The organism is Halomonas sp. N3-2A (assembly GCF_002216165.1).
Taxonomy (GTDB): domain Bacteria; phylum Pseudomonadota; class Gammaproteobacteria; order Pseudomonadales; family Halomonadaceae; genus Vreelandella.
On sequence record NZ_CP022286.1, the window covers coordinates 245,109 to 302,779 of the forward strand.

Genomic DNA, 57,671 nt, shown 5'->3' on the forward strand with positions numbered 1-57,671 from the left:
GCACCCGCAACGGCGGCGCAGCCGCCCAAAGGCCTCCAGTCAGCACTGCATTGATACCCCCGCGGGTGCGCTGACGCTTACACCGCGCTACAAAATCAATGCACATCGTAGTGCGGTGTAACGAGGTCGCGAGGAACGAGCGAAACCGAGGCACCCGCAACGGCGGCGCAGCCGCCCAAAAGTCTCCAGTTAGCACTGCATTGATACCCCCGCAGGTGCGCTGACGCTTACACCGCGCTACAACAGAGCACCACCGAAAAAGGAATTTTCGATGCTAGATATCTTCCACCACGGTGGTGCAACAGGCGTAACGGGCAGCTGTCACCAGCTAATCCTCAATAGTGAAAACTCACTACTAGTCGATTGCGGCCTTTTCCAAGGTGAAGACGCAGCGCAAGATAGCTTTCAACAGCTGCAAATTGAGTTTGATATCAGCACCGTTAAAGCGCTGATTATTACCCACGTACATATTGACCACGTCGGGAGGCTGCCTTACTTGTTGGCAGCGGGCTTTAAAGGCCCGATTATTTGCTCCATACCGTCGGCAACGCTATTACCGCTGGTTATTGAAGACGCTTTAAAAATCGGTTTCACGCGTAATGCAGAACTGATCCAGCGTTTCCAAGCGCAGCTTGAGTCACAAATTGTCAGCGTGGCTTACGGCAAATGGCACTCGGTTGTGAATGAGTACGAGAAGGGTAAGCAGGGCATCACCACACGCATCAAACTCAAAAGAGCAGGGCACATACTCGGTTCCAGCTATGTTGAAGTTGCTCATCAGTACGCCAATGGCAGCAAAGAGCGTATTGTCTTTAGCGGTGATTTAGGGGCACCCTACGCTCCGCTATTGCCCGTGCCTAAATCACCCTATGGTTGTGACCAGCTAGTTCTCGAAAGCACCTACGGCGACCGTCAGCACGTAGGTCGCCGTAAACGTCGTGCCACGCTAAAAAATGCCATTGAACAAGCCCTGGCTAACGGCGGTACGGTCATGGTGCCCGCCTTCAGCATTGGCCGTACCCAAGAGCTGCTTTACGAGCTGGAGGGCATTATTTATGAAGCCAAGCGCAACGCCAAAAACAACCAGTGGCAAGCTATAGAAATTATTGTTGATTCACCGCTTGCTGCACGCTTTACCAACGTATATCGCCAGTTAAAGCCCTACTGGGATAAAGAAGCCCAACGCCGCTTACGTAGTGGCCGCCACCCGCTCAATTTCGAAAATCTCTACACCGTAGAAAGCCACGAAGCCCACGAGCAAACTGTCCAATACCTAGCGAAAACTGGCCGTCCAGCGGTAGTCATTGCTGCCAGCGGCATGTGTGCAGGTGGGCGCATCATGAACTACCTAAAAGCCATGTTAGGTGATGAGCGTCATCAGGTATTGTTCGTGGGGTATCAAGGGGCAGGCACGCCAGGGCGAGCGATACAGCAATATGGCCCGCAGGGCGGTTGGGTGGAAATAGACGGCCAGCGTATCGACATCAATGCAGGCATTACCACCATTAGCGGCTACTCTGCTCATGCAGATCAAAAAGGCTTGCTTAATTTCGTCAAGCGCATGCGTCGCTGGCCTCATACCATTCGCCTTGTACATGGCGAAAAAAACGCTAAAAACGCGCTCAAACATGAACTAGAAGCGCTTTATCAGCGTAAAGGGAAGCAAGTTGATGTGGTGAGTGGTGAATAGTGAGTGGTAAGTAGTGAGAGGTGAGTGGTGAGGAGCCTGGCGTGAGAAAACATCAGGAATTGCGTGTGTGGCAACAGTCCATGGATCTAGTGGAGCAAATTTATAGCATTACTAACCAATTTCCTGATGACGAGCGTTACGGACTTATTAGCCAGATGAGGCGGTGTGCAGTATCAGTACCTAGCAATATTGCAGAAGGTGCAGCAAGAGGAAGTACACAAGAATTTATTCGTTTTCTATATATTTCCAAGGTTCTCTCAGCGAGTTAGAAACACAGTTACTCATAGCAAACCGTCTAAACTATCTAAGTGATATTTCTGTAAACTTAAATAGTATCCAGCAAATCTCTTCCCAGCTAGGCGGCCTTATTAAACACTTAAAAAGTCGGTCAAACTAACTTGCCCATGAATTTCCTATTTACTATTCACCACTCACTATTCACCACTCACTATTCACGAGTTCACCACTCACTATTCACGAGTTCACCACTCACTAGTTCACGAATTCAAAATGATTGAAATCAAACACCTCTACAAGCGTTACCACAACCATCATGGTAGCGACTGGGTACTAAAAGACGTCAATTTCACCATCCCTATGGGCGTTAGTGTAGGCTTAATAGGCGCGAACGGAGCAGGTAAATCGACACTTTTGCGTCTTATTGCTGGCATGGATACCCCTGAGCGTGGAGAGGTTATTCGTCATAGTCGTGTTTCCTGGCCAGTTGGTCTTTCTGGGGGAATGCAGGGAAACATGACGGGACGCCAAAACGTTAAATTCGTTGCCCGGGTGCAAGGCAGTGACCCCGAAGAGGTCAAGCGGGTTATCAAGTTCGTAGAAGAGTTCGCAGAAATTGGCCCAGCCTTTGATGAGCCCATTCGTACATATTCATCGGGCATGAAGTCACGTATTTCGTTTGGTTTATCGCTCGCGTTTGATTTTGATGTCTACATTTCCGATGAAGCCACTGCCGTTGGTGATCGCGCATTTAAAGCCAAAGCTAAAGAGCTATTTGAATCGAAAACGGGTCAAGCCTCTTTGATAATGGTTTCCCACTCAGAAGGTATTTTGAAAGACCTCTGCCAGGCAGGGGTTTATCTCAAAAAAGGCAGCGCCTTTTGGTACGACGATATCAACGATGCCATTGCCGCCTATCATTCAGATGTAGACAAAAAGCAACGTCAGTCTGAACTGCCTAGCGATGTGGTAGGGGCTCGTAAATACCTACAGGCCTGCCACGCCGATTTGAAAGCCGCTCAAGAAACCCTTGCTGATGCCAAAGAGCAGGAAGACAAGGAGGCGCTCGCTGCTGCTAAAAATGCAGTTAAAGAAGCTAGCAGCAGAGCAAGAGAAGCGCGTGAAAACTTAGAGTTACGGCAAAGCACACGCTAGCGTCAGCGCTAATGAAATAGTCAATAAGATAGTTACTGAGATTGCAGCATGAGCAAAACTTTTTTCATTACCGGTGGAGCAGGTTTCATTGGTTCTGCCGTTATTCGTGAGTTAATCCATAACACCGACAACCATGTCGTGAATGTTGATAAGCTCACTTATGCAGGCAATCTAGAATCGTTGGTAAGTGTCGCTGACAGTGAACGCTACACGTTTGCGCAAGCAGACATTTGCGATGCACCTGCGATGCAGCAGTTGTTTGAACAGCACCAGCCGGACGTGGTGATGCACTTGGCAGCAGAAAGCCATGTAGACCGCTCCATCGATGGCCCCGCCGCGTTTATTCAAACCAATGTGGTCGGTACAGCGGTTCTGTTAGAAGCCGCCCGTGCTTACTGGAAAAGCTTACAGCAGCAAGAGCCTGCCAAAGCAGAAGCATTCCGTTTTCACCATATCAGTACTGATGAAGTGTATGGCGATTTAGACGGAACCGATGAGCTCTTCACCGAAGAAACCTCCTACGCGCCAAGCTCGCCATATTCGGCGAGTAAAGCCAGTTCAGACCACCTGGTTCGCTCCTGGCAGCGTACCTACGGCTTGCCCACACTGGTCACCAATTGCTCTAACAACTACGGGCCGTATCACTTTCCCGAAAAGTTAATTCCGCTGATGATCCTAAATGCTCTGGCTGGCAAGCCGCTGCCGGTATACGGCGATGGTCAGCAAATTCGCGACTGGTTGTATGTCGAAGATCACGCCCGCGCCTTAATTAAGGTGGCTACTGAAGGCGAAATCGGCGAAACCTACAACATTGGCGGGCATAACGAACAAACTAACTTACATGTAGTAGAGACTATCTGTGAGATTTTGGATGAGCTAGTGCCATACAAAGTGAAGGGTAGTTCTCACGATTCACCACTCACCACTCACGATTCACATAAACAACTGATCACGTTTGTGACTGATCGCCCAGGTCACGACGTACGTTATGCCATTGATGCCAGCAAAATTGAACGCGAACTTGGCTGGACACCAGAAGAAACCTTCGAAACTGGCTTACGAAAAACTGTCGAGTGGTACCTCGCCAACGAAACCTGGTGGAAGCGCGTGCAAGACGGCAGCTACCAACGGCTGGGCACCAACACGTAGTGCGTGGTAAGCCTACGGCGCACCCGCAACAGACTTTCGGATTTCGCGGGTGCCTTGGTATCGCTCGTTCCTCGCGGCCTCACTTCGCCGCGCTGCAGGTTGCGCAATCGATTGACGTTAAGGCTTCACTATGAATATCTTCATCACCGGTGGTAACGGCCAGGTCGGCTTTGAATTACAGCGCCAATTTGCCCCTTTCGGCACTATCTTGGCCCCGACACGCCAAGAGCTCGACTTAACCAACGCCGAAGCCGTCGATGTTTATCTTGAAAAACACCAGCCCGGCTTAATACTCAACGCGGCGGCCTACACAGCGGTTGATAAAGCCGAGAGTGAACCAGAGCAGGCAAAGCGCCTAAACGCCAAACTGCCAGCGCAGTTGGCCGATTACGCCGCGACGCAGGGCATTCCCCTGGTGCATTACTCAACGGATTACGTCTACCCAGGCAACGGCGAAGCCTCTTGGCAGGAAGACAGCCCCACCGGTCCGCTAAGCGTTTATGGCCAAACCAAGCTGGAAGGGGATGAAGCCGTCGTTAAAAGCGGTGCCAGCCACCTGATTTTTCGCACGAGCTGGGTATACGCCGCGCGTGGCAATAACTTTATGAAAACCATGCTACGCCTTGGCCGCGACCGGGATGCACTGAGCATTGTCAACGATCAAATTGGTGCGCCTACCCCCGCACGTCTAATCGCCCAAATTACTGCCCTGGCTTGTACAAATCACCACTCGCCGTCCACTGCTCACCATTCTCTATTCACTATTAACATTCCCCAAGGCATCTACCACTTAGCGCCTAGGGGAGAGACAAGTTGGCACGGCTTCGCCAGCGAAATTTTCACCCAAGCCCGTGGAGCAGGGGAAGCACTAACGATTACGCCTGAAAGCACCGCAGGCATCCCCACGGCAGAATACCCAACACCCGCTAAGCGCCCGCTAAATTCGCGCATGGCGCTAAGCAAGCTAGAAAACTCACTAGGCATCACCATGCCCACCTGGCAAAGCCAGTTGGGACTGACACTGCGTGAATATCTGGATCGTTAGTCCGATCGTTAGCAAGTCATGCAAAAACAGCCTTGCGTATACATTATGGCGAGCAGGAAGCGCGGCACACTTTATATCGGTGTGACCAGCAACTTGTCCCAGCGAGTATGACAGAACGTCGGGCACGCGGTAATGACAGAACGTCGAGCGCGTGGGAACGACAGAACAAAAGGTTAATGAATGACTATGAGTCAAAGTACACCAAGGAAAGGCATTATCCTTGCCGGTGGCTCGGGTACGCGGTTACATCCCATTACCCGCGGTGTATCCAAGCAGCTACTGCCTATTTACGATAAGCCGATGATCTACTATCCGATCTCGGTGCTCATGCTGGCAGGTATCCGAGAGATCTTAATTATCTCAACGCCGGAAGACTTACCGCAGTATCAAAACTTGCTAGGTACCGGCGAAGACTTCGGTATTAGCCTGGAATACGCAGAGCAGCCTAGCCCTGACGGCCTAGCGCAAGCGTTCATTATTGGCGAAGAATTCATTGGTAACAGCTCGGTGTGCCTAGTGCTAGGCGATAACATCTTCCATGGGCAGCACTTCTCTGATCAGCTAAAACGCGCCAGCTCATATACCTCCGGTGCGACGGTATTTGGTTATCTAGTCAAAGATCCCGAGCGTTTTGGTGTTGTAGAATTTGATGAAAATAGCAACGCTATTTCCATTGAAGAAAAGCCCCTAAAGCCCAAGTCCGCCTACGCGGTGACCGGCCTGTATTTCTACGATAACGATGTTGTTGAAATCGCCAAAAACGTAATGCCTTCAGAGCGTGGCGAGCTAGAAATTACCAGTGTGAATAACGCCTATCTAAGGCGTGGTGATTTACGCGTAGAACGCCTTGGCCGCGGCTTTGCCTGGTTAGACACCGGCACCCACGACAGCTTGCTAGAGGCCAGCCAATACGTGCAAACCATAGAGCACCGCCAAGGTCTTAAAATCGCCTGTCTAGAAGAGATTGCTTGGCAGCACCAGTGGATTAGCGACGAGCGCCTAGCCGAACTCGCCAAACCACTTGCCAAAACGCAATACGGCCAATACCTACAGCGCCTACTCAAAACGAAAGGTAACAAGTAAGGAGTGAGTAGTGAGGAGAAAGTAATCTTACCCCTCACGCCTTACATCGAGCTCCTCATCCTTCACCGCTCATGGTTTAGATATGCAATACGAAAAACTCGCCATTCCTGATGTTGTGCTTATTACTCCTCAAGTGTTCGGCGATGAGCGCGGTTTCTTTATGGAGACCTTCCGCCAAAGTGAATTCGAACACCACTGTGGCCACTACACGTTTGTGCAAGATAACCACAGTAAATCCACTCATGGCATTCTGCGAGGGCTGCACTACCAACACCAGCAACCACAGGGTAAATTAGTGCGGGTAACCCAGGGTGAGGTCTTCGATGTGGCGGTGGACATGCGCCAAAGCTCACCCACCTATGGCCAATGGGTAGGCGCAACACTCAGTGAACAAAACAAGCAAATGCTTTGGGTTCCCCCCGGTTTCGCCCACGGTTTTTATGTCACCAGCGAAACGGCTGAGTTTCAGTACAAATGTACCGATTACTACGCCCCTGGGGATGAAGTGTCTATTTTATGGAACGACCCGCAACTGGCTATTCAATGGCCTACCCAAGGCCAGATGCCCCAGCTTTCTGCAAAAGATGAGCAAGGGCTTGCTTTTAAAGCCGCGCCAGCTTTTGACTAAAAACGATGAGCTAACGAACACACTCAAGCTGAAGTGAACGAATGAACATAACGGTTTTTGGTACAGGTTACGTAGGGCTTGTTACAGGTACATGCCTAGCAGAAGCAGGTCATCACGTTATATGTGTCGATGTGGATGAGCAAAAAATAGCCCAGTTAAACCAAGGCATCATCCCCATTTATGAACCTGGCCTAGAAGCCATGGTAAGGCATAACGGCGAGGACGGCAGGCTCAAGTTCACCACCGATGCAGCGCAGGCGGTACAATTTGGTACCCTGCAATTTATAGCGGTAGGAACGCCTGCTGATGAAGATGGCAGTGCCGATTTACAGTACGTGCTGAATGTAGCCGAAACGATTGCTCAGCATATGGACGGCTACAAAGTTGTTATTGATAAATCGACTGTGCCAGTTGGTACCGCTGAAAAAGTACGCGATACCATTGCAGAAACGCTCAGCAGTTTAGGTAAAGATTACACCTTTGATGTATGTTCCAACCCTGAATTTCTCAAGGAAGGGGCTGCGATAGAAGACTTTACCCGGGGCGCTCGGATTGTGGTGGGTACTGACAGCCCCCACGTAGAAAAGCTAATGCGCGAATGCTATGCCCCGTACAACCGCAATCATGAAAAAATGCTGTTTATGGATGTGCGCAGTGCCGAGCTGACCAAGTATGCCGCTAACGCCATGCTAGCCACTAAAATCAGCTTCATGAACGAAATAGCGAATCTCGCTGAACGCCTGGGCGCCGATATTGAGCAGGTGCGCCAAGGCATAGGTTCCGACCCGCGTATTGGCTACCATTTTATTTACCCCGGCTGCGGTTATGGCGGCTCCTGCTTCCCTAAAGATGTTCAAGCGCTTGCCCGCACCGCTGGACTGGCAGGCTACTCTGCTGAACTGTTGAAAGCCGTCGAAAGTGTCAATGAACGGCAAAAACAGACGCTGTTCACCAAGCTAAGCAATGCCCTTGATGGGCAGTTGCACGGCAAAAAAATCGCTGTATGGGGGCTTGCCTTCAAGCCGAATACCGATGATATGCGGGAAGCACCCAGCCGCGTATTAATGGAAGCGTTATGGGAAGCCGGTGCCCAGGTACGAGCGTTCGACCCTAAAGCGATGGAAGAAGCAGCCCGCATCTATGGCAGTCGTGAAGGCTTAACGTTATGTAAGCGAATGGAAGATACCGTCATCGATGCAGATGCACTGGTGATTTGTACCGAGTGGCAGCAATTTCGAGCAGTAGACTTAACGTGGTTGGCTAATCAATTAAAAGGCGGTGTGGTCATTGATGGGCGTAATCTTTACAACCCCAAGGAAGCCAAAGCCGTTAATTTACGCTACATATCGGTAGGCCGAGCATAGCGCGGCTAAATAGAGCAGTGCTATTGCGCTCTTAATTTTGGTCAAGCACTCAGGACTCACTGCCTATTGTAGGAGGCCGCTTTAGCGGTGGTCCGACATCTCGGCGATGGCGGCGCAGCCGCCCTTACTATAACTGGGCGCATTAGTTTAAATTATCGTCGAAGTGTCGAACCAAAGTTACAGCTAAAGTTCCCTCCCTCAACACCAGGGCAGCTAAGTGGCTTTAGCTAACTAGCTTATCTGTTCAATTTTGAAAAATATGATCAACATTCAAGCAAGGAGCTTTCAACCTATGCCGCGGGTAATTTATCTGGGCTTGCAAGCCTTCGCGCACGAGCCGCACCAGTTATTGCCAGCTGCGGAAAATCCGTTGGCATGCGAATCACTAGTAGATATCAGCGAGGCAGATGCGGAAGTTCCAAACAGCACATGTCTGTTATCCACGTTGAATGATGAAGACGCCGTTAAGCTACGCGCTTGGTGTAAGCACGACGCAGAGCGTCAGCTAATGATCGCTTGGCCACAGCCAGATGCCTGGCTAGCGGCAAGCCTTGCAAACGGCGCCGTTGCCGAAGAGGCGCTTAATGACTGGTTAGCGCAAGCCAAGCGACTACTTGCACTGTTTCGCTCAGCGCGCCGCCAGATTACCTTAGTAGGCTACTCGCCAGGCCGCACGTCAAAGCTAATTGATGCGCCGCTCGACTTACAAACCACAGCAACGGGTAAGGCAATTTATCAGCTAGCCGCGGCTTATCTTTGTGGGCAAGCCCAACCGTTACAAGACACCTATGCTTACCTGTTGGCTAGCAGCCAGGAGAGCTCTGTTGAGGAAGGCCATGAGGCAACCATCGTCCAGGCCGCGCTTAATGAATATCACGCCCGGCAAGCAGAAAGTGAAAAGGGGCAGCGGGATGGCCGCGCGTTACAACAGGCAGAGAACACCCAGGAACAACAACAGCAAAATATTGCCCGTTTGAAGGGCGAGCTAACAGCAGCACGTGAAGAGTACTCTCTTGTTCTTCAGCAGCTTCAAAGCGTTCAGACGTCGCTGGCTGAAAGTGTCGACGAGCAAAAGACAAAGGCCGAGCAACGTGAGCAGGAGTGCTCAAAACGCCTTGAAGAACTTCAGCAGCAAACTAAAGCGTTGCAAAAGGAAAATGCTCAGCTGAGCCAAGATAACGCGACTATTAAAAAAGCTCAGCTAGCACTTCAGCAAGAAAAAGAGTCCCTAAAAAAGGCGTTGGCGGCGCAGCTCAATACTCAAAAAGAGGGTCAGGAGACCCTTGCTACGGCGCAAAAAGAGAGTGCTCAGCTGCTGAGCACCCTGCAACAGGCACAGCAAGCGTATGAAACGCTGAATCAGGAATACCAAGCTCTGGCCGAGCGCAAGGAGAACCAGATTGCCGAGCAGCAGCGCCTAGTAAGCGCCCAGCAGCAAAACATGGATAGTGTGGTCAGCAAGCTAGAGCGGCGCGCAGCCGAAGTGCAAAAAATCCAGCAACAGCTAGAGAAAAGCACCCTGGATACCGCACACTTCCGCCAACAGCTGGAAAAGCGCCAGAAAGAACTCAATATATTACGTGCTGATACTCAGCGGCATATTAGTCACTTGGAACGCTTAGTACAGTGGCTGCGTGTACATGCCCAGCGCCATGCCGCAGTGGCTTACCGCGATAGCCGAAGCTACAAAAAAGAGCTACCAAAGCAGCTAGCCATGCTGGAAGCAACGCCGTTCTTTGATGCCGACTGGTACCTTGCCCAATACCCTGATGTTGCCAAGTCAGGTATTAAACCCGCCGAACACTTTATTAAGTTTGGCGCGATTGATGGCCGTCATCCAAGTTCTCAATTCAGTACCGACTTTTATCTTACTCACTACAAAGATGTCGCTGCATCAGGTCAGCATCCGCTGCTGCACTACCTGCGACATGGCATCGCCGAACAGCGAAAAACACAGCCACCACAACACCATTTGCCCGCGCCCAAAAAACCGACAGAGGGGGCTGATGCATGAGTCAAGCTGCCGACCTGCTAGTGCATATTGGCCCGCTACGCGAAGAGAGTGAGGCACTCATTAAACAGGCCAGCTTAGCGGTATTGTTGGCATCACTTTCGCCCGTTTCAGCGCACCACAAAGCGTTATCTCAAGTGTTACCGGCATTGCATATTGCAGACCAGCCGATAACCCCCCCAGGCGGAGAAGCGGTGTGTTATGCCTACACACTTAAAGACTTCAACAGCTTGGCTCCTGCCAGTGAGCTAACGACCCTCTATCCAGGTCTTGGCAAGGCTCGTCACCAATCAGTAGATACTCAAACACTGCCGCAGGCGCTAGAGCAGGCTGGCCTGAGCCAAGCAGCGTTCACCCATTTGGTTATCGAACAGCCGGAAATTTCCCTAAGCCTGCTGCAAGCGTTCAACTATTCCGGCTTACTTGATCAGTTAACCCATCTATGGGTGCGTACTAGCCCACTGCGCCTATACGAGGGAATGGCGACAGACGCCGAGCTAACCCAATGGTGTGAACAGCAAGGTTTTGAGGTGGCGACTCAACATGCAGGGGACCCGGATTTCTTTCTTCTCGGTTTTACCCGCAACCCGCTGTATCACAAGCTAAAAGATACCCATGCGCAATTGGCCAAGCGTGACACACAGCTCAGCCAGCTAACCGCAGAGCGCGAAAAGCTGGAAAAAGAACTGGCGGATAGCGAGCGAAACAGTAAGCAGAGTGCCCAAAAGGCCAAGCAACAGCTGGCAGAGAAATTGGCAGAGAAAGACGCTCAGTTGGCCGAGCGTGACACACAGCTCAGCCAGTTAACCGAAGAGCGCGATACGCTGAAAAAGCAGCTAAGTCAGGCGCTCAAAGCCAGCCAGCAGCATCAAAAAGAGCACCAGGAAACCGAACAAGCACTCAAAAAGACCGAACAGCAGTATCAAGACGTTATCAAAGCAGAGCAGAAAGCGCAGGAAAAACTGCAAGAAACGCACACTTGGTTTACTCACCGCAAGCAGCAGGCAGAAGAGGGCGTCGAGAAAATCGCTAGCCTTCAAGAAAAATTAACGCACAGCGAAGAAGAGCGCGAAAATTATCAGCGCTACTTTGCTAATCGAAAAAAACAGCATGAAGAAGCTGAAGCTGAACTAGCGAAAGCCCAGCAGCAGCTAACTGAAAAAGACGCTACGATCAGCCAGCTCAGCGAACAGCTCGCCACGTTACAACAAAGTAACGAACGTTTTGGGCAGTTAGAAAGCAAGCTGGAATCTCTGTTCGGCGAACAGCGCAGCTATATACAGCAAACCACCAATGCCCTTGGTCAGCACGTTACCCGTAGCGCCCGCCAACAGCGTGACGAACAGGCACTAATGAACTACCTGCAGCATGGCCAGCGCCCCATAAGCACAACGCTTGCACCTGGCTATGCCATGGCCTTGCTAGAACACTACAATGCAAACAACCATGATGTAATAGTGATTTTTGGCAGCAATGGCACAACGGAGCTGCTGGCGCAAAGCATTATTAATGCCCGGGCAGAGCAGCCCAAGTTAACCCGGCAGAAAGGCCAGCATCACGGTCAGGAGAACGAGGTAACGTTATCTCACGCTGACCTGCCGCAAACTATTGTTAGCATTACGCATCAGAAAGTAGCTAGCGATGAACTAAAACAGTGCTTGAATAACAAGCGCCTTAGCCACGCGGTCAATGTGGTGCATGCCCCTTGGATAGAGTGCCAAACCAACGACCAAACGGCGTTGTTCTACGCGGCAAACACCGTTCTGCAACGCCTAAACCAATGGCTGCCGGAAGATGCCCGTGTACTAGCTATTGTAGGTGAAGCGCTAACCGAAGCAGGGCACAGCCGAGAAGTGGCGTTAGCGCTACTGCTACAGCAACTGCCCACGCAACGGCTTGATGTTGTGCTGGAAGGTAATAGCTATCCGCAGGAAAACGGCCTAAAGGAAAGCTGGAATACGCTACTCGAGACCCGCCAACGTCCCGCCCAATGGCTAACGCTTCCCAATGCACTCAGCCTCAGAGTAGAAGGGTAGATAACGCATTCTTCCCAACCGTCTTTCCCGTATACCACCGAACCGCCATTAACGGATGCATCTAATCGCCATTAACGCATGCCACCGAACTGTCATTCCCGCATGCCCTTAGCGGGAATCCATTTTGGATTCAGGCACTCAGGCATCAGCGGGTAAGGTCAAGGTGGATTCCCGATAACCCCACTCGGGAATGACAGCCTCTTCTCAGCCGTCATTCCCGCATGCCCTTAGCGGGAATCCATTTTGGTTCAGGCACTCGAGCATCAGTAGGCAAGGTCAAGGTAGATTCCCGATAACCCCGCTCGGGAATGACAAGTGTGGTGCCACTCGGGAATGATCGGGCCGTGGTTGTGGGAAATGACGGGTGAGGGACCCTACCCTAAAAATTCACGATTCACGATTCACGATTCACGACTCACGACTCACGACTCACGATTCACGACTCACGATTCAAGAGATACTCATGGAAAAAGATCTTGTTAAACGCGCTCACGATGCTTTTAAACAAAATGATTATCAAAATGCCATAACACTCTATCAACAAGCTGCCTACCAGTATGGGCAAAGCCTGTTTGATGTTAATATTAAGATTTGTGAACAAAGGCTGCAGAAGCCCGGCCAAGTGTTCCAACATGCGCCCAAAATTGCTGAGACTATCCCTATTGCCCAGCAATTAGCAGAAACTCAAGAGCTGCTGGAATACTACTATCGCCGTTGTCAAGAATTGGAATACCGCCTACAAGACGCTGGCCAAGCGGAAACGTCATAGGGCTGTCAAGGTATGACACTCAGGCCTTAAAATGGACTGATAACTGAAAAAAGGTAAAGAATGAAAGTACTCACGGTATTCGGCACCCGCCCAGAAGCCATAAAAATGGCACCCCTTGCACTGCAGCTTGCCACAGACGAGCGTTTTGAAGCCCGCGTTTGTGTCACCGCTCAGCATCGCGAAATGCTAGATCAAGTGCTCGCTTTATTCGAACTTACTCCAGACTATGACCTGGACATCATGAAGCCAGGGCAGGATCTTAACGACGTTACTTGTGGCATTCTGCAAGGGCTCAAGCCGGTACTGGAAGACTTCAAACCTGATATCGTTCTTGTGCATGGCGACACCGCCACCACCTTTGCGACCACCCTGGCGTGTTATTATCAGCAGATCCCCGTAGGGCATGTTGAAGCAGGCCTGCGGACCGGCAACCTTTATTCTCCCTGGCCGGAAGAGGGCAACCGTAAGCTCACAGGTGCGTTGGCGGCGGTTCACTTTGCGCCTACGGGCACCTCGCAGCAAAACTTACTGGATGAAGGCATTGCCCCAGCGACTATTCAAATAACCGGCAATACCGTGATAGATGCGCTGTTGGAAGTCGCTCACAAGCTGGAAACCAACCAAGCGCTAGCCCTTGAGCAGGCCAAGCGGTTCCCGATGCTGGATGAAAGCAAGCGTTTGATTCTAGTCACCGGCCACCGTCGTGAAAGCTTTGGCGGCGGGTTTGAGCGTATCTGCCAAGCCCTAGCTGATACCGCCGAGCGCCATCCAGATACCCAGATTCTCTACCCGGTACACCTCAACCCCAATGTCCGTGAGCCGGTTAACCGCTTGCTGGCCAGGGTAGATAATGTGCATCTGATTGAACCGCAGGACTACCTGCCGTTTGTCTACCTGATGAACCGAGCACACATTATCCTCACCGATTCTGGTGGCATTCAGGAAGAAGCGCCTTCGCTGGGCAAACCGGTACTGGTCATGCGCGATACGACTGAACGCCCCGAAGCTGTAGAAGCAGGTACCGTCAAGCTGGTGGGCACCGATGTGGCGACCATTGCCAGCGAGCTAACCCGGCTGCTGACCGATAACGACGCTTACACTGCCATGAGCTATGCCCACAACCCCTACGGTGACGGTAAAGCCTGCGAACGCATCCGCGATATTTTGGCTTCACTGTGAAATGTGAGCGCGCTACGCGCTTGTGAATAGCTGCTGACACGATTCACTATTTCTACCCACTATTCACTATTCACTATTCACTATTCACTATTCACTATTCACTATTCACTATTCACTATTCACTATTCACTATTCACGACTCACTATTCACGACTCACTATTCACGACTCACCATTCCTACTCACGGAACACCACATGAAATTCGATACTATTTCCATGATTGGCCTGGGCTATATCGGCCTACCTACCGCTGCTGTTTTCGCTTCCCGCAAGCAGAATGTTATCGGTGTTGATGTTAACCAACATGCTGTCGACACCATCAACAATGGCGAAATCCACATTGTTGAGCCGGAACTGGACATGATTGTTCACGCGGCAGTGAAAGAAGGTTACCTGCGCGCGACTACCACGCCAGAACCCGCCGATGCCTTTCTGGTTGCCGTGCCTACGCCGTTTCATACCGATGAAAACGGCCAAAACCACAAAGCAGATTTAAGCTATATCGAAGCCGCCAGCAAAGCCGTGGCTAAGGTGCTCAAGCCCGGTAACCTAGTCGTATTGGAATCTACCAGCCCGGTAGGCGCTACTGAGCAAATGGCCGCTTGGTTAGCGGAAGCTCGCCCAGACCTGACGTTCCCGCAAACTCACGGTGAAGAATCGGATATTCGTATTGCCCACTGCCCGGAACGCGTATTGCCCGGCCATGTTATCCGCGAACTAGTCGAAAATGACCGCGTGATTGGCGGCATGACGCCCAAGTGCGCCGAAGTGGCCTGCGAGCTCTACAAAATCGTAGTAGAAGGCGATTGTGTATCCACCACCGCCCGCACTGCAGAAATGGCTAAACTGACCGAGAACAGCTTCCGCGATGTGAATATTGCCTTCGCCAATGAGCTTTCCACCATTTGCCATGAGCTAGACATCAATGTTTGGGAACTGATCGCCCTGGCGAACCGCCACCCTCGCGTGAATATTCTTACCCCTGGCGCAGGTGTTGGCGGCCACTGCATTGCTGTCGATCCTTGGTTCATCGTCGATTCCTGCCCGGAACAAGCGAAAATCATCCGTGCCGCCCGTGAAGTGAATGATAACAAACCCCAATGGGTACTGGGCCGCGTCAAAGAAGCGCTAGAGTACTACCACCAGCAACACCCGGATGCCAGACGCAGCGACCTTACCGTGGCCTGCTTGGGCGTTGCCTTCAAGCCAGATATTGATGACCTTCGTGAAAGCCCCGCACTAGGCATTGCACAGCAAGTACAGCAGCTAGGCTGTCGCCTGCAAGTGGTAGAACCCAATATCAAATCACTACCTAAAACGCTGCAAGGCGAGAACACCACGCTTGCCACGCTGGAAGAAGCACTTACCCAAGCGGACGTGGTGTGTGTACTCGTCAAGCACAAGCCGTTTATGGCTAATGCCGAAAATGTACGTGCTAAAGAGAGCGTGATCGACGCGGTAGGGTTACTAGGGTAATTCTTTTTCGACTCGTCATCCCGAGAGGCCCCACACCGTCATTCCCGAGTGGGGTTATCGGGAACCCAGTGAGAGCCCGTCACTCCCGAGTGGCCCCAACCCCGTCATTCCCGAGTGGGGTTATCGGGAATCCATGGTAGAACCGGCGCGATACGCTAGTAACCTTCATGACTGAAAATAAAGTCTCAAAACTCAACGGGTAACAGTAATATACTTCTATGGACGATCTGCTCAATCACGCCCAACAGCTTGCTAACCAGGCTCCTACGCCTATCATCCAGCCAATAGAAGGACGGGTAGCCTACTTAGTAAATCAGGGCCATGGCACAGCGAATGATAGCACTCAGCAACTCGCAGAGGCTTTACACCAGCAAGGCCTTGAGACCCTGTGTATGGTGCGCCCTGGTTGGCCTTGGGATGCTGAAGGGGAGGGATACGAGCTAATTACCCCTGAGTCTGATATCAACGGTGTACGTTATCTCTACTCAACGTTACCCAACAGTGCTTCAGGGTGTGCGCGTGCTACATTAGAGGCTACCGTAGAGAAGCTGATCAAGCTATTACGTGTGTATCGTCCCATGACCGTCCTAGCGGAAACGGCAGGTGTAGGGTTAGCTGCGTGGATCGCTGCAAAACGGCTAGGATTGGCGTTCTTTGGGGTAGAAAGTACTGGACACATACCTGGCGATGTAGTCGAGTCAAAGAGCCTGTTTGTAGCCAAACAGGCTTTGCATCTGTTTGTAATGAGTGAGCAATCAAGAGCGGCGCTATTGACGGACGGTGTGGTTGGAGACGCCATTGAGATACTTGCGAATCAGGTTGAAGATAAAGCATTGCTCAATATGTCTAGTCAACGTATTGCGAAGTTACTCAGGGGAGAGAGACCTGGTAATAAAAAGAGCGTAAAAACCGCCAAAGCCGACGACCTTATTGACCTTGCATACCGGTTGATTGAAACAAAACATGCTGCATCGTCGGAATGTATTAAAGGACGTGTTGCGGTAGTGGTAAACCACGGCCAAAAGGATATTTCTAAGGGATATGCGAAACGCACACAAAAACTTTTCGCATTATTGTGTGAGAATAACTACGGCCCTGTTTTTATTGAGCCTTTTGATGTTAATGAAAACAATAGTGTTCCGAAGTTAAGTGCTTATATGCAAGAAAATACCTGTATGCACTATGACTCTTCGGAAGGGTGGGGGGGGGTTAGTCCAGAAGCTTATTTAAAATCTAGAACTGAATATTATAGCAATCGCTTTAAAGAAGTGTGTCCTGAAGCCGTTATTGTTAGCAGTGACTTTTCTGTAGCACTACCAGCAATAATTGCAGCGAAGCAGCTTTCATTGCCTGTTATGAAAGAGCACCTTCACTATGCGGATGCCTTTTTAGATGAGCTGAAACAGCCTTTTTTTGAGCTAATGAGCTTTGTCGAACAATTTAAAATAGAACAAAGTTGTTTTAATTTAGCTAATCATAGATTTTACCTGTTTTATGACGATGAACGAAGCTTTGATGCATTTTTGAGCTGTTTGAATGAGGCTGTTCAACGTAAAGGAACGAGTTTGTCTCAAATAAAAATTGGTTCTAAAAAAGCTCATAAGATAAGTCTTGATATTACAGCTAGTGGTTTATACTACCTCGAACTTGACGTTGAAGATGAAGCGGGTGGGAACCCAAAAGGTGTGGTCGCAAGTTTTAGGTTCTTTGATGATAGTGGTAGTCTAAAAAAAGAGAAATTGCCAGGGTTCTCCGCGTCGAAGGCTTATCCTAATTATCAATATATTGATACAAGTAAAGGTAGCGGTACTAAAAAGGTTTGTGTTTTCTCAATCCCTGCTGGTATTGCCAGAGTAGAAGTAGATGTTGTGGCTTTTGTCGCTCCAAAAGGTTTGAGATTGAGTAATATTCGCTTGGGGAACGTTAAGGTTGAAGATTCTTCAGTCTGGCTAACATACCAAGTACCTGGACTGGGTTGGGTTAAGCTTTTAGAGCCTTATGTGCATAAGGAAGGTGCCGTGAGCCTGCGGCTTGCACTGCTTAGTTATAAATACGAGCTTTCTAAGCATCGTAACGATTTGGCACAGCTCAATGGAGCCGTTCTAGAAATGGTGGAGTTGAATCGCACTTGGTTACCTGAAATTGCTTATTTTGATAAAAAGTTGAGTCTACCCGTTAATAATAAATTGACGGTTGCCCACTTGCATAAAACTGCTTACCCTTATGAAAATACTGGAGGGGCAATTCGTTGTTTGAATACTGCATTATCTCAGCAGCGTATTGGCATTGATCCATACATTATTACTCCTATTGGTTACCCAAGGTTTGTGGGCATAGAGGGAGTTAAAAGCCTCGAAATTATCGAAGGGATCGAACACTTTCGAATTGGGGCTAATACTGATGGTTTGAGAGGGCTTGCCCTGCCTGATCGGACTAGTTATTCAGCTTTTCATATAGCCAAAATTTTAAAAGCTCGCGGAGCTAGCCTTATTCATGCAGCGTCTGGGGTCAGAGGTTATGAATTGGCTCTGCAAGCATTGGCTTTGAAAAAATTGACTGGTTTACCATTATTATACGAAGTTCGTTCGTTCCATGAACATACCTGGACACCTGTGCGTAGTGATGTAATGGAGCTGGAGCGAACTGAGTTACGTGTCATTAAAGAAAACTTCTGTATGGAAGAAGCCGATTTCGTTACGACCATTTCATACAGCATGAAGAAGATATTGATTGAGCGTGGAGTCAGACCGGATAAAATCGAGGTCATTCCTAATGCGATTGATGAAAGTAAATATTTAGGTAAGGTGTTTGAATCGGCTTCTATCCCTATGCTTGAAGGCGCTGATTTTGTCATTGGCTATATTTCTAATATGTCACGCCGAGAAGGTCATAAATATCTTATTGAAGCAATTAAAAAGCTAAGAGAAGAGACTGGTTCGGACATCCGCGGCTTATTGGTGGGTAACGGGCCTGAGCGTAAAAGTCTTGAACATCTTGCACTGAAACTAGGAATGAAAGATCTTATCTTTTTTTCAGGTGAAATTGATCATAACGAGATAAATGCTTATTACAAGGCAATAGATCTCTTTGTCATTCCGCGTATTCCAGACTACGCCGCTGATTGGGTAACACCTCTCAAGCCTTATGAGGCGATGGCGCTGGAACGGCCTATCATTGTGACAGACCTGCCCGCACTCAAGGAAATTGTAGGTGAAAATGAAGAGCGTGGACTAGTGGCTAAACCTGCTGATGTTGAGAGCCTCGTAGAAAAGTTAAAGCTATTGATTGAAGACAGCACACTTCGTGAAAGCAAGGTAGCTGCAGCAAAACAATGGGTGTTTGCTGAGCGAACCTGGAGTGCTAATGCCAAACGTTATGAAAGTATCTATCGTCGCTTGATAGAAGAAAATGTGACTGCCAGAGAGGTGCTGGATGCTTAATATTATCGACCGTCCTGAAAAGCTCTGGCAAGAGTGTGCCAAACTGGCTAAATCAACCGCTGTTATAGGTGCCGAGCTATTTGACAACCCGGACGATCACTTTGTCTTGGCTTATGGGCCAGTTGCTCAGCGCAATCAATTTCAGGCACTTTTATATTCCGCTCAGGAGAAGTTCAACGTCAGTATTCTCCCTATACATGACCTTGGTCTGTGCGGTGATATTCCCTGGCCGGGTAAAGTGATTTGCCACTTTCATTGGATTCATGACAAAACAGGTCAGGCGAAGACCGAGGCAGAGGCGGATGAGGCAGTGGTGTATTGGGAAAACCTATTGCGCCGCATTAAGGAGAATGGCCACAAAATTGTATGGACCGTTCACAACGTAATGCCTCATGAAACTGTATGGGTTGAGCAGGACAGAAAGATCCACCAGATGATGGCCGATGCCGCCGATGCTTTGCACGTGATGGCAAGCGATAGCGCCAAACTGACGGAACAGTTTTATACACTTGATGAGAGCAAGATGTTTGTAGTGCCTCACCCTACCTATGAAGGCGCACAGCCGGATGAAATATCCCGTCATGAGGCGCGTACCCAACTGCAGATTGATGAAGACGAGTTTGTTTTTCTCTCCTTCGGCGCGATCATGGAGTATAAGGGGTATGATCGTCTTATGGCCGCTTATGATCAACTTCGCTGCAAGACGAGAAAGAGAACCCGCTTGGTTATTGCCGGGTTACCATCGGATAAAACGTTGGTCGAAAAGATTACCGCTTGGGGCGAAGGTAAGCCTGACGTGATCCTCGATATGACCCCAGTGCCTCACGACAAGCTGCAGGTCTATTTCCGTTCGGCGGACATTGCGGTATGCCCCTATCGGCGGACCATGAATTCCGGGGCAGCGATGATGGCGATTACTTTTGATCTTCCGGTGTTGGGGCCTAATAGCGGTGGTTTTCTGGATATAGAAACCAGCGGCTGTGGTGTCACCTTTGAGAACACCAGTGATACCGAACTATTCGAGAAAATGTGCTATTTGACCGATAGTCAAATAGTTTCGCCGGAGGGGCTGGCGAATGCCAAGCAAGGACTGGTTCCTGCTGCCGTGTCAGATTCTTTTTTTAATAATATTAAGCAAGTGGTGGCCTAATTGGTAGAGTATTCGTCTTCTCCTTATGTAACCTGGATCAAGCATTTATCAGACTATCCTCAAAATGCTAAAGTGGTAGTGGCCAGTGAACAACAGTTTGAAATCTTGGTGCATCCTGGCCATCAATCTATGATTATTCCCTCCTTAGGGAACATTTATGAAGTAATTGATCAAGAAGATAAAACGTTACAGCTATATTTCTACTCACTTGGCTGGGTGATACCTGTCCTGTCAGGTGGCGATAAACAAGAGATTTCAGCCGCTCTTAAGGTTGTCGAGAGTGTTCTAGATATCACCCCAGACGAAGAGCGCTCAGGTGCCTGGAATATGCTCTGGGATGACCACGCAATCTGTGAGCGTTTGTGTGTGTTGCTTGAATTAAAAGAGCTGCTGGTCGTCAGCAGTGTGCTTGGTGAAGCGGTAATACAAAAGATAGATGACCATGTAAAAGCGATTATCCGATATCTTGCCGAAATATTAGATAACGAAAAATGGAAGAACAACAATCACCGTGTTTTCCATTTATTAGCAGCCTTTATTTACGCTCACGCGACTACTGATGAAGAAGGGAAAAATAAATTCAGAGGTCAAATTGAGGGCTTTATAAACGAATTGATTGACCAAGAAACTGGCTTCTCTCTAGAACAGTCAATAGCCTATTGTTTCTTTGATCTAGTTATTGTCAAGAATATTATTGAAACCATGAGTGGCTTATCAGCTGGATTGAATGTCGACGCCGAGCTGATCGAAAATAACTTGAATAGCCATATAGCGGCGATTTCATTCCCAGATGGAAGTATGCCTGCTTCGGGTGATTCGGCGCATGGTCGAATGCTCAGCTCCTATCAGAAAAAGTTCATGCCTGAAAACAGTGCATTGGCCGAACATTGGCGTCGCTTGGACAAGATCGGTTACTACCGTGGTGGTGCCAATGATGATAGCGTTCATTTCCTGACGCTTTCCCATAATGCGGAAAGCGCGCATGGTCATGCCTCACCACTGCACACTGATATATGGTTTGCCGATTTTGGTTTCCTTATGGTGGATGCAGGTGGTCCATATAAATACGGTTCAAAGATAAGATATCAGTGGTACAGGGCGGCCAGGGGCCATAACTCTCTTTCCTTGACGGCATCAAATCAACAGGAACTGAAAAAGCTGTCAATCGATGTTGACTACAACCGTTCTGGATTGCGTGGAGAGGCGGAATTCAAATCCTCTTCGCACAGTCGTTCAATTTTCGCATACAGCAATGAGCTCTATATCCATGAAGCTGTAACGGCAGACGAGGAGTGGGAGGTTTATTATAATTTTGCGGAGGGTGTTGAGATAACTCTCTTGCAGAAAGGTAGTTATGAAATCACGAAGCATGGCAGTATTGGCCGGCTAATACTTACTACCAATATTAATTCTTCATCTTTAAAAATTCAGCATACAGAGCGATGTGTAGGGCATTCTAAATCAGTATTAGCACCCTCTTTAATCGTGTCAAGTGACGCTGAAATTATCGACTGGAATATCACAATAAAAAGTGTATAGATAGATTGGTGGTGAATAAAATGAAGTTAAATAGTTTTGACGACATTCTTAAGCACTATATCTTAATGCCTGATACGTTTTGGCCCGAGGATACGGTATTTCATCGTCGTAACCGTGAAAAACTTGTAAAAGCACGTGCAGTGGTCAAAGAGTTTGATGATGATAGCCTGCAAGCCCGTTTAAAAGAAGATTTGGAGAAGCGTTACGAAGAAAAGCATAAAGCATTATATGTGATTAGTTGTGGTTCATCCGGTTGTCATTTCCTAGGTGAAATGCTCTCTTTAATAGGCAATTTTGATCTAATCAAAGAGGTTTACTATCCGCCAGAGTTAATGCGGCTATGCCGAGAAGGTGAGCTTTCCGAGAAAGAGCGGATGATGTTATTTGATCTGGTTAGCTACTTCCCCTCACGAGGAATAAAAAAGAAGCAGCCTGATATAGTGCCGATTAATATCATGCATCTCCGCTCAGACACACCGACAAGGTATGTCAAAGAGATGGGGGGGCATCATCTTATACTCCTGATGCGTAATCCATTTGATATTGCCTACTCGCGTACCTTTCGTAAGGATGACTATAGGGCTGAGGCTGATCCAAATGCTTCAGATATGGATTATTTAAAAAAGCAAATCAGTAATGTTAAGAGATTTTATCGTCTAGCATTACAGGAGAGAAATGTATTTGATGATGTTGTTAGGTATGAAGACTTAGTTAGAGATCCCTATTCGTCTTTGCACGATTTGCTATTTGTTGCCAAGGAAAAATTTCCAGAAGCATGGAAGAGTAAGACGCGGATTACAAAAGTGAACCAACTTGTTGGTAATAATGGTTCAATAAATTTTAATTCTAAAAAGAAAAAAGTGCTAGACAGGCAAGTGTCAAGATTGCTTAAAGAAGAGCTTGATGTCCTTTGTTCGGATCTTGGGTTTTCTTTGCCTGACTACATTGATTCTTATTGATCCTGATGTTGTTTTAGGTTTGTATTTCGCGACTAGTTAAAGGTAAGGGTGAGAGCTGATAGTCTTAATTTTAGAAGGTTGAGTAGTGTTTTTTTTGTTAAAGGCCAGTAAGGAAAAGTTTTAGTCGTTTTTTTTTAACGATAACTTTTTTATGTTGGCGATGTTGAAAAGGCGGGCTCAATGACCATGTGCAACACCTAATCTATCAGGTAGGGTATTGCCATTACTCACTGTTATCGCCATCTTTCTGCTGAAGTCCGCGCTGCGCATGATGCTGATGCTGGGTAACCACTCGATTAGCGCTATCGCCCGTCAGCTGGGATGCGCGCCCAGAGAACTGGTGCCCCATACTGTTAGGCGCTGACAAAGCGTATGACGCCAGCCTCTCCGTTGCCCGAAGCTGAAGCTCGATAGTGAGCTTTTCGAGCTGGTGGCCCACCTGCTCGCAAGTACTGGCCACCAAAGCAAATAGCACACACACAGAAGCGTATGTTCCCTAATTACACTCACCACTATGTCTAACACGAAGCTATCTACAACATGTCTAACACGAAGCTATCTACAACGCGCTTTACCTCCTGCCACGCGGCTTGCTCAAGAAGGAGTTGATTGCCTGTTTGCTTCAGAGGAAAGGTGACGACGCCCTCGCAGCCGTGGCAAGGATAGGCGACAATAGATTCCCGGCTTGATCAGCATCCATCTGCGGTCTCCTGAGATCTAAGACCGCCTGATACCTAGCCATTGGGAGGGAGAACCCATTATGGGTTCCAACAACAACCGCTCTGCCGTCGGTACGTTGGTAGAGCGAACGACGCGTCTGTCGATCTTGGCGAAAGTGGATGGCACCACAGCCACAGCAGCGGCTGTTGACTTCAGTGACAAGCTCAATGAGGTGCCGCGCTCTTTGCGCTTGTCCATGACCTATGATCAGGGCAAAGAGATGGTGAAGCATGCCGAGATCATCCATAAAGCGAGTACTTTGCGGACCTGCATAGCCCATGGCAGAGGGGGGGGGCAATGAAAACACCAATGGGCTGTTGAGGCACTACCTGCCGAAGGGCCTGTAAGTCTACAGCCAGAGAGAGCTCGACGAGATCGCCGACTCACTGAATACACGACCGTGCAAGACACTGCACTGGCGCGCGCCGTTAGAAGTCTACGCCGAGGTGCTCAAGAAATCCGTTAACGGACCGAGTGTTCGTCGATAGCGTTGCACTTAGAACTTGAGGCCGCCGTACTTCGCTTATAATAAAATGATAAATAATGTTTTAAATTAAGAGGTGTTTGTATTCTCTTTCTTTAGTTTTATTTTGCAGGGTTAAGTTTTTTTAGAATTTTTAATTTGGAGCTTTATGAATATTTTAATTATTGCAGGTGGTGCAGGCTCTCGCCTATGGCCCGTTTCACGTGAAGCAAATCCTAAGCCTTTCATCAAGATGGAAGACGGACTGTCGCTACTTCAAAAAACTTTTCTGCGTGGCAAAGGGGCAAGTAATATAGAGAGTGTTACTACAGTCACTAATCGCGAGTTATTCTTCCGCACAGAGGATGAGTACCGCGAACTTTCGCCTTCTATACCGCTTCATTATCTGCTGGAACCTTTTGGGCGTAATACGGCACCGGCTATCTGCGCGGCTGCTGTGGAGCTTAAAGAGCGCTATGGCGACGATGCGTTGATCCTCGTCTTACCAGCCGATCATTTGGTGAAAAATGAAGAAGCCTTCAATGAAGCGGTTGCTTTAGCTGCGGAAGCAGCATCGGAAGGAAAATTAGTGACTTTCGGCATTAAACCAACTCATGCAGAAACCGGGTTTGGGTATATTGAAGTATCCGTGGGTGACAATGTAGCCTCGAACCAGGTACTTGATGTGGCGCGTTTTGTTGAGAAGCCAAGCCTTGAATTAGCGGAGCAGTATCTGGAAGGAGGGCTGCACCTCTGGAATTCCGGTATGTTTTGCTTCCGCGTGGGTACCTTGATGGATGAGCTGAACATTCATGCCCCTGAACTTGTTCAGATTGTGAGGGTTGCGCTGGGGGCATCTAGTCACAGCGAGGGAAAAGGGCACACGGTTACCCGGTTAATGCCTGAAACCTTTGGTCAAGTGGTTGATGATTCCATCGACTATGCCTTAATGGAGAAGTCCGAGCGGGTAGCAGTGGTGCCCTGTGACCTGGGCTGGAGCGATATTGGTTCCTGGCAAGCCATGTCAGATCTCACCGAGTCCGACGAGGCAGGCAATCGTGTAGTGGGGTCTGCGGAGCTTGAAGGTTGCCACAATATATATATCCGCAGTCCGGACCGATTAACAGCAGCGGTAGGCGTTGAGGATCTAGTGATTGTGGACACCGCTGATGCCTTGTTAGTTGCCCATAAGGACCGAAGCCAAGATGTCAAAAAAATTGTTCAGCGTTTAAAAGCTAATGGAAATGAGCTTCATCAGCATCACGTGACTGTTCACCGGCCATGGGGCACTTATACGGTGTTGGAAGAAGGTGAAGGTTTCAAGATGAAACGCATTGAGGTCAAACCGGGCGCGTCCTTGTCTCTGCAAATGCACCACCACCGTAGCGAACATTGGATTGTTGTGAGAGGAACGGCGAAAGTCGTGAATGGCGACCAAGAAATTTTGCTGCGTACCAATGAATCAACTTATATTCCTGCAGGGCATCAACATCGCCTGGAAAACCCGGGCATCATGCAATTGGTAATGATTGAAGTCCAAAGTGGTGATTATCTGGGCGAAGATGATATCGTCCGTTTTGAAGATAATTACGGTCGGTGCTGATAATGGCAAAAGTCATCAAAGATGTTATAGAACAGAGTGGCATTGCATTTGGCACCAGCGGGGCAAGGGGATTAGTAGAGCAGTTTGATAATGATGTTTGTGCGGCTTTTACAGCCGCTTTTTTATCTGTAATGCGTGAGCATGGCGAAGTTAGCCAGGTAGCTATCGGACTGGATCGCCGCCCAAGCAGCCCTGGCATGGCAGCGGCTTGCAGTGCGACGGCCAGAGCGCTGGATATTGAAGTGTCTGATTATGGTGTGCTGCCAACGCCCGCGCTAGCGCTTCAGGCGATGGCAGATGGTGTGCCTGCTATTATGATCACCGGTAGCCACATTCCTTTTGATCGGAACGGTATCAAATTCTATCGACCTGAGGGGGAAATCACCAAGGCAGATGAACAAGCTATCATGCAGGTGGCCGAAGAACTCCCCATGCTGGGCATCATAGAGCGTGAACCAGAAAATGAGGCTGCCAACCGTCGTTATCTTTCTCGTTACAGTGAATGGTTTTCAGGACAACCGCTTAATGGCTTAAGGATCGGACTTTATCAACACTCAGCTGCGGGGCGTGATCTTAACCAAGCGGTGTTGAAGGCACTGGGTGCTGAGGTCGTGGTTCTAGGGCGCAGCGAGCAGTTTGTACCGATAGATACTGAAGCTGTTAGCAGTGAAGACCGTATCAAAGGTAGAGACTGGGCAAGGCAATATCAATTGGATGCACTGCTTACCACAGACGGCGATGGTGACCGCCCTCTGATGGCTGATGAACAAGGGAACTGGCTGCGTGGTGATATCGTCGGTCTTCTGTGTGCTCGTGAACTCGGCATTGAGGCATTGGCTGTTCCTGTCAGTTGCAATACAGCTATAGAAACGTGTGGTGTTTTTGACCAGATAGAGCGAACCCGTATAGGCTCTCCTTATGTTCTTTCAGCAATGGAGTGCCTTGCTGGTAAATATAGCCGTGTGGCAGGTTTTGAGGCTAATGGTGGCTTTCTTCTCGGTACTGCGTTGATAGAGAAAGAGAAGCGTTTGGATGCATTGCCAACACGTGATGCTTTGCTGCCGGCATTAACCTTGATGGTGGCTTCAGCCCGAAACGGAAAAGCGCTTTCTGCCTTGGCAGAAGAAATTCCGAAACGCTATACGGCCAGTGATCGTTTAAAGAACTTTCCTACAGATCGAAGCAAATTTTTGCTGGCTCAATGGCAAGAAAATCTAGCCGTCATGCAGCAAGCGCTTGGTTTCAAGCACGCCATCATCAAAGTGGATACGACCGATGGGCTGCGTGTTACTTTCGATAATGGTGATATATTACATTTTCGCCCTTCAGGCAATGCGCCTGAACTGCGTTGTTATGCTGAAGCAAACACACAAAAAGAAGCAGAAGCGATGGTTGTCAATGTATTGCAAAAAGCCAGAAAATAAAATATCGGCTAAACCAACCTGTAAAAATAAAAGAGGGCTGTATGAATTTTTTTTTATGGTCTGATGCTTCTGGTGATCGTTATAAAATGACGCTTAAGCAAGAGCCGCTTCAGCCCTTTCTTTTCTTGAGCTTTCTAGAGTTTGCGCAAGCCGAGGCTGTTCTTGATATCGGTGCAAATGTCGGGGTGTATAGCTTGCTTTCCACCCTGTCTGACTCAGTTGAAAAAGTTTATGCATTTGAACCTGATAATGACGCTTATGAGCAGTTGAAAAGAAATGCACTTTTAAACAGTTTGAGCGATAAGCTAATAGCTAGCAACTCACCTGTCTCAGATAAAATCGGTGTTTTGAGATTTGGTACCCATTTGCCAATGTCAGGTGTTAATAGCGTAGTCGATTCTTCGATTCATGATCCGAAGATATTTAAAGATACAAAAGATGTTGAATCAGTAACTATTGACTCTTTGGTGAGCTTGAAGGGAAAAATTTTAGGCTTGAAGATAGATGTAGAAGGACATGAGCTAAATGTTATTCGCGGCGCTAAGGAAGTGCTACTTGCTTCACCCGCATTTATTCAGATTGAACATTATGCAGGTGATAATATTGACCATGAGTTGGAAGGGTTAGGTTATTTCCGCTTTTTTGTGGCGGGTCATGATCATTATTTTACCAATATTAGTAACTTTGCTAGCCCGTTATTTGTTAAGTCTTCTTTGGAGTACGCTAGTGCCTGTCTCATTGAGAGTCAGTTGGAAAGGTGGCCTGTTAATAAAACTATTAAAAGTGCGCTGACCTTAGATTATGAAATAAGCGGTAATCTGGTAAAGGTATGGTCAAAAAAAGATGATAGGTTTTTTACAGATGATGTTGAGTACGCCTTTTACTTAATGGAAAATGGAAAAAAAATTGACGAGGCTTGGTATTCATCTGATGGAGTTGCATCCTTTACCATAAATGAAGAAGCCGAGAAAGTTGAAATAAAAGGATTTGTTCGTGAAAAAAATATGCCCGATAAAAAAATAGCAGTTGGAGTTTTTGTTAAGCATCCCGTTATTGGTTATCGCCCAGAGTCAGCTGTAAAGAATGCTTTAGGCTTGCCTAGTAAACATGCTGCGGTTTTTAATTGGTTGTATGGCTTAAATTTGGGTTCTGAAGATGTTGAAATTTCTCTTCTGGGTTATGCTGCCAAGTTTGAAAGCTTTGTCCATATAGGCGGGAATTCGGATTTTTTAAATCTATTAGAAGGAAAAGACTTTGAGTTTGATAAGAAGTATGTTATTGGTCGTTGTGGCGGGTTTGGTTTAAGTGCTAAGCTTGAAAATAATTTTTCAGAATGTATAAGTGATAAAAGTTTCGAGAAATATTTGGTTAAAGACTCTCAATGTCTTGAGTCTGCCTGCGTGAACCTGATAAAAAAAATAAAAACGCCAACACTGATATTGTTAAGAGGCCAGTTTCTCGCTGATATTGAAGCTGATGTCTCATCGTTGTGGGTGTTGTTCGAAGGGCTACCTCTAGGCAGTGTTCTTTATGCTGAAAAATTGTCCAACGCTTCGTATCGTAATGCATTGCATGACATGGCTATTAAAAACGATATTGAAATAAAATGGCTGCCCCCTGCTTCAAACATCCTGCCACGTAATAGGCAAGAAAATTATTTGAAAGAACTTAGCATAGCTAATGCAATGTCTGCTGATTTTTTTGATACGGCCTCATCTTTATTGCGTCAGGGTATGCATCCTGAAAAAGCGCTAGGTTTAGACTTCTCCTTGCCTGAAGAGAGAGGTTGATGGCCTGCTAGGAACTGTGCTTCCCTTTGAGTATGGATTCCCGAGTGTCCTACCATTCCGTCATTCCTGCGTGCCCTTAGCGGGAATCCATGTTGGTTTAGGTGAACGGGCTTCAGTGGGGAAGGTCAAATTGGATTCCCGATAACCCCTCTCGGGAATGACGGAGCTGGGGTGGGGTCGGTTTTTGGTTTTACTTTTATCATTATGACCCCGCATCGGTGTGGTTAGTAGTTCGCTTACGAAATAACAGAGATGTAATTAATGCCATTTTTTTTTCTACATATACCTAAAACTGCTGGGACTAGCTTTCGACTGGGCGCGGAAGCGTACTTTTCGAAGGAACGAATTGTTTATGACTATGGTGCAAACTCTAAAACCACGTCTCCGCTCGTCAAAGAGTCTTTGCATGTCGATCAGCCAGATTTTTGGCAGTTCAATAAGGCGTTCTTAGCAAATAACCCCGCTATGATCTGTGGGCATGTGCCTGTCGCTCGGTTCGTTTCTTTAATCGGCGTAGGACGTACGATTACCTTTCTACGCGAACCGCTGCAGCGAATTGCGTCTGAATATGGCCATTTTGTCAGAAATATGGATTACAAAGGGGGCTTCAAAGAGTTCTATTCATCTCCGGCGATGGTTAATCGTCAGCGACGAGCCCTGAATGGGGTGAACCCTGAAGCGATTGGCTTGCTGGGTTTAACCGAGCGTTACACGGAAAGCTTGGAAATATTAAATGATAGCTTTGCAACCGATATCGTTGAGCGTAAAGACAATCTAGGTAAGCGTATTCCGCTGGCTGAGCATAAGCTGGATCAAGACGACATTGATGAACTCACGCGGCTGAATAAACGAGACATTATGCTTTATAAGCATGCATGTGCGTTATTTGACGCGCGCTATGCCATGTTTAAACTGAACCAGCCGTGGGCGCATGCGCGTCTTGTTGAAGCTAATACAGCACGTATCAGCGGTTGGGCGTGGTGGGCGAATGGAAATGATGAGCCAGTAGATATTGAACTGTGGGTGAATGACGAGCATACCACCACCCTGCGAGCGGTCGAGCTGCGCAAAGAGTTGAGTCGCTTGCTGCCACCCCGTGGTGGATACGTGGGTTTCCACCTACCCATTAAGCTATTGCCGGGCGATACGGTGCAATGCCGGGTTGCCGCAACAGGGCAGTGGTTTCCGCTTAGGCCGCAACGCGTTACGGAGCCCTCTCGCTGAACTTCTTGTTGCTCCGTGTCGTCAAACGGACATCGATATCTGCCCGCTTGCGTGCGGGCTTTCCTTTCTCTGCGTATGATGTGGCAGCGCCTAGCAATTCAGCTTATTGCTTTGTTGTTGTTAATAAATTTTCACTTTACCGGCCAGGTATTGCATGGATGACCTGATTAAGCACGCGGAACAAATTGCGTCGCAACCTCTGACTTCTGTTTTTCAACCCATTGCTAAGCGTGTGGCCTATGTGGTTAGCCACGGCCAAAGTTACGCCAATAATGGCTACGCGATTCGCACCCAAGGGGTTGCGGAAGCACTGAGCCAGCAAGGGCTGGAAGTGCTATGTTTCTTGCGCCCAGGGCGCCCGTGGGAATTTCACTCGGCGAGTGATATGGCCCCTGAAGTGGTCGTCAATGGCGTTAAGTATATTCACTCGCGGTGGCCTTATCGTGTGGTGCCTCAAGGGGCGCGTGCTAATTTTAATGCCAGTGTTGAGCGCTTTATTGAGCTTTTTCGGGTGTACCGTCCCTCTGTGGTGTTGGCCGCCTCTAATTGGATTGTCGCGCTACCTGCCTGGGTGGCAGCCAAACGGTTGGGTCTGCCATTTTGTAACGAAGTCCGAGGTTTTTGGGAGCTTTCCGAAGATGCCCGTGAGCCAGGCTATGCTCAAACGAAAAGGTTTAAGGAAGAAGCCGAGCGGGATAGTTTTGTTGCACGGAAGGCTTGTCAAGTCTTTACGCTGAATGACCCGATGAAGGCTGAGCTGGTGAAGCGTGGTGTGCAGTCCGAGCGTATTAGGATTGTGCCGAATGGCATTCGCGAGCTGCCTGATCTAAAATCTACCGACCCGCAATTGCAGCAACGCTTGGGTATTCAGGCTGCCGACCATGTGATTGGCTATATCGGTAGCTTCAATGCTTATGAAGGGCTGGATGTACTGCTGCAAGCCTGTGAGATATTGGTCAAGAAAGGTGTCCCTCTTAAACTGCTGCTGGTGGGGGATGACCAGCCGCTAACTCATGTGATGAGTACCCACGAGCAGGATGCTGACAGGCCTTGGTTAATTCAGGTAGGGCGTGTTCCCCATCAGCAGGTGGCTGATTATTATGCGTTGATTGATTGTGTTGCTATTCCGCGTAAGAACTATCCGGTATGCCGGTTGGTGCCGCCTATTAAAGCGGCGGAAGCGCTGGCCTACGGCAAGCGGTTGGTGATGTCGAAGCTTCCGGCATTGCAGAGTGCTTGCCCGGTGGTCAAAGGCGTTAGCTTTGCCGAGGCTGATAATGCTGAATTGCTAGCGGCAGCCTTGGAATGCTCACTGGAAGAGCCATCTCCTGAGGTGCAGAAAAGCGGTTCCCTTCAAGTACTAAACCGCGATGTATTGACGTTTAGCCGCTCAACCCAGGGAATGGCGGAGGCACTCGAAAACGTTATTCAGGCAAGCGTTCGTCAGGAAAAAATTAGCCAGGAAAGCATTCGTCAGAAACCCATAGAGCTTGATAAACCGGCTTTATGCAGTGTTCAGCAAAGTGCTGATGCCTTTGCTCAGGTTGATTACCCCACTGCCAGCCGTTGGTTTTATAAAGAAGGCCGCCTGACCGATACACTGAAAGCGTTGCAAAATTTGCAGGCGCGGGGTGTAAAGTTCGATAAACCCAAACGCGACTTTGAAGCTTTTGTGGCGGGCTTGGCGCGCTTGAAAGGGGGCGTAACGTTGCCTCCTCGCCAGCCCAATGCCGGGCTGATGAGCCGCCGTCGGCGTGTCTTATACTGCTTACATCAGTCAGTTCCCCATGCCACTAACGGTTATTCGACTCGCTCGCACGGTATTGCGGTGGGCTTGCAAGAGTCTGGCTGGAACGTTCGGGCGACGACGCGTCCTGGCTTTCCGTGGGATGGTGGCGCTAGAGGGTTGACCCGTGGTTACCATGAAGCCACGGTCGATGGCGTGGCCTATGCGGCGTGTGCCGGCTGGAATATTGCCAAAGCGCCGCTGGATTTCTACCTAGCCGAAGCTGCCGACCACTACCTGCGTGAAGCGCAAACCAGTGGTGCGGAAATCATCGTGGCAGCCTCTAACCATATTACTGCACTACCTGCCTTAATGGCGGCGCGCCGCCTGGGCTTGCCGTTTGTATACGAAGTACGCGGTTTATGGGAAGTAACACAAGCATCGACCCAGCCTGAATGGGCTGGTTCTGAGCGTTACCAACTCATGCGCGAACTGGAGCAGCAGGCTGCTCTTGAAGCGGATCTTGTCATTACTCTGACCGAAGAGCTGGCTGACGAACTGGTCAGCTGGGGCGTTGCTCGTGAGCGCATTACGGTTGTGCCTAACGCTGTGAATGCCGAGCGCTTTACCCCCAGGCCCGCCGATATTGATGTGGCGCGCCAATTAGCGCTACCTGAGGGCGTACCGGTTATCGGTTATGCGGGCAGTGCTGTCGCCTATGAGGGGCTGGAACTGCTGCTGGAAGCGTTAGCCAAACTGAAGGCTCGGGGGCAGGAGTTTGTCTTTGTGCTGGTAGGCGATGGTAAGGTAATTGATACCGTTAAAGCCACCGCCAAAACGTTAGGAATTGAAAAGAACTGCCGCTTTACCGGTCGGGTAGCGTTTGAACAGGTGCCCGGTTATTTGTCGTGCATGGATATTATGCCGATACCGCGGCTTTCCTCAGCGGTTACTGAAATGGTATCGGCACTCAAACCGCTTGAAGCTATGGCAATGGGTAAGGCGGTGGTGCTTTCCGATGTGTCGCCCCATCAGGTAATGGCAGGCCCAGGTGGCGAACGTGCACGGTTGTTTGAAAAAGACAACGCGGCGGCGTTATGCGATGCGCTTGAAGCGTTAATCAACAACCCCGCAGAGCGTGAACGTTTGGGTAAGGCGGCTCGTACCTGGATTGACCGCGAGCGTACTTGGAATCACGTGACTAGCATTTATGCGCGTAGCTTGCAGCAGTTGCGTGAGTCGCTGGCTTCATGCCAGCAGGCGCAAGAGCCCGAAGCTAAAACCCTTGCGCAGCTGACTCTGGGATTGATAGGCGATACCTTTACTACTGATACTCTGGCAAGCGCTGTCAAAGTCGTGCCGCTTTCGCCGAATAACTGGCGTGAGCAGATTAAAGAACAACCGATCGATGCGCTGTTTGTTGAATCCGCTTGGAAGGGCAATGACTGGCAGTGGTTCCGTCAAGTAGGGCATTACAGCGACCATGAGTTTGCCGCGCTTGATGCCTTGTTGGCGCATTGTCGTCGCAAGGGGATCCCGTCTCTGTTCTGGAACAAGGAAGACCCAGTCCACTTTAACCGCTTCCGCGCGACCGCCGCTAAGTGTGACCATGTATTCACGACGGATAGTCGTCGAATAGTTCCCTATCTGTCCACACCTGGGGCGTTCACTCAAACCGCAAGCAGCGCGCCGTTCTATGCCTCACCGAAGATCCATAACCTGCTGCCGTCTAGCCGTGAATGGCAGCCAACGGCCGCTTATGGCGGTACCTATTATGGTAAGCGCTACCCCGAGCGCACCGAGTACATGGACAAGATCATGAGCGCAGCGGCTCCCTTGGGCCTAACGCTTTATGATCGCCAGCACGATGACCCCGCATCGCCCTACAAATACCCCGGTGGCTTGGGCAGCTATGTGGCAGGTAGCCTCAGCTATGAAGAGATGATCCAGGCTTACAAAGCTCATCCGGTGCAAATTAACGTCAACTCGGTGCTGGACTCCCCAACGATGTTTTCGCGCCGTGTTGTGGAAACCGCTGCCTGCGGCTCGCCGATGATTTCTGGCCCGGCGTTGGGCATGAACCGTTATTTGGAAGGAGCGGGCCATGTGGTTCGCACCGAAAGCGATGCTGCCCAGGCGCTTGAAAACCTAATGCATTACTCGGCGTACCGCTGGCGCGTGGCGTTACAAGGCGCCCGTGCAGTTATGCGTGCCCATACCACCGAACTTCGTCTGACCCAAATGCTGCGCACCGCCGGTATGGTTATCCAAGCCCCTGAACCACCGGCGTACTCTATTTATACATTTGAAATGACTCCTGCTAGCGCGCAGCGTGTACTAGCGCAAACGGTTCGCCCTGCATGTATTGTGAGTCGCGAATGGCAGGTAGGTACCCGTGCCCAGCTCGAAGCAGAAGGCATTCGTTGTGCAGCGCCAGATGGCGAACGTGCGGCAGCGGGAACGCTTTGGTTGTTAGCTAATCCGCGTGCCTTGGAAGGATTGGAAGCGGAAGACCTTGAAGACTTGATCTGGCCAACCTTTTACGCCCCCCATAAGCGTATTGCTTTCAGCCGACATACAGTGCTTGAGGAGGGCGGCTGGCCGGGCGTGGCGGTGGAAAACTCTTCTATCGATACGACATTGCAGCTACTGCGCCCAGATACGGAAATGGCGCTTTCCCAGCTTCAGGAATGGGTGTCGCGTAAGCCGACCTTGGCGCTTCGCAAACCCCCTCAGGTGCATGCCCAGCCTCCCAATGTGCCGCCCAAGAAAACCGTTGTGATCGCAGGGCATGATCTCAAGTTTATTAAGCCGTTTTATCCCTACTTCACGAAAGCAGGGATGCGCCTATTGCTAGATTTCTGGACTGGTCATAACCAGCATAACGAAACGGCTAGTAAGCGCTTGGTGCGCCAAGCCGATACTGTGTTCTGTGAGTGGACTCTAGGTAACGCTATTTGGTATGCCAAGAACAAGCGTGAAGGGCAGAAGCTTGTGGGACGGTTACATCTACAAGAAATTGATCATGCCCTGTTCTCAAAAATCCCCTTTGAAGCATTTGATACTGTGATGTTCGTCGGCCCACATATTTTAAGACAAGGTGTTAATAAAAATGCCGTGCTTAAAAAAAACGGAGTCGTAATTTACAATGGCGTAGATATAGAGGGATTACAATCTGTAAAGCGTAAGTTAACAAATAATAAAGTGCTTGGCTTCGTAGGCATAGTACCGCAGCGTAAACGTTTTGATCTTGCTCTGGATATACTCCGTGAACTTCGTAAAGAAGATACGGGTTATACGCTACGTATCAAAGGTAAGCGTCCCGAAGAGTATCCTTGGATGGCGAATCGTCCTGAAGAGATGGCTTGGTACGAAGTACAATATCGCCGTTTAGAGGAGGATCCTTTGCTTAAGGGGGCGGTGATCTTCGACCCCCATGGAAATGATATGGCTGAATGGTACGCCGGTATAAATTTTGCACTTTCCACCAGTGACTTTGAAAGCTTTCATTTTACTATTGCTGATGGTGCTGCTTCAGGCTGTACGCCTATAATTTTACCATGGGATGGTGCAGATGAGATATATCCTAAAGAATGGGTCTACTCGAACCCCAAAATAGCTGCTGAAGGTATAAAGTCAGGCGCTTCTCCTAAAGAAAGTAATGTTCGTTTTGCTAAATTGAATTTTGATATAAATGTTATAGCAAGAAATATGTTGAATGAATTTTAAAATAATAGAGATACGTTATTGTCATGGAAATAAATAAATACTTGGTTGTTGCAGAAACTATATTTTGTGATGTGGAGACAGATGTTGAAAAGATAAATCTGTACTTTGAGAGGATGAAGTTGTGCTTGCTTTCAATTAATAATATTAATGTTGATAATTTTGATTATAAGCATTTGTTGTATGTTTCTGATGATAAAAAGGAACTGATTGATAGATTGCGGAAATTTATTTTTGAAAGAAAGATAAAGTTTGTGGAGGTTGTGCTATACAGTCATCCTGAAGGTGGATATCTTTGGGGCTCTGGTGATCATGTTGATCTAGTGAAAAACCCGAATAGAACATCAGGATATAGAAACAAGCTTTTTGATAAAGCCAATATTAATTATGAAAAATATAGTGGTTTTTTAAGGGTCGCTATTGATGATGATGATGTGTGGTTGAGCGATCATTTGGCAAATCTTTTGAGGTTAGGTATTTGCCTAAGTAAAATTTCCAGCAAAAACTCTTTAGTAGCCGGTGGTGTTTTTTCAACTTATATAGCTAAAGTTAATGATTTTAGTGGTGAAGTAGAGCTTAATAAGGTTGAATTGGATAGGGCTGTTTGTGGTAATAAGTTTTACTATTCAGAATGTTGGAGTAAGATTTGTTCTTGGAGTCCTTGGTCTATACCTGATGTGATTGATTTGAAGTCTATCGATAAATTTAAAAAATCTTATGGAATAGAGCTTTTTTCATTGTCTAAGGTAGATCCTGGGTTTATTTACTTTAGACGTGGTTCTAATTTATCTTCACAAAATAAGAGTTGGTGTACCACCGAGCTGATTTCTAAGACTACACTCTCTAATGAAGAGTCTGTAATTCAACTTTCTCAAACCAGCAGTGGGAAAGAGTATGCGCAGGCTATTGTAAATGGGGCGAATAAACATCACGATTTCGCTCATTACAATGAAAGTAAAAAAGCGATAATGTTTGATATAATTCAAGGCGGTATCAATTTTGATGATGGCATGGCTGCCTCTTTCTATTTATATTGTAATGGTGTTTTTAAAGAGAAAAAAAATTATTCTAAGGAAAGAAAAGGCTCGTTTCTAATAGTTGGAGGTAATAAAGGTGACTATTTTGAAGTGGTCTGCTTTATTAGAGCTGATAATATAAATTCAATTCGTTTGAAGTCTTCAAAAATTTATTTTAAATGAGGTTTTCATGCCTAATAGTAAAGTGTATGCACATATAACTGCGAAAAATCATCCTGCCGGTAATCTTGGCGATAAAATGGGATATTTGATTGCAGACAAGTTGCTAGGAAGTAGTAATTATAAAAAGTTGGGAATTCGAGATATAGATTTCGTTGATGAAGCTACTTTCGCAATCGTCGGGTCATTGTTGCAAGTTCTTGCATCTAAGCCAGTGAATGTGATAGGAGGAGGGTTGATAAATTCTAATCCGAGAAAGTATCACAATAGAATTAAAATACATGGTGTAAGAGGTTTTTTAACAAAGGCTCTCATATTGCGTGATGCAGGTATTGATGTGCCCGTGATCGGCGATCCTGGATTGCTGTTGTCTAATTTATATCCACTTCCATGTAACGATAAAAAGCCGCTTGGTTTTATTGTCCATAAAGTGGATCGTGATAAATTTTTGAAGAATTTTCCTCACTTTGAGAGTCTGATAATTGATAATTATTTAGAACCAGAGGGTTTTGTGAAACAACTTTCTAAGTACAGCTCTGTAGCATCAACGAGCTTACATGGTTGTGTTTTTTGTCATTCATATGGAATTCCAGTCAAACCCTTTTATTTGACAGATGAGGTCATAGGGGGGGATTTTAAATTCATGGATTATTATTCGTCGTTGGGCTTAGATGTGAGAAGGGAATATCTTGATGAAATTAATAGTGAGGTGGATTTTGTGCAAAAAATAATTGACTCTCCTCAGCCTGGATATGGTTTTATCGAACGTTTAAAGAAAAAACAAATTGATTTGATAGAGCGTGTAATGTTTGAATCTTCCGAAAAATAGTGTATGTTTATATTTTTAATTTTTTTATAAAAGGTATCTGTGATGTTGATTCATCTGCATCTTGGTTTTCATAAAACCGGAACTACTTATTTACAAAAAAAACTGGATATTAATTTATTAGAAAATGACGATATTCAATACTATTCTCGGTCGAAAATATATAAAACTATAACAAGGCCTTTAATTGAGAGGAAGAGCGGTGAATGCTCTGAAAAAGATGGCTTGAAGTTTGTGAAGGAGGTTCTTGGTGAGAATAAAAGACTTGTCATTTCAGAAGAAAACATTCTGGGCGCTTTTTACTCTTGGAAAGAGAATAGGTTTTATCCTAACGGTGTAGATAATATTAAAAGACTTTCCGAGGTTTTTCAAAATGCAAGATTTAAATTGTTTTTAACAGTTAGAGAGCACTCTGATTGGATTGAATCTATGTATTTGCAAAAAATTAAAAATGGATATGCCACAGATTTTTCAAATTTTCTTCAGAAAACTGATGTGAAAGAGCTTTCTTTTTCATCGCTGATAAAAGACATGGCTGCCATTGACTGCGTTAATGAAGTTATAGTTACTGATTATGGATTTTTTAAAGGTGATAGCAATCGATATATGAATTGCTTTGAGGATTTTGTAGGTGCTGAGCTAAAGAAGTCTCCGGATAAGAGTCTCAATCTCTCTTATTCTGATAAACAGTTTAAGCTTGCACTTCTTGGTAATAAAATGCTCGATAAAGATGAGGTGAAAAAGCTACACTCATTTATAAGAAAAGACCTTAATGGTGGGGAGTTTAAGAAGCCATGTTTGCTCTCTGATGAGCAAAGAATTCAGCTTAATAAAAATTATGAAGTTGATTTAATGGAAATAATTTCAAGTTGCAAGGCGTCTGAAAAAATTAGATTTTTAAGTTAGATTTTTTGATGGTATTTTTTTATATTCTTTTATTTTTAAATTAAGGCGTGGGTTTTTAATAGTAAATTGTTTTTCTAATGTGTTGGTAATTGAAAAGATATTGCAAGCGATTGAGAGAGGTATGAATAAGTCCGCTGAGATGTGGTTGTTGTTAAAAATCGGCTTTTCTTTTAATCAGAAAGCATCTTTTTATTGCAGCCTCGTTTAGAGATTAAAAATCACCTGCCCTCTTCGTGAGGGGTGGGTTGTATCTTCAGATACTCTATTGCGATTGCATACGTACATGATGAAATCACGCTCCGTCTAGTGTTGGGTTTGGCAGTGGAGATTCTGTATTGCTGATGCTTTGCGAAAGTCGGAATCGGGAAACTGATTTCTGCTGGGCACTATGACCTGCTTTTGACCTGTGGTAGTACTCCAGTTGTTTTATATCATGTGACCTTGGTAAAAAGGTCAGTGTATTTACAAAGCAAACGTCTCCTCTCGGAAACCTGTAGGGTTGTGGTGTCAATATAAATGCTGAATTTCTTAAACCAGCCTCTACTGACCCTCTCTTTAGAAAGGAAACACCATCGGGGTAATCACTAAGACTGCGGCTGAGTAAGTGATGCTGACGGGTAAACCAATCTTGAAGAAATCAGTAATCTTATAGCGCCCCGGTGAATACACCATCAAGTGGGTCTGATAGCCGAAGGGAATTAAAAAGCAGGCGCTGGCACCGTAGGCAACTGCCATCACAAATGGCAAGGGGTCGGCACCAAAGGCTTGGGCAGTGCTCCAGGCAATAGGGAAGGCTAGGGCGGCAGCGGCGTTATTGGTGACGGTTTCGGTTAGCAGTAGTGTGAGTAGATAGCAGCCAATAAAGGCAGCGTAAATGCCGTAACCACTGAACATCCACTGCATTCCCCCTGCCAGAACGGCGGCAGCTCCTGAGTTTTCTAACGCTTGGGCTATCCCTAAGGCTGAGCCAATAATCAGCCAAAGTTCAAACGGAAAGCGGCGGCGTAATTCTGCCAAGCTAATTACTTTTAGTAGCAATAGGCCGCCCAGTAACAGTAGCAAGCCATGAAACAGCGGCAGTAAGTTGGCCGTTGCCAGTGCGATAACCGTTGCAAACCCACCTAGCGTGATGATGCTCTCTTTTCGCGTGAGCTGCGGGCGAGTGAAACTGCCGCTAAGCAGATGAAAGTTACGGTCTATATTGCGGTGTTGACGAAAGTCAGCACTCACGGCCAGGAGCAAACAGTCGCCCACCCGCAGGGGGATTTTACCAAGCTGCCCCTCTAGGCGTTTCCCGCCACGGCGTATGCCGACAACTCCTGCACTAAACATACTGCGGAAATCGACATCCTGTAGTGTTTTGCTGGAAAGCTCTGATTCGTGGGAAATAACCACTTCTACCAAATTGGTGGCGAGCAGGTTATCGGCTTGGTGGCCAAATAGATTGAGCCCGGGAAAGCGCTGTAGCGCCTGAACTTTGCTTACTTCTCCGGTAAACACGAGTGTATCGGCCGCTTGAAGGCGTTCATCTGGCGCAACGGGGCTGATTAGGCGGCCTTGGCGTTCAATTTCTAGTAGATACAGCCCGTTTAGGCTTCTTAAACCGTTTTCTTCAATACTCTTGCCAATCATTGGTGAGTCGGCTTCTACATCTGCTGCAAGGAAGTAGGAGAGCTTTTCGTCGGTGTCTTCCAGGCGATGGTGAGGTAAGGCATTCGCCCGCCATAGCAGTATGCATAGCGTAATTAATGCGACAGGCACCCCCACTAAACTGAATTGAAACATGCCTAGTTCATTACCGCTGGCGCTAAGATTAAATGAGTTCACCACCAAATTGGTGGACGTGCCTACCAGCGTAGTGATGCCTCCTAAAATTGAGGCATAGGAAAGTGGGATTAATAGCCGTGAAGGTGCAATACGTTGCTGGCGTGAGATAGCCCCTAAAAAGGCCGCTACGACCGCGGTGTTGTTTAAAAATGCGGAAAGCACTGCGGTGCTGCCCATCAGCCGAGCTGTGGCTAAGCGGGGATGGCCTTTAAGCAGGTGGCGGGAAAGCCAGTCCAGCAGAGGCGAACGCTCTAACGCAAGCGATACTAATAGTAGTAAGAGTAGCGTCGCTAAAGCGGGGTTGGTGTATTGCATTAGCAACGTACTGGTATCAACAAACCCACACAGCAAAAACAGTCCTGCAAGCGTGACGAAGGCAATCGCAGGCTTAACTTTTCCACTAATTAACACTATCAGCAATACAGCAATTGATAACAAAACGGCCCATGGGATCATGTTAATCCTTACAAAACATACTTCACGTTAGAAACTTGCTGGATTCTACGCGGGCTTTTATGATGGTGTCTAATAATTGCCAACGATAGCGTTATATGTTGTTTATAAAATGTTTTTAATCAAAGGTTTGTAATTAATATTGGCCATTAAACATTTATCGCCTGAATTGCTAAATGAACGCCGTAAACAGGCGGTTAAACTTCGTTTAGACGGCCATACCGTTGCGGTAACCAGCCAGCAAACAGGGCTTTCCGCGCCGACCGTTTCGGCTGCTTGGAAGGCCTTTCGTGAAGGCGGGTGGGCGGCGGTACCCGTCAAGCCCCGTGGGCGGTTAAAAGGTCAGGCTAACGTCCTTGGGGCAGATGTCCAGGCGCTTTTGTGGCAGGCACTTTATCAGGAGCCACACAATAGTTTATTGCCCCCTTTATTGCACCCAGCACCAGGTTGGAGCAGTGCTGGTTTGGCTGAATGGCTTAGTACGCACCACGGCGTTGTGCTATCCCAGCGGGCGATTGAGCACTGGTGGGAAGCGCAAGGACTGAAGCATAAGCCTTGGAAACTTGAGTACTTAACAAATAGCCACTTAGCAAATAGCCACTTAGCAAAGCAGCGTTCCCAAGAAGGGCGTTGGTTTCGCAGCGCGGTGGCTCCCGTTTTTACCAAGCTGAAAGATGCGGACCAACGTTGGCAAGGTGGTGTTCGGCGGGTGGCTCATCCATCTGGTTCCGTGTACCAGATTTATTTGCATGGTCCCAGGGGGCGGTTATTAATGCGTTGCTTTAAAAAGCCGCCTGAAGCGCAAGATTACCTAGCGGTATTTGATGCATTAAATTCATCCGGTGCTGCTGCCCTGGTATTTCATGGGGCTTTGTTTTCAGCAAGCCCAGAAGTGACTGACTGGTTAGCGCGGAAGCCTGCGTTTTGGCTAGTGCCAGTGCCTGCTGATTTTACGCTTCCCATATAGGGCTGTGTTAATAGTGCTGTGTTAATAGGGCCGCGTTAGTTGCGTAAATTGCTGAAGTTAAGGGTTTTTGAGTCAGCGCCTGAGTGGCCACTTGAGAACGATTTTTTCATATAACATTGGGATAGATGATGACATCACTCACCCATCTGCAGCGTCTGGAAGCAGAAAGTATTCAGATTATGCGCGAAGTGGTCGCCGAGGCTGAAAATCCAGTCATGCTGTATTCCGTCGGTAAAGATTCTGCGGTTATGCTGCACTTGGCACGTAAGGCGTTTGCGCCTGGACCACCGCCGTTCCCGCTCTTGCACGTAGACACGCGTTGGAAGTTCCGCGCGATGTATGAATTCCGCGATAAAATGGCCGAAGAGATTGGTATGGATCTTCTGGTGCATATCAATCCGGAAGGGATCGAGAAAGACATCAATCCGTTTACCCACGGCTCGGCAATTCACACCGATGTGATGAAAACCGAAGGCTTGAAGCAAGCGCTTGATAAGTACGGGTTCGATGCGGCCTTTGGTGGTGCTCGTCGTGATGAAGAGAAGTCTCGTGCCAAAGAGCGCGTGTTCTCTTTCCGTTCTGCTCAGCACCGTTGGGACCCGAAAAATCAGCGTCCTGAACTGTGGAAGCTGTACAACACGCGTAAGAACCCTAAAGAGTCTATTCGTGTGTTCCCTATCTCTAACTGGACCGAACTGGATATCTGGCAGTATATCCATCTGCAGAATATTCCCATTGTTCCGCTTTACTACTCGGCAGAGCGCCCAGTGGTTGAGCGCGATGGTGCGTTGATTATGGTGGACGATGAACGCATGCCGCTGGAGTCGGGTGAAGTGCCGATGATGCGCAAGGTTCGTTTCCGCACGCTTGGGTGCTACCCCCTCACTGGGGCGGTGGAGTCTGAAGCCGATACGCTTCCGGCCATCATTCAAGAAATGCTGTTGACCAAGACGTCAGAACGTCAGGGGCGTGTGATTGATCACGATAGCGCTGCCTCCATGGAGAAGAAAAAGCAAGAGGGTTACTTCTAATGTCGCATTCATCTGAACTCATTGCTGAAGACATCGAAGGTTACCTGAAGGCCCACGAGCATAAAGGCCTGCTGCGTTTTATTACCTGTGGCAGCGTTGATGACGGTAAAAGCACCCTGATTGGCCGCTTGCTGTTTGAATCCAAACTGCTTTTTGAAGATCAGCTGGCTGCTATTGAAGCTGACTCTAAAAAGTTCGGTACTCAAGGCGGCGATATGGATTTCGCGCTGCTGGTTGATGGCTTGGCAGCAGAGCGCGAGCAAGGCATCACTATCGATGTCGCGTATCGCTTTTTTTCCACCGAAAAGCGCAAGTTTATCGTTGCTGATACGCCTGGGCATGAGCAGTACACCCGTAACATGGTGACCGGTGCTTCCACGGCAGACGCTGCTATTTTGATGGTTGATGCGCGCCACGGCATCTTGACGCAGACGCGCCGCCACAGTTTTTTAATGTCTTTGATGGGCATGCGGCATGTCGTCGTTGCCATCAATAAAATGGACTTGGTGGATTACTCTAAAGCGCGTTTCGACCAAATCGTTGAAGAGTACCGTACGTTTGCCAAACAGCTCGGTTTGGAAAATATTACGTTTATCCCCATGTCGGCGTTGAAAGGCGATAACGTTATTGAGCCAAGCCCGCACATGCCTTGGTATCACGGCACTACGCTGATGGGCTATTTGGAAACCGTAGAGCTAGATGCTGAGCATTTGCAGCGTTCACCTTTCCGGATGCCCGTGCAGTGGGTAAACCGTCCTAACCTGGATTTCCGTGGTTTCAGTGGCATGGTATCAAGCGGTGTTGTTCGCCCTGGCGATCAGATTCGTGTTCAGCCTTCTGGTAAGACCAGCACGGTGTCACGCATCTACACCTTTGATGGTGACTTGGACGAGGCGGTGGCAGGCCAGTCTGTAACGCTGCTGCTGGACGATGAAATTGATATCTCTCGGGGCGATGTCATCTCCGGCGTAGAGCAGCCTGCTCATACGGCTGATCAGTTCGAAACAACATTGGTGTGGATGCATGAGGCACCGCTGCTGCCGGGTCGCCCCTACCTAATGAAACTAGGCACCCAAATGGTGTCAGCGACCGTTACCGATATTAAATATCAGGTTAACGTTAATACGCTGGAACACACGGCTGGCAAGCAGCTTGATTTGAATGGCATTGGTATCTGCACGATTAGCCTCAACCGTGCGGTTGCTTTTGATGCTTATCAAGATAACCACGATACCGGTGGCTTCATCCTGATTGACCGTATGACGAATAACACGGTGGGTGCAGGTATGCTGCATTTTGCCCTTCGTCGTAGCCAGAATATTCATATGCAACACGTGGATATTGATAAGCAGGCACGTGCGTTGGCGAAGAGCCAGAAGCCGGCGGTTCTATGGTTTACCGGCCTTTCGGGTGCTGGCAAATCAACGATCGCTAATCTGGTTGAGAAGAAGCTATTTACCCAGGGCCAGCATACCTACTTACTGGACGGCGATAACGTGCGTCATGGTTTAAACCGTGACTTAGGCTTTACCGATGCTGATCGTGTTGAAAACGTGCGTCGCGTAGCGGAAACCGCCAAGCTGATGGTTGATGCTGGGTTGATCGTTATGTCCGCGTTTATTTCGCCTTTCCGCAGCGAGCGTCAATTGGCGCGTGATTTGCTGGAAGCAGGTGAGTTCATCGAGATTTTTGTAGATGCGCCGCTTGATGTAGTGGAGGCCCGGGATCCTAAGGGGCTGTATAAAAAGGCCCGTCGCGGTGAGCTGAAAAACTTCACCGGCATTGATTCAACGTATGAAGCACCTGAGTCGCCAGATATTCATCTGAAAACCTCAGAGATGAGTGCCGAGGAAGCGGCCGATAGTGTGATTAAGGCACTGCGTGAGCTTGGTTTGATTAGCTGATCTCCACTTAGTGTAGGCTAAACACGTAATGTAAATACTGATAAGCCATCAAGCAGCTAGCCGCTGTTTGGTGGCTTAATCATAAGGAAATGACAAAATGATTGATCAAGCGTTATTAGATTCTGCGGAGCGTATTGCTCGTGAAGCGGGCGATGCCATTATGGCCGTTTATGCACGCGAATTTAGTGTGGAGGAGAAAGCCGACAAAAGCCCGTTAACTGAAGCGGATCAAGCTGCCCATCATGTGATTATGCGCGGCCTGCAAAGTCTTCCAGTGCAGTTGCCGATACTCTCTGAAGAGGATGCAGAAGGCTTTGCTGGGGTAGACAGCAATGGCCGCTATTGGTTGGTAGATCCGCTTGATGGCACTAAAGAGTTTATCAAGCGTAACGGCGAGTTCACCGTCAATATTGCGCTGATTGAAAACGGCAAGCCAGTGTTGGGCGTGGTTACCGCTCCGGCGCTTGAAACCGCTTATGTCGCTGCTGAAGGTTTGGGTGCCTTTAAGGTTGAAGCTGACGGTCAGCGTCATGCCATTAATGTTGCGGGTCAACCGGAAGCTGCTTCTGCTTGGCGTGTGGTGGGCAGCCGCTCGCACCCCAGCCCGGACTTGGCAGCGTGGCTTGAAAAGCTAGGCAAGCACGAAATGCTGCCCATGGGTAGTTCGCTTAAACTATGCTTAATTGCAGAAGGGAAGGCTGATGCTTACCCCCGTTTAGGCCCTACTTGCCTTTGGGACACCGGCGCTGCTCATGCGGTTGTGCTTCAAGCGGGTGGCCGTGTTGAAACGTTAGAAGGCGAGCCGCTTAGCTACGCCAACCCAAGTGAAAAACTTAATCCGTATTTTGTTGTCTGGGGACAGGCGTGAAATACATGTTGTGAAGAACAGGTTTTGAAAAGCATGTGTTGAAGGGCATGCTTTGAAGGCGGAACCAAGGGGAGTGTATGATGCTCCCCTTTAAGAGACCGCTCATGGGATACTTTCGATGATTGGTCTTTTTAGCTGACCATGATCGGTCTCTTGTAGTCGGCCCTGTGTCGCTGTTTTTTGTGACTGGTCTTTGTGGCTGGTCTTTGTGACGAGTACTTGTAACGAGTACTTGTAAATAGCCCTCTGCAAATGGCCTTTTGTTAACCGTTCTTTGTAAATGGTTCGTTGCAAATGGTTCTTTGCACATGGCTCTTTGCATACGAGTGAAAGCCATCGTCGTTATAAGTCGTTATTAAAGGATTGAGTATGTGCGGAATCGTCGGCGCCGTTGGCGCAATGGAATGTCCCCCTTTCTTGCTTTCTGGCCTGAAGGTTCTTGAATACCGCGGCTATGACTCTGCAGGGCTTGCGGTGCTAGATGCTTCTGGTGAGCTGGTGCGTGCCCGCGCAAAAGGCCGTGTAGCGGAACTGGAAGCCCGTGTTGCGGAGAAGGGGGTGTCGGGAAATGTGGGCATTGCTCACACCCGTTGGGCAACGCACGGTGTTCCTGCTGAACGTAACGCTCATCCGCATATTTCTAGTGGGTTGGCGGTGGTGCATAACGGCATCATTGAAAACTATGAAACCCTGCGTGAAAAGCTTCAGGGGTTAGGGTACGAGTTCACCTCTGACACTGACACTGAAACTATTGCTCACCTGATTCAAGCTTGCTTTAAAGGCGAAATTGGCGAACCCGCGGAAAATCTTTTTTCTGCGGTGCGTTGTGCCGTGGCGCAGTTGCAAGGCGCTTTTGCGCTGGCAGTGGTAAGTGAAGAAGAGCCAGACTGCTTAGTCGTGGCCCGCGAAGGTTCGCCGCTGATGTTAGGTATTGCTGATGACGGCCACTATGCCGCTTCAGATGCCTCGGCGTTGCTGTCAGTCACCCAGCGCATGATGTATCTGGAAAATGGTGATGTGGCGCGCTTAACGCGTGACTCTGTCACCTTGGTCGATGCGCTTGGCCAACCCGCTCAGCGGGAAGTGGTTGTCTCTAGCCTTTCTGCGAATGCAGTTGAGCTAGGTGAGTTTAATCACTACATGCAAAAAGAGATATTTGAGCAGCCGCAGGCGTTGGGCAACACACTGGAAATGCTGAGTGGGGCAGGTCAGCTGCAGCCAGGTATTTTTGGCGCAGAAGCGCAAGCTGTTTTTGAGCAGGTAGATTCTGTGCTGATTCTGGCCTGTGGTACGTCTAGCTATGCGGGTATGACGGCTAAGTACTGGGTTGAGCAAGTGGCCGGTATCCCGTGCAATGTCGAAATTGCCAGTGAATACCGTTATCGCCACAGCGTAGCGAATCCTAACCAGCTAGTGGTGGTTATTTCTCAGTCGGGCGAAACCGCTGATACCCTCGCTGCACTTCAGCACGCCAAATCAATGGGCCACACCCACACGCTGGCGATTTGTAACGTACCTGAATCTGCCATTGTGCGCGAAACGTTGCTGCGTTTTATTACCCGCGCAGGCCCGGAAATTGGTGTTGCCTCTACTAAGGCCTTTACCACTCAGCTCAGCGCACTGTTTTTGTTGACGCTGTTGTTGGCAAAAGCGAATCAGCGGCTAGATGAAGCAGATGAAAAAGCCTATCTGGATGAGCTGCGCCACTTGCCCATCGCGGTTGAAAAAGTGCTGGCACTAGAGCCAAGCATCAAGGCGTGGTCGAAGCATTTTGCTAATAAACAGCACGCGCTGTTCTTAGGCCGTGGCCGCCACTTCCCGATTGCCTTGGAAGGCGCGCTGAAGCTGAAAGAAATCTCTTATATCCATGCAGAAGCATACCCCGCTGGAGAGTTGAAGCACGGCCCGCTCGCATTAGTTGATGAAAATATGCCCGTGGTGGTGGTGGCGCCTAATGATGAGCTGCTTGAAAAGCTAAAAGCCAATATGCAGGAAGTGAGCGCCCGTGGCGGCCAGCTTTATGTGTTTGCTGATGGTGGTAGCGCCGTGAAGCCGAGTGAAGGCGTTAATGTACTAGTGATGCCAGAACATTACGGTCTCCTTTCGCCCGTGTTGCACGTGGTTGCTCTTCAGCTGTTGTCTTACCACGTAGCGCTGGTAAAAGGCACCGACGTCGACAAGCCCCGTAACTTGGCGAAAAGCGTCACTGTGGAGTAATCCAGGGGCGGCTTCGCCGCCCCCGCGGGTGCCTTAGTAGGAATGCGGAGCATTCCCACCGTTCTGTCATTCCCGCATGCTTTTAGCGGGAATGCAGTTTGGTTTAGGCATTCGGGAGTGACGGGGTTTTAAAGCATCTCTAAACCTGTCACGCGTATCATAATATTTTTAAATGGTTTGATTTTATGCGTAAATATTTTGGCACTGATGGTGTGCGTGGCCGTGTTGGCGAATTCCCCATGACCCCAGACTTTGCAATGAAACTGGGTTGGGCCGCTGGCAAAGTGCTGGGGGCAGAAGGTATTAAAGAGGTGTTGATTGGCAAGGATACCCGGGCCAGTGGCTACATGTTGGAGTCTGCGTTGGAAGCGGGCTTTTCAGCGGCGGGTGTTAATGTGGCGTTGGTCGGGCCGCTACCTACGCCGGGTGTCGCGTACCTTACTTCTACTTTCCGTGCAGATGCAGGGGTTGTCATCAGCGCTTCGCATAACCCGTTTGACGACAACGGTATCAAAATATTTGGGCAGGGGGGCTATAAGCTAACCGATGCCCAAGAGCAGGAAATTGAAAATAAGCTCCATATTGCTCTGGAAGGCGGTATGGAATGCGTAGGTTCAGAAGCATTGGGTAAAGCGCGCCGTGTAGACGACGCCGCTGGCCGTTACATTGAATACTGCAAAGCCGTGTTGCCCAGCACATTAAGCTTGAGCGGGCTGAAAATTGTAGTGGATAGCGCGAATGGTGCTGGCTACAAAGTTGCGCCGGCGGTTTACAAAGAGTTAGGTGCTGAGGTTGTTAGCATTCATGACCAGCCTAATGGTGTGAACATTAATGCAAACTGTGGCGCAACCTCGATGCGCAGCCTGTGCGCGGCAGTGTTAGAGCATGAAGCCGACCTTGGCATCGCATTGGATGGTGATGCCGACCGTCTGATGATGGTTGATCACACGGGAACCGTCGTTGATGGTGATGAGCTGCTGTTTTTGTTGGCGAAAGATGCCAAAGATGCCGGTTACACGGGCGGCGTTGTTGGCACCCAGATGAGTAACCTGGGGCTTGAGCATGCATTGGCGGCGATTGATGTCCCCTTTGTGCGCGCAAAAGTAGGTGACCGCTATGTAATGGAGCAGCTAAAAAATACAGGTTGGCGCTTAGGCGGGGAAGGTTCTGGGCATCTGTTAAGCTTAGATCATGCTTCTACCGGTGATGCGGTGATTGCATCTCTGCGTGTGCTTACTTCATTGCTGAACCAGGGCACCACGCTTAATAAGGCTAAGCAGGGGATGACGAAACTCCCGCAGACGTTAATTAACGTGCGTTTTGCTGCTAACGCAGGGCACGACCCTCTAAGCACACCCTTGGTGAAGCAGGTGGTGGCTGATGTCGAGGTCAGTTTAGGTAACCAAGGGCGCGTTTTGCTGCGCAAATCCGGCACTGAGCCATTAATCAGGGTGATGGTAGAGGCGGTTGATGCTGAGCAGGCTCAGTCAAGTGCCCAGCAGATAGCAGATAGCTTGGTTTAGGTAATGTGATTTAGTTAGCTACTTGTTATTGATAAGGATATATCTTTTGCCCCTGTCTTCGACACCTGATCCTAGCAGCCAGCCAGAGCAACAAAAGCTATCTCAAGCTATTGATGGCATTGAGCAAAGCCCTTGGTTTGATGCTGACTGGTATATGGCCCACTATCCTGATGTGGCGGCTTCTGGCATGTCGGCTGCTCAGCATTATTTGCTATTTGGTGAGCCTTGGGGGAGGCAGGCAGGGCCCAAGTTTGACCCGCGGTTTTACCTTGAAAACAATCTGGATGTCGCTAATGCAGGTGTTAGTCCGTTATTGCATTTTACTCGCAATGGCGCAAAGGAGGGGCGTTGGCCGCCTGTTCAGTTGTGTTCCCAACAACATGAAGAGCGGCTTTGGCAAGGGCACGATAGTGCGTCGCAGTTGACGAGTTTGAATGACTTGCTTGTGCATCAAAACTCCTGGGAAGCCAGTTATGCGGCCTGGGCGCTGGGGCGTTGGTATGCTTGGCAAGGTGAGTGGCAGCGGTGCGCTGACGTTTTAGCTAGCCGCCACTGGCTGGCGGATATAAAACCCGCAACGGCAGCTCCTTTGTTACTGGAAATAGACGCCTTAACTAACACTGGTGAACTGGTGACTGCTTGGCAACGTGCTCAACAGTTGGAGCAGGCGTTTCCCCGTTATCCAGATACCCAGTTGGCATTGGCGAATATACTCGCTGCGCAGGCCTATCTGTATATGTCTGACGAGCCAATATCGCCCTCTTCTTCACAGGCAGCGGCGTTAAGTGAACAGCAGCGATTGCAGCACATAAACAACTTATACCGTGCTGCTAATCTGTGCCCGCTTATTTTTAAAGACCCCTGTCAGCCCCTAACGATGGATAACTTGACCGTTGATCACCAAGCATTGGGGAACATTACTGCCGCTGATGCGTCGGAATTGGTCAGCATTATCATTCCTGTGTTTAATGCCCAGGAGCACTTAGCAACCGCCTTACAAAGTTTAGCCGAGCAAAGTTACCGACGGTTGGAGGTGATCGTGGTTGATGATGCCTCCACCGATGACTCATTAGGCGTTGCGATGGCGTTTAGCCAGCAGGATGAACGTTTTACGGTGATCTCTCAGCCGCGTAATCAAGGGGCATATTCGGCGCGAAACCGTGGGTTAGCTGTCGCTAAAGGCGCGTTTATTACCGTACACGATAGCGATGACTGGTCTCATCCTCAAAAACTAGCGCAGCAAGTTGCTGGTTTGCAAGGCCACCCCGAATGGAAAGCGTGTTTTAGTGATTGGGTGCGTTGCTCGACTAATATGCTGTTCAATCGTTGGCGTCTTGAGGCGCTGGATGGCTGGATTTATCGGAATACATCATCGTTTATGTTTCGGCGTGAGGTTGTTGACCATCTAGGTTTTTGGGATGTTGTCAGAGTGGATGCGGATACGGAGTATTTTCAGCGTGTTGTCGCCGCTTTTGGCAGTAAGGCCATTGGTACGGTTGGAAGGGGCACGCCGTTATCGTTTGGGCGTAGTCTACCGACATCACTCAGCCAAGCGGGGCCTACGCATTTAGTTACTCAGTTTAACGGGGTGCGCCATAGCTATCGTCAGGCAGCGGCTCAATGGCACGCCAGTGCCGAGAAGCCCAGTGACCTCTATATGCCAGCCCATCCCGATGTCCGCCCCTTTGAAGCACCAGCCGCCAACCTGCCCAGTTAAGCTGGCGACGTTGTGATTTAACTAGTTTGTTATTAGGAAAATACCGTGAGCCAATATTCTCAATCGCCTACAAAAAATGCTGCGCATGAGCTGGCTATTCAGCCTTCTATTAGCGCATTGGCTCAGGGTTCCATGTTTTGGCAACCTGAGTACCGTCAAGTGTCGCCGTGGCTGGAACACTTGCCTTTTCTGTTTTGGTTGGTCGAGGCCTTAAAGCCAACTAGCTCGGTCGGTATTGAGGTTGACTTGGTATCGCATTTCGCTGTGTGTCAGGCTGTTTCCAGGCTTCGCTTAGGTGGCAATAGCTATGTCATTGGCGAGGCTAACGCTGAGCAGGTTCATGATTTAACTGAACAAACGCTAGATAAGTATGCCGGTATTAGCCAGTGGTTAAAGGCCAGCCCTCTACAGGCGGTACAGCAGTTTAATGAACACTCAATTGATCTGTTATTGCTCAATATTGCGCCGCAAGACGAAAGCATCGACGACCTAATTGACCGTTGGTTACCACGCCTTTCCAGTAAAGGCGTTATCTTAATGCCCGGCATCGCTCGACGCGAACCTGGTTGCCAGACCTTCCGTACTTTTGAAGCGCTTGCTGATCGTTATCCTCATTTTGCGTTTTATCATGGTGCTGGTTTGGGGCTATTAGCGGTGGGGGATGATTTGCCACCGTTAGTGCACAACCTGTTAGGGGCACTTGAGTCGGCGGGTTCTACTCGGGAGGTGCAGGAGGTATTTGGCCGCCTAGGGGGCAGTTGTCAGGACAAAGTCACAATTCAGGAACAGCAGGCGTTGATGCACCAGTTAGAGGCGCATTTAAAAGACAAAGCCGATGAGTTGACGACCGCTCAGAATTTCGCTGAAAAGCTAAACCAGCAGCAAGCTCAATTTGCTCACGAGCATGAAGCGAGCATTACAAGTCTTACTGAGCAACTTCTAGGCAAAAAACAAGCGTTAGCAGAGAAGCAGCACCAGATCGTTCAATTAACTGATCGTCTACAGGCTCAAAAAAATTCCTTGGAAGCCCGCTTTAATGAGTTGGCCGAACTCACCCGTAAACAACAGGGCAGCGAGCGCGACTTGAGTGAGGCGCAGCATGCGCTGCATAGGCTTAACGATCAGCTCAACACTAATCAACGCCAGCATGAGCAAGAGCTGCAGGCGCTTAACGACCAGTTGAAGGCTAATGAGCTTCAGCGTGAGCAACTGGCGCGTGGACTGAAGACAGCTGAACAGGCAGCGGCTGAAAGCTTCGATATACAGGCGCAGCAAACGGCTGAGATTGAACGCCAGAACCGTGAACTGGCTCAATTGGTAAACCTGCTGGAGGCGGAGCGCTTGCCATCTGAGGCATCGTCGCAACAAGGAACGCTGGCAGACAACAGCGTTACTGCGAAGGGCGCTAAACTTTCAAGGTGGGCCATTAATCGCCAGGTTAAGCTCATTAGTAAAAGCCAGTGGTTCGATGCCAAGTGGTATTTGGCACACAATCCAGATGTTGCTCAAGATCGCAAAATGGCGAAAAACCCGGCTCGTCACTATCTGCTGTTGGGGGGATTTGAAGGGCGTAATCCAAGTCCAGCGTTTGATTCTGCATATTATCTTGAGCGTAACCCCGATGTGGCAGAAACTGGAATGAACCCACTAGTGCACTATCTTAAGTTTGGTGAGAAAGAGCAACGTAGTGTAAAGAGGTTGTGATGAGAGATGTTAATCGTACGTTGCTAAACAAGCACGAGCTAGGAAATGCCGCGTTTGAAAACACCGAGGCATTAAGTGCCGAGTTGTTGAGGGCTAAGTTATTTGACGCAGGGTGGTATGCGAGCCGATACCCTGATACTCATTACAGTCAACTTTCTCCGCTAGAGCACTTTACACGTTATGGCTGGGCGTTGGGTCGTTGTCCTGGACCTGGCTTTGATCCTAATGAGTATTGCCGCCGCTATCCCGATGTTATTGCATCGGGGCTAGATCCATTACTGCACTATCTTCGGCATGGCCAAGAGGAAGGGCGGCAGGCGTTAGTCCAAGACAGATACGCTCGCCTTAAGCCATCCCTGGCAGTTGTAGTGCATGCATATCATCTTGATTTGGTGGCGTTGCTGGGGGAGCGGCTCGCTTTCTTTAGTGAGCCTTTTGATTTGTTTATTACAACACCCCATGCGCCAGATACGCCTGAGATTGTTGCTTTACAGCAGCGCTTTCCTGGCGCTGAGGTGGTGTGTTGTCCTAACCGTGGACGCGATATTGCGCCATTTCTCCAGCTGTTACCTAGTTTGCAACGCTATGATTGGTGCTTGAAGTTACATACCAAACAGGGAGTAACGGCTGTTGCGAAGCAGTGGCGCGACGCGTTGCTGGACAGTGTGCTGCCCGCCGCTGACGACTTGCGAAGCTTAGTTGCTTATCTTCGTAGTGACTCGAGCTTACGATTGGCTGGCCCGCGTCAGCTATTTATGAGCCAGCAGGCTATGCAGTTTGGTAATCGGCCTTGGTTAGAGAAATTGTGTCCTCAGTTGGGGATTCCACTGCACGAAGATTGGGGCTTTTTTGCCGGTAGTATGTTTTGGTTCCGTCCCCAGGCATTGGCGGACGTCGCTTCGTTGGTAAACACGTTAACATTTGAGCCGGAGTCTGGTGCTCAGGATGGGCAGTTGGCTCATGCATTGGAACGTTTGGTGGGGGGCGTTACTGTTCCTCAGGCTGATCGTGTTGTGCTGCTGGGACATGATGCTTCAGGCCGGTTTGATATGCAGCGCTGGCAGCAGGGAATGCCGTTAGAAACCACCATGCCTTCGCGGCTATTGGCGGCCTCAGCTACATCGGCTCCTGCATCTGTGAAAGCACCTGCAACAGTATCTGCAACTAAGTCGTTGGCAGGTGACCTTAACCTAGGTGGGGGCACTGCTATTCGTGGTTGGCTAGCTGATCGCTGCAGTAGTGAACCGCGTGCGGCAGTGATCCGCATTGATGGTCGCCATGAAATTGAGGTGTTGGCTAACCAATTTCGTATTGATCTGCTTGAAAATGGCCTACATGAAGGGCGGCACTCCTTCGAGGCTTATCCGCCGGTTGAGCTGGTCGATGGTCAACGGCACACCATTGAGCTGTTGGATGCGCTGACTCGTCAGCCGGTGGCGAGTGGCGATGCTTGTTGGACGTTTAAGCGCTCATTTAGTGATTTTGCGGGCTATCTTTCGCATGGGATAGTTGACCCCTATTTACCACGCCCTTTTCGTGAAGCAGATAAACGCTGTTTAGCTGCTATGGAAAATGTGGCAGATGCGTTGGTTCGTGAGGCGCAGTCACTCGAAGCCCCTCCGCTGGTGTCTATTGTGATGCCGTGTTTTAACCGGCTTGATACTATTGAAGCGGCGGTCGACTCGGTGTGCAGTCAGGTGTATGCCAATTGGGAACTGCTGTTAGTGGATGATGGCAGTACCGACGGAACACGCGAGTGGTGCGATCAACAAGCCGCTGAAGGTACACGCATTCAGGTGATAGCGTTAGGCAAAAATAGTGGGGTGTCTTTGGCTCGCAACCAAGGATTGGCTGCGGCAAACGGAGACTATATTGCTTACTTAGACTCTGATAATGCCTGGGATCCTCGCTATTTGGCGGCGATGGTAGCCGCTTTTGGTCGCGAACCGACGGCGCAAGCGCTGTACTCCGGTTTGTATCATTATTCAGGAGATACCACCGAGCCGGCGGGAGTGCTGTTTGGACCTTTGAATCGCGCTTTGTTGTTTAACAAAAACTATGTGGATCTTAATGCTTTTTGTCATACGCGCGCCGCTTATGAGCGCTGTGGCGGTTTTGATGAAACGCTACCAAGGTTTGTCGATTGGGACCTGATTCGCCGTTATAGCCAGCACTTGCGCCTCTGTTCGGTGCCTGTCGTTTTGACCCACTATTACTATGGCCGTGCCACCAACACGCTAACGTCGAACACCGCCTATATTGGCTATTTAGAGCAAGTGCGCGAGACAACAGGACACCAGTGGTCCTCGACTGCGTCAGCAGAGCTAAATCGTGGGGTGTCGGTGGTCATCCCTAGCTATGAGTCACTAGAAGACCTACGCGACTGCTTGGTGAGTCTGGAGGCATTGGCGCTTGGCGAAAAACTGGAGGTGATTGTCGTTGATAATGATTCGTCACCCCCAGTCAAAACCTTCCTGGAAGAGGCTCAGGCAGCAGGGCGGCTGAAGGCGATTTTCAATACGTGTAACTATGGTTTTACTCACGCAGTTAACTTGGGCATGGCGGCAGCTAAGTCAGAGCACGATTTGATATTGCTTAACAATGACGCTCAAGTTGAGCCGGGGGCGCTGGAAACTATGCAACAAGCCTCCAGGCAGTTGCCAGAGTGTGGTCTGGTGGTGCCTCAGCAAATCCTGCCAGGTGGTACGCCAACCCTCACCACACATGTGCCATATGCAGATGCTGAACAGCCCTGCGATGTCAATTTGTCGTCTCATCATGGCAACATATTGACACCACCCCTGTTGCATGATGGTCGAGTGGTAGAAATCACTTTTGCACCGTTCTTTTGTGTTTATATTCCCCGTGAAACGTACGTGCGTGCTGGCCCGCTGGATGCGCAGTTTGGTCGCCACTATCGCTCTGACCGTATCTATTGTGATGTGGTGCGGCATTTGCTGGGCTTACGTATTTATCACGTTAGTGATGCGTGCGTGGTACATAAGCTACAGAAATCTACACGCGTACTTTCTGATCGTTCTAACAGCGAATTCGATTTGATGTTTAAAAAGAACCAATGGGACGAATCCACGCGTCGCTCCTTAGGTTTCCGTAAAGCGGTTTGGGATAATTGAAGGCTAAGTGACTTAGCCGCTTGATATGGACGGTTTGATTGAGAATTTTCGAAAATACTTGTGATAATTCTGAGCGTAAAAGCAAGCCTTTAAGCCTTCGGCTAGCACGTTTTGTTAAGCGTCTATTAGGACAAAAAAGCACTGCTTTCAATGAGTTTGGAGTGCGGTGGCACCTGGACTTTCCTGACCCTAAGCGCCCTGTTTGGTTTCTTCCTGGTGGGCGTGTTGTTCAGGGCTGGATAGTCTTGCCTGAGAATTTGGCCGAGACGCTTTCTGACGTGCGTATTGTTGCTCAGTGGCAGCCTGACTTTGAATTATGTCACCCGTTGGACGTTGAGCGTCCGGATGTTGTTGAGAGGATTCTCTCTGCGCCTACGGAGGAGGCACCACAGCGCGTAGGCGGCTTTCGTTTCACTGTCCCACCGATGCTAGCCAGCTTTCGTTTAATGTTAGTGCTTGAAGGCGAGTCCTGGTTGTTGAGGGAAATACGCGTAGATATCGGTGATGATGAATGTGGCCAGCAGCTGAAAGTTCTGGAAGGGAAGCAGGGCTGGCTGTTTTTGGATAACGACACGAACGGTAGCGTTGACCAGTTTATGGGGCGCATGCGACTCACCAAGTCAGGTTTAGAAGGGTGGGACGATTATCTACATCAGCTTGAAAATGTTGCTGATGGACTTCCTTGGGCGTTGTTGGTGGCACCTTCTAAAGAGAGCGTGATGGGGGCGAGCTATCACCCCCGGCAAGAGGGCGCTTCTGGTCCTATGCATCAGGTGCTTAGCTTAACTGCTTCTGCTGGAGTGGTTTATCCTGTCGAAGAACTGAAAGCCCTGGGTGATGGGGCGTTTATTCCTACTGATACCCATTGGACCCATCAGGGAGCGTTGGCCGCAACGATTGCGCTAGCGGTGAAGCTAGGTGTCGATGAAAACGCCTGTCGTGTGCTTTTTAAAAACGACCGTTATAAAAGCAAAACTATGTCTGGCGATCTTGGTAGTAAGCTAACCCCTAACCAGACGTCTAGCGTTGATGTGCTGGTTTCCTTTGGCTACTCTCGCTACAAGACCTACGACAACGGCTTGCCCAACTTTGGTCGATTACTGGTGGTTGAGTATCCAGAGGCCTTGATGGCAGGCACGTGTTTGATTTTCGGTTCTTCCTCTAGTTACTCCATGTTTAACTATTTATGCCGTGTGTTTCAGCGCATTGTGTTTGTGCATAGCGCGGGTAATGTGGATCCAGACCTAGTAAAAGCGGTTGCTCCAGCGTATTTAGCCACTCAAACCAATGCTCGTTTTGTGGTGCAGATTCCAACGGTTTCCCATAGCTTGGATAAGGTGATTCATCAAAAGTGTGCACAGCTGGATGAGAAGGCGTTTGAAGGCGTTCGTGAAAAGCGTATCATCGCATCAGATGAATACCTTCAAACCTTGGGGCTGCTGCGTTGGGAACAGATTGCCAGTAGCCATCTTGTGTAAGTGTTGCCTTGGTAACGGAATGGGTTAAGGATGGCGATGAGGCAGCATATTGTCGGTTTAAAAGAAATGATGGCTGCCATTGGGAGGCACAGCGCTGTGCCTCCTTTCTGGCGGCGTCATCCCACTATTCGTGTGGCAGCTGCACCTGCTTTTAAAAGCGAAGCAGCAGCAAAGGTCAATACGCCCGTAAAGGCAAGTACCTACTGTGTTAGTGATGGAGAAAAACCTCTTCCCGGCTGGAATATGCTGGAGCTGGATGGGCTAGGGTCAGATGCCCACGGCGCTGCCACGATTCTTTTCTATACCCGTAAAGGCATTATCGAAACATCGGTAT

37 protein-coding genes and 2 pseudogenes (1 of these 39 only partly in view) are annotated in these 57,671 nt (G+C 48.8%); 38 read left to right on the top strand and 1 reads right to left on the bottom strand.

Annotation, left to right across the window (positions count from 1 at the left end; all coding sequences use genetic code 11):
• The first annotated feature begins 271 nt into the window (after nt 1-271).
• The 27 genes and pseudogenes from CEK60_RS01120 (at nt 272) to CEK60_RS01250 (ending at nt 38,514) form a co-directional block, all read left to right on the top strand.
• Nucleotides 272-1,690 (top strand): MBL fold metallo-hydrolase RNA specificity domain-containing protein, encoded by a 1,419-nt coding sequence (locus CEK60_RS01120; RefSeq protein ID WP_089037450.1) that lies wholly within the window; start codon nt 272-274, stop codon nt 1,688-1,690.
• 80 nt (nt 1,691-1,770) lie between these two features.
• A pseudogene (locus CEK60_RS22965) lies at nt 1,771-2,087 on the top strand (four helix bundle protein).
• 113 nt (nt 2,088-2,200) lie between these two features.
• Nucleotides 2,201-3,082, top strand: coding sequence for an ABC transporter ATP-binding protein (locus CEK60_RS01130; RefSeq protein ID WP_089037451.1), 882 nt, complete (start codon nt 2,201-2,203; stop codon nt 3,080-3,082).
• A gap of 48 nt (nt 3,083-3,130) precedes the next feature.
• Entirely contained in the window at nt 3,131-4,231 is a 1,101-nt protein-coding gene (gene rfbB, locus CEK60_RS01135) for a dTDP-glucose 4,6-dehydratase (protein WP_089037452.1), read from the top strand.
• 130 nt (nt 4,232-4,361) lie between these two features.
• Nucleotides 4,362-5,276 (top strand): dTDP-4-dehydrorhamnose reductase, encoded by a 915-nt coding sequence (rfbD, locus tag CEK60_RS01140; protein WP_089037453.1) that lies wholly within the window; start codon nt 4,362-4,364, stop codon nt 5,274-5,276.
• Between the two features lie 18 nt (nt 5,277-5,294).
• Entirely contained in the window at nt 5,295-5,387 is a 93-nt protein-coding gene (locus tag CEK60_RS01145) for a GIY-YIG nuclease family protein (protein ID WP_198361441.1), read from the top strand.
• A 75-nt stretch (nt 5,388-5,462) separates the two neighbouring features.
• The gene (gene rfbA / locus CEK60_RS01150; RefSeq protein WP_089037454.1) at nt 5,463-6,359 is read left to right on the top strand and encodes a glucose-1-phosphate thymidylyltransferase RfbA; all 897 of its coding nucleotides are present in this window, start codon (nt 5,463-5,465) and stop codon (nt 6,357-6,359) included.
• An 82-nt stretch (nt 6,360-6,441) separates the two neighbouring features.
• Nucleotides 6,442-6,987: a dTDP-4-dehydrorhamnose 3,5-epimerase gene (gene rfbC / locus CEK60_RS01155; RefSeq protein ID WP_089037455.1), complete on the top strand. Its 546-nt coding sequence runs from the start codon at nt 6,442-6,444 to the stop codon at nt 6,985-6,987.
• A 41-nt stretch (nt 6,988-7,028) separates the two neighbouring features.
• Nucleotides 7,029-8,351, top strand: coding sequence for a UDP-glucose dehydrogenase family protein (locus tag CEK60_RS01160; protein ID WP_089037456.1), 1,323 nt, complete (start codon nt 7,029-7,031; stop codon nt 8,349-8,351).
• Nucleotides 8,352-8,643: 292 nt separating this feature from the next.
• Nucleotides 8,644-10,365, top strand: a complete 1,722-nt coding sequence (locus tag CEK60_RS01165; RefSeq protein ID WP_089037457.1) for a hypothetical protein — start codon at nt 8,644-8,646, stop codon at nt 10,363-10,365.
• Entirely contained in the window at nt 10,362-12,398 is a 2,037-nt protein-coding gene (locus CEK60_RS01170) for a hypothetical protein (RefSeq protein ID WP_089037458.1), read from the top strand. The genes CEK60_RS01165 and CEK60_RS01170 overlap by 4 nt, the downstream gene beginning before the upstream one ends.
• A gap of 463 nt (nt 12,399-12,861) precedes the next feature.
• Entirely contained in the window at nt 12,862-13,167 is a 306-nt protein-coding gene (locus CEK60_RS01175; RefSeq protein ID WP_089037459.1) for a hypothetical protein, read from the top strand.
• A 60-nt stretch (nt 13,168-13,227) separates the two neighbouring features.
• Nucleotides 13,228-14,346, top strand: coding sequence for a non-hydrolyzing UDP-N-acetylglucosamine 2-epimerase (gene wecB, locus CEK60_RS01180; protein ID WP_089037460.1), 1,119 nt, complete (start codon nt 13,228-13,230; stop codon nt 14,344-14,346).
• A 195-nt stretch (nt 14,347-14,541) separates the two neighbouring features.
• Nucleotides 14,542-15,822 (top strand): UDP-N-acetyl-D-mannosamine dehydrogenase, encoded by a 1,281-nt coding sequence (gene wecC, locus CEK60_RS01185; protein ID WP_089037461.1) that lies wholly within the window; start codon nt 14,542-14,544, stop codon nt 15,820-15,822.
• Between the two features lie 218 nt (nt 15,823-16,040).
• Entirely contained in the window at nt 16,041-19,262 is a 3,222-nt protein-coding gene (locus tag CEK60_RS01190) for a glycosyltransferase (protein WP_089037462.1), read from the top strand.
• Nucleotides 19,255-20,412: a glycosyltransferase gene (locus CEK60_RS01195; RefSeq protein WP_089037463.1), complete on the top strand. Its 1,158-nt coding sequence runs from the start codon at nt 19,255-19,257 to the stop codon at nt 20,410-20,412. Before CEK60_RS01190 ends, CEK60_RS01195 begins: the two co-directional genes overlap by 8 nt.
• The gene (locus tag CEK60_RS01200; protein ID WP_089037464.1) at nt 20,413-21,951 is read left to right on the top strand and encodes a heparinase II/III family protein; all 1,539 of its coding nucleotides are present in this window, start codon (nt 20,413-20,415) and stop codon (nt 21,949-21,951) included.
• A 20-nt stretch (nt 21,952-21,971) separates the two neighbouring features.
• A complete protein-coding gene (locus CEK60_RS01205) occupies nt 21,972-22,910 on the top strand; it encodes a hypothetical protein (protein ID WP_089037465.1) in 939 nt (312 codons plus the stop codon).
• A 222-nt stretch (nt 22,911-23,132) separates the two neighbouring features.
• Nucleotides 23,133-24,118 (top strand): annotated as a pseudogene (locus tag CEK60_RS01210) (IS30 family transposase).
• A gap of 144 nt (nt 24,119-24,262) precedes the next feature.
• On the top strand, nt 24,263-25,696 hold the full coding sequence (locus CEK60_RS01215) for a mannose-1-phosphate guanylyltransferase/mannose-6-phosphate isomerase (protein WP_089037466.1): 1,434 nt from the start codon (nt 24,263-24,265) through the stop codon (nt 25,694-25,696).
• Between the two features lie 2 nt (nt 25,697-25,698).
• Nucleotides 25,699-27,120 carry a phosphomannomutase gene (locus CEK60_RS01220; protein ID WP_089037467.1) on the top strand — a complete coding sequence of 474 codons (1,422 nt, stop codon included), beginning with the start codon at nt 25,699-25,701 and terminating at the stop codon, nt 27,118-27,120.
• Nucleotides 27,121-27,161: 41 nt separating this feature from the next.
• Nucleotides 27,162-28,910 carry an FkbM family methyltransferase gene (locus tag CEK60_RS01225; RefSeq protein ID WP_089037468.1) on the top strand — a complete coding sequence of 583 codons (1,749 nt, stop codon included), beginning with the start codon at nt 27,162-27,164 and terminating at the stop codon, nt 28,908-28,910.
• Between the two features lie 261 nt (nt 28,911-29,171).
• Complete coding sequence (locus CEK60_RS01230) at nt 29,172-30,134, top strand: sulfotransferase family 2 domain-containing protein (protein ID WP_089037469.1); 963 nt, start codon at nt 29,172-29,174, stop codon at nt 30,132-30,134.
• Nucleotides 30,135-30,288: 154 nt separating this feature from the next.
• Complete coding sequence (locus CEK60_RS01235; protein WP_089037470.1) at nt 30,289-35,589, top strand: glycosyltransferase; 5,301 nt, start codon at nt 30,289-30,291, stop codon at nt 35,587-35,589.
• 23 nt (nt 35,590-35,612) lie between these two features.
• A complete protein-coding gene (locus tag CEK60_RS01240; protein WP_089037471.1) occupies nt 35,613-36,785 on the top strand; it encodes a hypothetical protein in 1,173 nt (390 codons plus the stop codon).
• A gap of 7 nt (nt 36,786-36,792) precedes the next feature.
• Nucleotides 36,793-37,611, top strand: a complete 819-nt coding sequence (locus CEK60_RS01245; RefSeq protein WP_089037472.1) for a polysaccharide pyruvyl transferase family protein — start codon at nt 36,793-36,795, stop codon at nt 37,609-37,611.
• A gap of 42 nt (nt 37,612-37,653) precedes the next feature.
• Entirely contained in the window at nt 37,654-38,514 is an 861-nt protein-coding gene (locus CEK60_RS01250; RefSeq protein ID WP_089037473.1) for a hypothetical protein, read from the top strand.
• Nucleotides 38,515-39,069: 555 nt separating this feature from the next.
• Here CEK60_RS01250 and CEK60_RS01255 read toward each other — a convergent pair.
• Entirely contained in the window at nt 39,070-40,797 is a 1,728-nt protein-coding gene (locus tag CEK60_RS01255) for an SLC13 family permease (protein ID WP_089037474.1), read from the bottom strand.
• Nucleotides 40,798-40,936: 139 nt separating this feature from the next.
• On the opposite strand from CEK60_RS01255, the gene CEK60_RS01260 reads away from it, so the two are divergent.
• From CEK60_RS01260 to CEK60_RS01310, 11 genes are all read left to right on the top strand, one after another.
• Nucleotides 40,937-41,761: a helix-turn-helix domain-containing protein gene (locus CEK60_RS01260; protein ID WP_157697972.1), complete on the top strand. Its 825-nt coding sequence runs from the start codon at nt 40,937-40,939 to the stop codon at nt 41,759-41,761.
• Between the two features lie 128 nt (nt 41,762-41,889).
• Nucleotides 41,890-42,792, top strand: coding sequence for a sulfate adenylyltransferase subunit CysD (gene cysD / locus CEK60_RS01265; protein WP_038485914.1), 903 nt, complete (start codon nt 41,890-41,892; stop codon nt 42,790-42,792).
• Nucleotides 42,792-44,696 carry a sulfate adenylyltransferase subunit CysN gene (gene cysN / locus CEK60_RS01270; protein WP_089037476.1) on the top strand — a complete coding sequence of 635 codons (1,905 nt, stop codon included), beginning with the start codon at nt 42,792-42,794 and terminating at the stop codon, nt 44,694-44,696. Before cysD ends, cysN begins: the two co-directional genes overlap by 1 nt.
• 97 nt (nt 44,697-44,793) lie before the next feature.
• Entirely contained in the window at nt 44,794-45,564 is a 771-nt protein-coding gene (cysQ, locus tag CEK60_RS01275; RefSeq protein WP_089037477.1) for a 3'(2'),5'-bisphosphate nucleotidase CysQ, read from the top strand.
• Between the two features lie 369 nt (nt 45,565-45,933).
• Complete coding sequence (glmS, locus tag CEK60_RS01280; protein ID WP_089037478.1) at nt 45,934-47,781, top strand: glutamine--fructose-6-phosphate transaminase (isomerizing); 1,848 nt, start codon at nt 45,934-45,936, stop codon at nt 47,779-47,781.
• 185 nt (nt 47,782-47,966) lie between these two features.
• A complete protein-coding gene (glmM, locus tag CEK60_RS01285) occupies nt 47,967-49,304 on the top strand; it encodes a phosphoglucosamine mutase (RefSeq protein ID WP_089037479.1) in 1,338 nt (445 codons plus the stop codon).
• A 46-nt stretch (nt 49,305-49,350) separates the two neighbouring features.
• Nucleotides 49,351-51,021 (top strand): glycosyltransferase family A protein, encoded by a 1,671-nt coding sequence (locus tag CEK60_RS01290; RefSeq protein ID WP_232471450.1) that lies wholly within the window; start codon nt 49,351-49,353, stop codon nt 51,019-51,021.
• 45 nt (nt 51,022-51,066) lie between these two features.
• On the top strand, nt 51,067-52,725 hold the full coding sequence (locus tag CEK60_RS01295) for a hypothetical protein (RefSeq protein WP_089037480.1): 1,659 nt from the start codon (nt 51,067-51,069) through the stop codon (nt 52,723-52,725).
• On the top strand, nt 52,725-55,859 hold the full coding sequence (locus tag CEK60_RS01300) for a glycosyltransferase (protein WP_089037481.1): 3,135 nt from the start codon (nt 52,725-52,727) through the stop codon (nt 55,857-55,859). The genes CEK60_RS01295 and CEK60_RS01300 overlap by 1 nt, the downstream gene beginning before the upstream one ends.
• A 161-nt stretch (nt 55,860-56,020) precedes the next feature.
• Entirely contained in the window at nt 56,021-57,337 is a 1,317-nt protein-coding gene (locus tag CEK60_RS01305; protein ID WP_232471451.1) for an alginate O-acetyltransferase AlgX-related protein, read from the top strand.
• A 36-nt stretch (nt 57,338-57,373) separates the two neighbouring features.
• Nucleotides 57,374-57,671, top strand: the 5' end (the start) of a protein-coding gene (locus CEK60_RS01310) for a glycosyltransferase family 2 protein (protein WP_089037482.1). 2,015 nt of this gene lie beyond the right edge of the window; only the first 298 of its 2,313 coding nucleotides appear in the window; its start codon is at nt 57,374-57,376; the stop codon falls past the right edge of the window.

What these genes read in the sequence shown, in the direction of transcription:
- CEK60_RS01120 (WP_089037450.1), top strand. Translation starts at nt 272, where the DNA reads ATGCTAGATATCTTCCACCACGGTGGTGCAACAGGCGTAACGGGCAGC.
- glmM (WP_089037479.1), top strand. Translation starts at nt 47,967, where the DNA reads ATGCGTAAATATTTTGGCACTGATGGTGTGCGTGGCCGTGTTGGCGAA.
- cysN (WP_089037476.1), top strand. Translation starts at nt 42,792, where the DNA reads ATGTCGCATTCATCTGAACTCATTGCTGAAGACATCGAAGGTTACCTG.
- CEK60_RS01245 (WP_089037472.1), top strand. Translation starts at nt 36,793, where the DNA reads ATGCCTAATAGTAAAGTGTATGCACATATAACTGCGAAAAATCATCCT.
- CEK60_RS01195 (WP_089037463.1), top strand. Translation starts at nt 19,255, where the DNA reads ATGCTTAATATTATCGACCGTCCTGAAAAGCTCTGGCAAGAGTGTGCC.
- CEK60_RS01255 (WP_089037474.1), bottom strand. Translation starts at nt 40,797, where the DNA reads ATGATCCCATGGGCCGTTTTGTTATCAATTGCTGTATTGCTGATAGTG.
- rfbD (WP_089037453.1), top strand. Translation starts at nt 4,362, where the DNA reads ATGAATATCTTCATCACCGGTGGTAACGGCCAGGTCGGCTTTGAATTA.
- CEK60_RS01240 (WP_089037471.1), top strand. Translation starts at nt 35,613, where the DNA reads ATGGAAATAAATAAATACTTGGTTGTTGCAGAAACTATATTTTGTGAT.
- CEK60_RS01250 (WP_089037473.1), top strand. Translation starts at nt 37,654, where the DNA reads ATGTTGATTCATCTGCATCTTGGTTTTCATAAAACCGGAACTACTTAT.
- CEK60_RS01235 (WP_089037470.1), top strand. Translation starts at nt 30,289, where the DNA reads ATGGATGACCTGATTAAGCACGCGGAACAAATTGCGTCGCAACCTCTG.
- rfbA (WP_089037454.1), top strand. Translation starts at nt 5,463, where the DNA reads ATGAGTCAAAGTACACCAAGGAAAGGCATTATCCTTGCCGGTGGCTCG.
- CEK60_RS01230 (WP_089037469.1), top strand. Translation starts at nt 29,172, where the DNA reads ATGCCATTTTTTTTTCTACATATACCTAAAACTGCTGGGACTAGCTTT.
- CEK60_RS01190 (WP_089037462.1), top strand. Translation starts at nt 16,041, where the DNA reads ATGGACGATCTGCTCAATCACGCCCAACAGCTTGCTAACCAGGCTCCT.
- CEK60_RS01205 (WP_089037465.1), top strand. Translation starts at nt 21,972, where the DNA reads ATGAAGTTAAATAGTTTTGACGACATTCTTAAGCACTATATCTTAATG.
- CEK60_RS01225 (WP_089037468.1), top strand. Translation starts at nt 27,162, where the DNA reads ATGAATTTTTTTTTATGGTCTGATGCTTCTGGTGATCGTTATAAAATG.
- CEK60_RS01145 (WP_198361441.1), top strand. Translation starts at nt 5,295, where the DNA reads ATGCAAAAACAGCCTTGCGTATACATTATGGCGAGCAGGAAGCGCGGC.
- rfbC (WP_089037455.1), top strand. Translation starts at nt 6,442, where the DNA reads ATGCAATACGAAAAACTCGCCATTCCTGATGTTGTGCTTATTACTCCT.
- wecC (WP_089037461.1), top strand. Translation starts at nt 14,542, where the DNA reads ATGAAATTCGATACTATTTCCATGATTGGCCTGGGCTATATCGGCCTA.
- CEK60_RS01160 (WP_089037456.1), top strand. Translation starts at nt 7,029, where the DNA reads ATGAACATAACGGTTTTTGGTACAGGTTACGTAGGGCTTGTTACAGGT.
- wecB (WP_089037460.1), top strand. Translation starts at nt 13,228, where the DNA reads ATGAAAGTACTCACGGTATTCGGCACCCGCCCAGAAGCCATAAAAATG.
- CEK60_RS01165 (WP_089037457.1), top strand. Translation starts at nt 8,644, where the DNA reads ATGCCGCGGGTAATTTATCTGGGCTTGCAAGCCTTCGCGCACGAGCCG.
- cysQ (WP_089037477.1), top strand. Translation starts at nt 44,794, where the DNA reads ATGATTGATCAAGCGTTATTAGATTCTGCGGAGCGTATTGCTCGTGAA.
- CEK60_RS01300 (WP_089037481.1), top strand. Translation starts at nt 52,725, where the DNA reads ATGAGAGATGTTAATCGTACGTTGCTAAACAAGCACGAGCTAGGAAAT.
- CEK60_RS01175 (WP_089037459.1), top strand. Translation starts at nt 12,862, where the DNA reads ATGGAAAAAGATCTTGTTAAACGCGCTCACGATGCTTTTAAACAAAAT.
- cysD (WP_038485914.1), top strand. Translation starts at nt 41,890, where the DNA reads ATGACATCACTCACCCATCTGCAGCGTCTGGAAGCAGAAAGTATTCAG.
- glmS (WP_089037478.1), top strand. Translation starts at nt 45,934, where the DNA reads ATGTGCGGAATCGTCGGCGCCGTTGGCGCAATGGAATGTCCCCCTTTC.
- CEK60_RS01215 (WP_089037466.1), top strand. Translation starts at nt 24,263, where the DNA reads ATGAATATTTTAATTATTGCAGGTGGTGCAGGCTCTCGCCTATGGCCC.
- CEK60_RS01130 (WP_089037451.1), top strand. Translation starts at nt 2,201, where the DNA reads ATGATTGAAATCAAACACCTCTACAAGCGTTACCACAACCATCATGGT.
- rfbB (WP_089037452.1), top strand. Translation starts at nt 3,131, where the DNA reads ATGAGCAAAACTTTTTTCATTACCGGTGGAGCAGGTTTCATTGGTTCT.
- CEK60_RS01170 (WP_089037458.1), top strand. Translation starts at nt 10,362, where the DNA reads ATGAGTCAAGCTGCCGACCTGCTAGTGCATATTGGCCCGCTACGCGAA.
- CEK60_RS01220 (WP_089037467.1), top strand. Translation starts at nt 25,699, where the DNA reads ATGGCAAAAGTCATCAAAGATGTTATAGAACAGAGTGGCATTGCATTT.